The sequence below is a fragment of the Peptostreptococcus sp. MV1 genome, from assembly GCF_000758885.1.
In the GTDB taxonomy this organism is placed as follows: domain Bacteria; phylum Bacillota; class Clostridia; order Peptostreptococcales; family Peptostreptococcaceae; genus Peptostreptococcus.
The window spans coordinates 1-42824 of the sequence record NZ_JRNB01000010.1 but is presented as its reverse complement, the minus strand read 5'-3'; the positions used below and the strand labels follow the sequence as shown (position 1 = coordinate 42824).

The window sequence follows — 42824 nt, the reverse complement described above, 5'->3', positions numbered from 1 at the left end:
CGAACGGCACGCTCCGTGGTGTGAGAGGGAGGAGAAAGTCCTCCCTACTCGATTTTTTTAAAATGTGCATAAAATAAAGGAAATTGAATAGATTTGTCGAAAACAATTATTGTAACGTATTGACAAAATTTGTAATCCGTGTAACAATAAAATATTGATGTTTATAATAGGGGTTAGCAGATGAATGATATTAAAGATGTGATAGAGGAAATTAAATATAGAAGTGATATAGCTGACATAATTTCCGACTATGTCAAATTGAAGCCAGCAGGGACTAATTATAAGGGTCTGTGTCCTTTTCATAATGAAAAGACGCCTTCCTTTCATGTAAACACATCCAAGCAGATTTTTAGATGTTTTGGTTGTGGAGAAGGTGGTGATGTAATATCGTTTGTCATGAAAATTGAAAATTTAGACTTTATGGATGCGGTTAGGCTTCTGGCAGATAGGTGTGGTATTGAGATAAAGAGTAATATTGATCAAGATACTAGATTGAGGTTAGAGAAGATTAATAAGTTTCAGACCATTCATGTAGATGCAGCTAGATTTTATTATTCAAACTTGATGAATGTAGAAAATCCAGGTTTTAACTATTTGAAAAAAAGGGGCCTAGATTTGAAGACTATAAAAAAATTTGGTTTGGGTTTTGCTCCGGATTCATGGGATATGCTCAAAACATTTATGACTTCAAAAGGATACACAGAAGAAGAACTTTTTGAGTCAGGTTTATTGAGCAAGAGCTCTAAGTCAGACCGTATGTTTGATAAGTTTAGGAATAGGGTTATGTTTCCCATATTTGACTACAAGGGTCATGTGATAGGTTTTGGCGGAAGGGTCATGGATGATAGCCAGCCAAAGTATTTGAATTCACCGGACTCGGAGATATTCAACAAGAGATACAACTTGTATGGATTGAATTTTGCAAGAAAGCATATAGGCAACCAAAAGACATTGATATTAGTAGAAGGCTATATGGATCTTATTTCTCTATATCAATTTGGTATTAGGAATACAGTCGCCACCTTAGGAACGGCCCTTACAGACGAACAGGCGAGCTTGATAAAGAGGTATGCAGACACTCTTGTATTGTCATACGATTCAGATCAGGCTGGTATAAATGCCAGTATGAGGGCTATAGATATATTGGAGAAACATTCTATAGCTGTCAAAATATTGGATCTTGGAGATAGTAAGGACCCAGATGAATTTGTTAGAGAACACGGTATGGCTAGAATGTATGATAGCATTGAAAATGCCGTGGAAGCTACTAGATTTAAACTAAAGATTTTGGCAAAGGACTACGATTTGACTGACAGGAAAGACTCAATGAAATATTTGAGGGAGGCTGTAAATATATTAAGGAATATTAAGAGTCCCATAGAACAAGATTATTACATAAAGATATTGTCTCAGATGACAATGACAAATGCTGAAATAATAAGAAATGAAATGAATGGCAAAAAGGTTACATGGCAGAAGGGCTTTGCTAATAGATCTAACAGAACCAATAAGAGACAGATAGAGTTTAAAAAGCCAAAGGAAGTCGAGGAACCAAATTTATTTGTAGAAATGAATATAATTGCTGCAATTATGTGTAATATAAAGGCAAGGGATATTGTCAGATATAAACTAGATGAGGATGATTTTACTGATAATAATAGTAAAATAATATACTCAAAGGTTTTAAAGCTTGATGAAAAGGGAATAATTAAAAATGAAGATATCTATGACGACAGGATTAATTTAGATTATTTAAATAGGTTGAGTAAGTTGGATTTAAGTGGTGTTGATTTAAATGATGTTGTGGAGGTCGATAAATTAGTCGATAATTTACTAGATAAAAACAGACAGGTTAAAATAGACTGCTTATTGAAGAAACAAAAGAAATTGGAAAATAGAAGGAAGACTATTGAAGATAATAGCAAGGAAGCAGAAGAGGTTGATTTGGAAATTATGAAGATTGCACTAGAAATAGTAGCTCAAAATAAGAAAAAATCACTGTAGGCAGGAGGATTAGTTATGGCAGAGAAAAAGAATAAGTTGGTGATTAATAAGGTCGCTCAGAAAAAACTTTTTGAAAAGGGTAAAAAAGATGGTACTGTGACACTAATCGATATTATGGAAGCCTTTCAGGATAATCAGATGGACAAGGATGTCGCGGAAAATTTGTATGAGACACTGGGTAATTTAGGTATTGAGGTAGTGGATGACAAGGAAGTAAAGGCTGATATTGATTTAAAGGAGCCAGATGACTTGGACATACAGTCTATCGATGAAGAAAAGGAAGAAAAAGAAGAAACTAGCAAGGAGTCAAGTGAACCTGTGGAAATAGCAGTGCCAAAGGGAATCAGCATTGACGATCCTGTTAGGATGTACCTAAAGGAAATTGGTAAAATACCCCTATTAAAGCCACATGAAGAGGTGGACTATGCCAAGATGATGGCTGAGGGTGATGAATTTGCCAAGCAGAAGCTAGTTGAGGCTAACCTTAGATTGGTTGTAAGTATAGCCAAGAGATATGTAGGTAGGGGAATGTTATTCCTTGACCTTATCCAGGAGGGTAACCTAGGTCTGATAAAGGCAGTTGAGAAGTTTGACTACAAGAAGGGCTATAAATTTTCTACATACGCAACATGGTGGATTAGGCAGGCCATAACTAGGGCCATAGCTGACCAGGCGAGGACAATTAGAATACCAGTTCACATGGTTGAAACTATAAACAAGCTGATTAGGGTATCTAGACAGCTATTACAGCAGTTGGGTAGGGACCCTAAGCCTGAAGAAATAGCCAAGGAAATGAATATGACTGAGGAAAAGGTCAGAGAAATCATGAAGATAGCCCAGGATCCGGTTTCTTTGGAGACTCCTATAGGTGAAGAAGAAGACAGCCACTTGGGAGATTTCATACCTGATGAAGATGCTCCAGCTCCAGCAGAGGCAGCTGCATATTCCTTGCTAAAAGAGCAGATAGAAGATGTTTTAAATACCTTAAATGATAGGGAACAAAAGGTTCTAAAGTTGAGGTTTGGCTTAGAAGATGGCAGGGCTAGAACCCTAGAAGAAGTCGGTAAAGAGTTTGACGTTACTAGAGAGAGGATTAGGCAGATAGAAGCCAAGGCCTTGAGGAAGTTGAGGCATCCTAGTAGGTCTAAAAAGTTAAGAGACTTCTTAGACTAGGTGTCTTGGTGCCTAGTCTAGATAGGTATTAAAATTTACAGGGATACAGGTGAGTCTTAATTAGTTAAGTTTTCTGTATCCCTATTTTTATATTTTAGTGTAGTGGGGTAGATAGATATGAAATTGAGTGCTAGATTAGAAAAAATAGTAGGTTTGGTAGACAAGGGTGTCAGATTAGCTGATATAGGTACTGACCATGCTTATATACCGATTGAGCTATTGAAATCAGGTAAGATAGACTTTGCCATATTGAGTGATATAAATAAGGGACCTCTTGAAAATGCCCGAAAAGAAATCAGGAGACAGGGACTGGCTGACAAGACTGATTTGAGGTTGGGAAGTGGTCTGGAGGTCTTGGAAAATGGTGAGGTTGACCAGGTGATAATTGCGGGTATGGGAGGTATCCTTATAGCTGACCTAATAGAAAAAAAACTAGGTCTGTGCAAGAGCCTAGATAAGATGATACTCCAGCCTATGCAGGCTCAAGAAGACCTTAGATCATACTTGAATAAGAGAGGTTTTTCTATTATAGATGAATATTTAGTTGGGGAAGATTTTAGGATTTATGAGATTATGGAAGTAAGGTATGGTGGTGGAACACAAGATATTGATGATATCTACTATGAAATACCGACTAAACTTATAGAAAAAAAGGATCCTCTTTTGCCAGACCTACTTGACAAAAAGATAAGAGAGAACAAGTCTATCTTAGAAAAGCTAGAAAGGTCTAGTCAGGGACAAGAGACTAATAAGGCTATTGTTGATAGAAAAAACATTGTTGAAACTAAACTGATGAAGTTAGAAGAGATAAAAACAAATATTTAGATGATACGGAGGTAAAAATGGAACTAAGGAAGTTACTTGACAGGATAAGGGAAAAGTACCCGGAAGAGCTACAGTATAGTTGGGATAATTCAAGTTTGAATATTGGAGACCTAGACCAAGATATCAAGAAGGTCATGCTATCACTTGAAATAAATGATAGAACTATAGATGAGGCAATAGAGAAGGGCGTCGATTTGATTATATCCCACCACCCATTTTTGTTTTCAAAGGTCAACCAGATAGCAACGGATACTGTTAAGGGTAGGTTGATATACAAGATGATTAGGCATAATATTAGTGCCTATTGTATGCACACATCATATGATGTGGCAGAGGGTGGATTAAATGACTATTTTTTGGACTTGATGGGGATTGAGGATAGGCAGATTTTGGAGGTCGAATCCAGCCTAGACTACTATAATGGTGGTAAGGAATATGGGTTGGGTCGTATATCACGCCTAGAAAAACCAATGGCTATAGGTGATTTTATAGGTCTTTTGAAGGGTAAGTTGAATATAGATTCTGCTAGGTATACTGGTCCAAAAGACTTGATGGTTGAGAAAATTGCCCTTGTGACGGGTTCCGGTGCTGAATATTTTGAGATGGCCAAGTCCAAGGGGTGCGACCTATTGGTTACAGGAGATGTGAAATACCACCAGGCTATGGATGCTATCGATATAGGTATGGCAATACTTGATTTTGGCCATTATGGGACAGAACATATATTCTCAGAGTCTATTTATGAATTTATAAACTCTATATCAGACCAAATAGAGGTACTTATAAGTGAGGAAAATATAGACCCATTTACTTTTGTATAGATTCTTAAATAAGGGTTCTAAACCATAAATAGTGTATTGCTATATTCAAGTATTTTTAGTACAGTTTAATATATTAAAATAAACAGCCAGATATTCATTTTTTGACATTCAGAATACCTGGCTGTTTTGTGCTAAGAATAATACCATACTTATAATTAACTATATATCAAATTGGCCGGCTAGAATTATTGCTATATCAAGACCTAGCTAGCTTGGCTTGACTAGCCGATTTGGTAGCTAGACCTCTTTAAGGCTAGCTTAATTATATTAAAGAGTACCACTGAAGCAACTAGATTTAAGGCAATAGATGGTAGCACAACTGCGATTATAAGGTTCATAAGGCTAGCTGGGAGTCCTACCATAGCAGCTGCTATTACTAAAAATACTAGTCCACTTACAAAAGTACCTACAAGAGTCATAACAATGATAATTGCCTGGTCTTTCTTTTCTTTCAACCTATTCATTATAGGTAGTGCATACATTGTCTTCATAAGAATGAACATGACATTTACAGTTACAAGTTTATCAACTAGGTTAGGAACCTGGCCTGAAGGAAACTTTGTAGCTAGGGCAGAGAATATACCAGATATTATACCGGCTACCAAGCATGACTTGTAGTCGTTCCTATTAATTATCATAATACAGAATAGCATTACAAGTGTAAGGTCAGGAGTAATACCTCCTGCTATTGCTGGGAAAATTTGGTGGGCTATAAAGCCTATACCAAGTAAAATTGCGTTTAAAATCATAGTTTTTGTTTTTGAGTTTCTCATTTTTATACCTCCGTAAAATACATAAATTTTTTGATATAAAAAATCCAATAAAAAAACTCCGCCCTATATATAGGGCGAAGTATAATCCGCGTTGCCACCTAATTTATACGAAAAAAATCGTATATCTCTATTCAGGAACACATGATTCCCTATCCGCTATATCGTGCAGCCCACGGTGAAGTCTACTCTCGAAAGATTTCGATTCACTCCTCAGAGACCCATTCACTCAGTTACTAATATCGACATTCCACCATCGCCGACTCTCTATAAGTAGTTACCTGACCTACTATTTCTCCTCATAGGATTTTCTATTTGTAAACATAATATACCTTTTGGATGTTATTGTCAAGTATTTTTGTGATTTTTATTTATATAAAAGTCAATTTGTAAAAAATTCATAAAATTTGATTTTTTTTTGCAACTTTTTCACTAAAATCATTGCATTTACAGAGAAAGTATGTTAGACTAATGTCAAACAAATAAATAAATAAACAAGAATTTAATTTCTGAGAAGGGATAGGTGACTTATATGAAGGGATTAAACTTAAGCATAAGAGACAAGAAGGATTTAAAGGATTTTGTGATGGCTGTACTTAGGCGTGAGGCATTTGATAATCCTAAAGTTTATAAGAGAGCAGTTTTATCAACAGTTAAAGAGTTGGGATTTGATGAAGAATGGGTTAATACTGATTTGGCCAATGAATTTGATCACATAATGAAGATCAATGAAATGGATGAAAAAACAAAGAGTATTAATACAGGCAACAACAAATTCTACGATGTTGATAAGATTAAAGATATTATCAAACTACTGCTAAAGAATGATATGTATATATCAGATATTTATCATACTTGGGACAATATCCCTTTCACTTGTCAAATCTTAGACAAGGACAAACTGGAATGTTTGAGGCACACTTGCCCTGATTATCGTTTGATAGTTGAAGCATATGATGAGTACTTGAAGGAAATTGGCCTTGAAAGAATAGATATAACTATGAGAACAATGTCAATAATAGATAAAAAGCTAAAGGTTCTTTCTCCAGATGTTATGATGAATATGTCACTATTAAAGACTGGTAATGAATCATTTGATACCGTATTTAGAAGAGAACTTGACAAGTTGCCTGAAGACCAGAGACTTAGATATGTTAATGAGTGTCATATATATGCAGTTGAAAGGTACTATAAGTAAGAATTTCTATTTTTAATATACCAGTTACAAGAAACTATGAGTCATAGTCTAGTTTCTTAATCAATTAAAAAGAATAAGGTTTTAGCCATAATTAAAAAGGGACTAGCATTTTAGCTTAGTCCTTTTTTTAATGAAATGGAGAATTTGTATCTACGGGGATAGATGATATTTTACCACATGAATATGGACATAAGATATACTGGGATAAGGCTAAAGAGCTATACAATGGCAATAAAAAGTTATATAATAGTATTATAGAAGCAAGCATGGCATATGAAGAACCTTTAAGGAAATACATAAAAATAAAATTGCTTAATGATAAATTATATGTAATGAAAAATATAAGCAAATATGCCCACAGAAGTTTATTGGATAGGAATTTCCGAGAAGTGTATTCTGAATTGTATGTTTTGATTAAAAATAAAAAGATACAGAATAAAGAGTTAATTAAAATTATGGAGGAGTTATTATGATGGTGATATTTAGTGAAAAACTAAAAAAACTTATGGAATTAATAGAACCGTATGAAGAGTATGACTTTGAAAACGGTGGCTCTAAATTAGTTAATGACGCTCCAGAAGAAGTTAAAAAACTATTCCCAGAATATGTAGCTTTAAGACACAAGGAGTTATCGGGATTAAACTAAGCATCTTAACAGTAGTTAGGGTGCTTTTTTAATGTAACTAAATCTGCTTTAATATTATGCATTTGGCTTAAAAATGTAATTTAATAGAATGATTTGTGTAAAAACATCAAATAAGACACTTAAATAGCATTAAAACAGGGCCCTTAGCTGGGCCCTTATCTTTTTAGTTTTCTTCTGCTATTCTGTCGATTATCTCGCTCATAGCTGAGTAGTAGTATAAAGTTTCTTCTATCAAGTCTTCTAAAGTTTCATCTTCTTCTAATTCCTTGGCAGCTTCTTCAATCTCTGATACTACATTTTCTTGTCCACTTTTTTGTATTTTTTGAGGTTTTACTTTCCTCTTTCATTTATTAACCCCCTTGTGATATAATGAAATTGAAAACTGGCGGGGCATACACCAGTATTCAATTTTGTGACTACCTTACTACTGCGATAGTGAGGTAGTTTTAATCTTCAATTGTTTTTTGTAAATCTGAGATTATTTTTTCTAACTTCTGTTTTTTTTTGCGTCGCTGTCATTTTCTGACTTAGTATCTTCTAGTCTGTCAATTAACATTCTTAGAAAACCGCTAAATTGCTTATCTGTTTATCATATCCAACATCTAAATTGGTGAAACTTGCTATTGCAAGTGGAAAGGCTAATTAGCATGGCTGTAGCAAAATGGAGAACCTTGAAAGAGATAGAGGGTGAATATGAAGTAAAGGCGGTAACTCTTAGAAGCCACATATTCAGAGGATTGATATATAAGTATCACCTTAAAAAAGTTGGCAAAACGTGGCTGATAAATGAAAACTATATAAAGCAGAAGTACAAAAAGCGTGATTCTGTGGTAAAATAGAATAATAAAAAATAAAAGGCCCTCAATACAAGGGCCTTTATAGTAAGGAGAAACGAAGTGTCAGAAAGAAAGCAAGTTGAAATATCTAGAGATAAAATTGATGAACAGGAAAAGTATATCGAAGCTGTTCATAGAATGAATGAAGACAGGTTTAATAGGACTGGCAAGAAAAAATCGTGGCTATGCCACACATTCGGATGTCAAATGAATGAGCATGACTCAGAAATGCTAATCTCTATGCTAGAAGCAATGGGATATGTCCAGGCCTTGTCAGAGGACCAGGCAGACCTAGTCATATACAATACCTGTGCAGTAAGAGAAAATGCAGAACTAAAGGTTTATGGAAATTTGGGTCACCTAAAGAGCATAAAAAAGAAAAGGCCTGACATGAAAATTGTAGTCTGTGGTTGTATGATGCAGCAAGCTCATGTAGTAGAAGAAATAAAGGAAAAGTATAAGCACGTTGATTTGATATTTGGTACTCATAACCTATACAAGTTCCCAGAACTTTTAGAGTCTACTTTCAATAGAGATAAAATATTAGTTGATGTCTGGGATGTAGATGGTGAAGTTGTTGAAGGTCTAAAGAGCAATAGAAAGTTTGATATAAAGGCCTTTGTAAATATTATGTACGGATGCAATAACTTCTGTACATATTGTATAGTTCCATATACAAGGGGCAGGGAGAGAAGTAGGAAACCAAGCGATATAATAAATGAAATAAAATCATTAGTTGAAAATGGCGTAAAAGAGGTAACCCTATTGGGACAGAATGTAAACTCCTATGGCAAGACACTTGATGAAGACCAAAGGATTACATTTGCCCAGCTTTTGAGGCAGGTCAATGAGATAGATGGACTAGAGAGAATCAGATTTATGACATCCCACCCAAAGGATATATCTGATGATGTAATATTCGCAATGAGGGATTGTGATAAGGTTTGTGAATTCTTGCACCTACCATTCCAGGCAGGTAGTACAAGCCTTCTAAAGAAGATGAATAGACATTACACAAAGGAAGACTACCTAGCCATAATAGAAAAGGCCAAGAGAGAAATACCAGACTTAGCATTTTCTACAGATATAATGATAGGTTTCCCAGGCGAAACAGACCAGGATGTGGATGATACTATAGATATATGTGAAGAGGTAAGGTATGATTCTGCCTTCACCTTCATATATTCAAAGAGGAGGGGGACTCCTGCAGCAAAGATGGAAGATCAGATACCAGAAGATATAAAACACCAGAGGTTTGAAAGAGTACTTGAGGTAGTAAATAGAATTTCAGCAGAGAAAAATGCTGAATATATGGGCAAAACATTAGAAGTACTAGTAGAGGGTGCCAGCAAGAAAAATGATGCTGTAATGACTGGAAGGTCTAGACAGAATAAAACAGTCAACTTTATTGGAGGAGATGTATCCCTAATTGGAAAGCTAGTGCAAGTTAAAATAAGAGAACCAAAGTCATTTTCTCTAAACGGAGAGCTGGTAAAATAGGTATTGTTAATATAAAAATATATTTTAATTGAGAAGAGGGGGAATAAGATGAAAGGCAAGGTTGTGGTTTTGACCCTACTGCTATGTGGATTATTGTCAGGTTGTAAATCTGAAGTAACCACTGACAATAGAATGAAGGACTCTTCTATGAGAGAAAATTCTCTAGAATATGATGCCTACAGGAAAAATATAGTTGATTCCAAATACACATGGTATAGTAAGTATATCAATCAATACTTATTGGATATAAAGGACAGGGAATATAAGGTCAATCTAGAGGACTTGGACTCTATAATTGCAGATCTAGATGCCAAGATTAAAGAAGTGAAAAAGCTTGATCCTGAAAAAATTAGAGCAGCCATAGATAAGGAGTCCGAGGATGTTTCAAAAAATGACAAGGATGATAAAAAATATAAGGCAAATATAGAAAATGTAAAAGCTGATATAGAACCCAATAAGAATTCAATGTTGAAACTCTTAAATAGGCTTAGGAAGGGTCTTGAACTTGGTAAAGATGGTCAATTTGACCAAAATGATATAAAAAAACTTTCAGAGATAGAATCTAGTCTATTGAAAGTATATGATGAAAAATTAAAGCCATATTAGACTTATTGACATAAGTGACTTTATTTTTTCTCTAATATACTATAGAATATAATTATAAATATTTTGAAAATATAAGCGGGAGGTACAGTATGTCGTTTGAAAGAGAAAATTCAAACTTTATCAGAAATATAGTGATAGATGATTTAGAAAGTGGTAAGCATGATAGTATCATCACAAGGTTTCCACCAGAACCAAATGGCTACCTGCATATAGGACATGCCAAGAGCATATGCCTAAATTTTGGATTAGCCAATGAGTTTAAGGGTAGGGTGAATCTTAGGTTTGATGATACAAATCCAGTAAAGGAAGACGTAGAATATGTCGATTCTATAAAAGAAGATGTCAAGTGGTTGGGCTTTGACTGGAATGAATTACATTTTGCGTCTGACTATTTTGAAGAGATGCACAAGAGGGCAGTCCTATTAATAAATAAGGGCTTAGCCTATGTTGATGACCTATCAGCTGACCAGATTAGAGAGTACAGGGGGACACTGACTGAACCTGGTAAGGAGAGTCCATATAGGAATAGGTCTGTAGAGGAGAATCTTGACCTATTTAAGAGGATGACTGCTGGAGAATTTGCAGATGGAGAGAAGGTATTAAGGGCAAAGATAGACATGGCTTCACCTAATATAAATTTTAGGGACCCAGTCATATACAGGATTTCTCACAATACCCACCATAACACTGGTGACAAGTGGTGTGTATATCCAATGTATGCCTTTGCACATCCACTAGAGGATGCTATAGAGCATATTACACATTCAATCTGTACCCTAGAGTTTGAGGACCAGAGACCTTTCTATGATTGGGTTGTAAGGGAATGTGAAATGGAAGCAGTTCCTAGGCAGATAGAGTTTGCTAGGTTGAACCTTACTAACACAGTTATGTCAAAACGTAAATTAAAGCAGTTAGTTGATACTGGAGTAGCAGATGGATGGGATGACCCAAGAATACCTACAATATCAGGCCTAAGGAGAAGGGGCTATACACCTGAGTCAATCAAGAATTTCTGTAGGGAAATTGGTATATCAAAGGCAGATTCTACTGTTGATAGTAGGATGCTTGATTATTTCCTAAGAGAGGACCTACAGCCTAAGGCACCTTTGGCTATGGCCGTTCTTAATCCATTAAAGGTGGTTATAACTAACTATTCTGAAGGTGAATCTGAACTAATTGAAATAGAAAATAATGCCAAGAATGAAGAAATGGGTAAGAGGCTGGTTAGCTTCTCAAGAGAGCTATATGTTGAAAGAGATGACTTTATGGAGGTTCCTGTAAAGAAGTATTTCAGACTATTCCCAGGCAATGAAGTTAGACTAAAGGGTGGCTACTTTGTCAAGTGTAATGATGTGATAAAGGATGCTGATGGTAATGTGACAGAAATCCACTGTACATATGACCCAGATACAAAGAGCGGTTCAGGATTTGTAGGCAGGAAGGTGAAGGCTACAATTCATTGGGTAGATGCCAACAATTCATACCCAGCTGAATTTAGGCTGTTTGAACCATTGATTTTAGATGATGAACCGGCAAATGAAGGCAAGCACTTCCTAGACCAGATAAATCCAGCATCACTAGAAGTAAAGCAGGGATTTGTTGAGAAAACAGCTGTTGAAGGTGCTCAGAAAAATGATAAATTCCAGTTTATTAGAAACGGCTTCTACTGTGTAGACTCAAAATATTCAAGTGAAGACAAGTTGGTATTCAATAGGATAGTACCTCTAAAGAGTTCTTTTAAATTATAGGTAGACCTAATTGGGATTCAGCTATAATTTGAAGTGACCTCGAGTAGGGACTACTATCGATTGAGATAATTATAAAAACAAGACAAATATAATAAGATATAAAAAGGGAGACTGCAAGCATATCAACTAGCCAGTCTCCCTTTAAATTAAATTTTAAAATTTGGCCGGTGTATTTAAACGATAACGAGAAGTCAACATCAAGCTAATAGGGCCTTATTTTGGTTTGACCATATAGTCTATTTCATACAAATCGTAGCTTTTAATAATTGATATAAGCTTGTCTGCATATATTTTTTTACCCTTGGAATTAGTTGTAGTAGCATATCCTGCATCTTCTAGTGCCTGAGCTTGTGCCCTATATGTATTGGATTCAAAGAGACCTGCCTTTAGATAACGCCGATTTTTCATCAAAAAGTCAGTTCTATCGGATACGCTGTCGGCCCAGGAAGGGTATTTTCTAAAATAGGCATTAACGTGACTGTTGTAGTATTCCTTGGTATTGAATAGGACCTTGTCCCCATGCCAAGAGGAATCAGCCTTGATACCATAGAGGTTGTTTGCATCCCTTGTCAATTTTGACCTTCCCCAGTTTGATTCTAAAATTGCCTGTGAAATGGTCACAGATGGGAGGAGACCAGATTTTCTATATTCTACAATAGATATATCCTTAAGACTGTCTATAAATTCTTGCTTGCTTTTATTACTCTCAACCAAAATTTGTTTTTCTAGGTTATCAAAATACCTGAATAGGTTGGTGGACGTATATAAAAATGTGATAAGTAAGAATAGGATGCATAGACGAAAAACCTTTCTAGGTCTTTTATTTTTCTTTGTTCTTTTAGTCTTGGAATTTTTTTTATTTTTGCCACTTGCCTTTGTTCTAGTTTTTCCAGAATCGACATTTTTTTTCTTGACCCTACTATCTAGACTAGCTATATAAATCACCTCCAATTAAGTGAAGACATATTATCTTGATTCGAACACCTAAGTAAGTATATATAAAAATATATTTTAGAATTTTACCTATTATAAGACAAAAAACTTAATTTAAGGTATATAGGATTGGATTTTAAAAATTTAAGACAACAAAAAAACTGTGGAAAACCACAGTCTCTTTGTCAAGTATAGCTATAAGCGGAGTTCTGTATTAGATGATCATCTTTCTAGGCCTATTGTCACCAATAGGCTCAAGCGGCCTACCTACCGGGAGATGCGAGCAACATCTCTTCTTCCTAACTTGGCCTTGCACCAGGTGGGGTTTACATAGCCATATAGTCACCTATATGCTGGTGAGCTCTTACCTCGCCTTTCCATCCTTACCCTATAAAAGGGCGGTTTATTTCTGTTGCACTATCCTTAAGATCGCTCTCACTAGGCGTTACCTAGCACCCTGCTCTATGGAGCTCCGACTTTCCTCACGTATTACTACCTGCGATCATCTGCTATACTCAACGATAATTATATCAAAAACACGGACTATATGCAAATATTATTAACTAATTTTAAATAGTTTGAATCTAGTAATAGAAAATATGTTATAATAGAATGAGTAAACTGTAATTTAGTAGCAATTAACTAATAAGGAGTGAATACGTTGAATAATAGCCGAGAATTGATTAGGTTGGCTGTTCTTGAAGTCGATGAAAAGTATATTGATAATAAATATACCATGAACAGTAACTTGAATGAAACGCTTAAAAATAAATTTGAAAAAGTAGATGAAAACGAAGAAAAATATATAGAACTTTTGAGGTATAATATAATATACTACAAGTCTATAATCAAGAAGTTGGAATATATACTAGAGATGTGGATACAAAATGACTTGATACAAGGTCACCAGTCTGTTGAAAAGAGTATAGAAAATATCAAGGCTTCTTCCAGACAGTATGTAAATAAAGCCATGAAAAATGGCAATAAACACCTTAACGACAAGGACAGAAAAATTTTCATGTCCTATGACAAGAATTCAGGTGTTAAAAAGATAGAAAAGATAGAAAATGACTATAAAATACTGAATATTTATAAAGATATACTGGGTATGGTGATAACTGTAATATCTGGAAATGTTGATAAATACAAGTATATACTGGATATGAGCACTGAAGAGGTCAAAATTGATCTTATGAATGAGATATTTAGTATGATAAATGACATACTTTTTAGCCAGGAAACAGTTATAGAGGAGTTTACTGATGAGGCCCTAGTTGAAGATGATGATATATCAGATGAATATGAACTGGCAGATGAAGATAAGTGTATCAGTTTTACCAAGTACGTATCAATGATTAGTACACCGGAAATTTCTGTAAAGATAAATGATATTTTCAGAGATGCAGTAGAGGCGGAAGATATTGAAGAAGATGATGCCTATGGCTTTTCTGACACTTCTAGAGACTATGTTTCCTGCGTAGCCCTTTTGATGGATTATATATCCGATGACAACAAGCAGTACTTTACTAATGCCTTTAGGATGGTGGTTATAGGTCTAGTTGATGAATCTGAGTTCAAAGAAATAATTGAGAGACTAGTGAGAAATAAGACATTTTTAAACAAGTCTAGGTGGATTGGCTGTCAGAAGCTTGTAAAATCAGACTTTAACCTAGAAAATAATAATTTCTTTGGTAGAAACTTAGTAGAAACTAGTTTTGATAAGGTTGATTTTTCACAAAAAATGGACCTGCTAGATACTGATAGAGCCACTCCAATTGGAGAAAGAGTTGAAAATATACTTGACGGTATTGATTCATATGAAGATGATAAGCAAGGTGGTCTTATATCTTCCTTGAAGGATAATTTATTCAAGAAAAAAAATAAGCTAGAAGATGAAATGGCATCTGATGAATACTATGATGACGAATTTGAAGAGTATAATTATGACGAAATAAATGATGAAGAGGATTACTATGAAAAAGATAGTATATCTGATAGGTTTAAAAATTTCTTTTCTAAAAAGTATAGGGGAGAAGAGTTTGAAAAGTACTCAGACATGGATGAAGACGAGTATAATGATATAGACCCCAACCTCTTTAATGGAGACAGGTCTATACAAGATGAAAATGCCTTAGCAATTCTTATGATGAGAGAGAAGAACAAGCGTAAGGAAGATAATGATATTAAAAAGGAATATGATGACTTGAAGGATGAGAGGCACATAGCAGAGAAAATATCAAAAACAGGTATTAAATCATTTGCTAGCAAGTCAGATATTGTATTTGAAGAAGAGGATTGTGTATATCCTAAGAAAGAATACATAGCTGGAAGGGCACCAAAATCTGAACCTCTAGATAGTAGGCCAGACTCCGTTGAGAAAGTCGCTAATGTTTCTAAGGATATTGAAGATAAGGCAGATGTAGAAATAAAAGATGACAAAGAAAATGAATTTGAAGAACTAGAAATGTTGAAGTCAATGAGTGAAGAATCAGTTGATGGGGATAGAAGTTCTTTGCATGTCGAAAAAGAAGAAGATCTTACTGAGGATTATGAATATGATCAAGAGTACGACGAATATGATGATGAGGATATAGATGATGGCCCAGGTTTTGTGGAAAAATTTAGGGAATCAAAGTTGGCTGCCAAGTTTGCCTCATTTAGAGAGGCTAGAGCAGAGAAAAAAATGTCACAAGAAGTCGATGTAGCTGATGATGAAGGCTTTATGGCTGGTATGTCAAAGACCAAGGTAGCTAGAGATGGTCTTATAATAATTGTCATATTAGCACTTTTATTCTGTACATACATTTTCTTTATAAAGCAGTTTACTATGCCATCAGTTGAGGAAACTAATAATACAACAAAGAATATAAAGGTTGAAAAGAAAGTTGATACTAAATCTACAACAGTTAAAGATGCACCAAAGTCAACAGATGAAATAACACAGAAGACTGAGGCTGAAAAAGCTAAGGATGAAAATGAAGCCAAGGCTAGTGGATTAGATAGACAGGCTGAACAATATAAAAATGGTAAGGGAACTTATTACACTGTTTTTGTTGGTGCCACTAAGGATAAGGATGGCGCTGAGTCAGTTGCCAATAATTTTGCTAGGAGGGGTGTTCAAGCCCAGCTTGTTAGAAATTCAGGTTATTATATGCTAAGAGTAGGTGAGTACTTTGACTATAACCAGGCATATGCCAAGTCAAAGTCAATAGGAGCAAAGGGTATACAAAACTACATAGCCAGCCAGAATAAGTACTTCGACTTGAAAATTAGCGCCTACCAGGCGAGAATACCTAACCTGTCTAAGGAGCAGTTGAAGACAGACTATAATGACTTGAGAAATCAGATATCTTCAACTGGCAAGAATACATCTTATGTAACTAACTTGGATGAAATATATGAACAGGCATTAAAGGAAAAATAAGAGGGGGTCACAGATTTTGCTAAAAGATAGTGAAAAAGTAGTATTTAAAATAAAATCTGGATATAGCTTAAATGGACTAATTGACTTTAACCTTGAAGATAAGTACCTGCAATTTACTAACCTTGGAAACATTTATGTTTCCAAGGTTGATTCTTTACAAGGGGAAAAAGAAGATTATATATTCTATGATTTTTCAAAGGAAGGTCAAAAGTTATATACGGAATTAGATGGTGATAGCGTAAATATTATTGCAGATTCTATACCATTTGTCAGGGTCAAGGATGGAGAATCTTATAGGGTATATCCATCCCTGATAATGGTCTTGGACTTGTTTGAATTGGTCAAAATAGGACAAAACTCAAAAAAATTTATATTTGATATAGAGGGCAAGAACCTAATTATGAATGCAGACGGAGACCTATACACTGGTATTTTAGAGCATGATGATAGCAGGTTGGTATTTGTAAGTAGGGGTAAGAGGTTTGAATTTAACCTGCATGATCTTGAATCCTACAACAATATTGATAATATGATAAATATTAGAGGATATTTTTATGTTGATTTTCAATCTAAAGTATACAGAAATATAAGCTTTATGGGGAGTATACAAAAGACTACTCTTCCAAGGAATATAGACGAAATTGTCAAAAATAATTCTAAGATAGGTGTATTACCTCCTCAGGATCCAATAGTATTTTGCAAGGTATCTGGTAGACTGAGGGCTAAGGAGTACCTAAATAAAAATATGTTTTTGATTAGGCATGAAGACCTATATGTCTTATATGAAAAAAAGGATAAGAAAGAGTTAGTATGTAAGGAAAGATCATCTTTTACTAGTTATTATATCGGGGATTGTAATTACATAGTTTATGACGGACAGGATGTATTTAACCTTTATATCGATGGTCAATCTGCTGAGAGGGTTGGATTTGATTCCTTAAAGGCTATAGAAAATAAGTCGATCGGTTTTTCTAGGGAGTTCAGACCATTTTTTATAGAAATAGATGATGAGTACGTATCTATAATGAAGTCAGAAGACAAGTGTATACTGGATATAGAAAAAAGAACTATATCAAATATTTCGGTAAATGAAGATGAGTTTGAAAATGAAGGCTTTGTAGGCGTAGAAATAAAGTACAAGGACAAGTTTGTAGTTATGAACCTAAAGAGGGAGATAATTACAGACCTATCAGCAAATATATTTTCTGAATATCAAAAGTCCTTGCTAGAGACTACAGACCTTGATGAGGTATATGACAATTGGATAAAGTCTGTATCTGATATGGTTATATTTAATTTCTTTGGCCATATCTATCATATGAACAGTAAGTATTCTTATATGATGAATAGCAATATTGACTTGGCTACTAAGGTCGATTTTCTAAACTACCTTTATAGTGACCTTCAGGATCAACTTAGTAATATAGATTTAATAACAGTCCATATGTCTGATATTTTGGAGAGGAGTGAAGAAAGGTACTTCAAGTCTATGAATAGGACTTGTGACCTTAGTCAAATCTCAAGACTTCAGAGGCACTTCTTTGATTTGAGAAATGATATAAAGATGGATATAAATGGAATTATAGCCATCATAGACAAGGTTTCATACATGCTATTACCAGAGGAAATGAGAAGGTCTAGTATTAGGATGCTAAAAGAAGCCCAGATATATCAGATTGACCTACATATAGACATGGCCTACAAGAAGCTTGGGCACTTGATTTATAATTTGTTGCCACACTATGTAGCCAAGACTGTAAAAATAGTATTTGAAACATATTATAGTTTTTATCCAAATTACAGGCAGCTTGATGAGGCAGAGCTAAAAATTGAGCTGATGGAGAGGATAAAATCTACTCATATCTTCAGACAGTTTAACATGAATAAGGAATCGAGGATCTTAAGGAAGGATATAATTGAGGATTTATATTCTCTTATGAAGTTTGCTAGTATGAAGATAGACAGTGATTATTACTTCACTGGTGGCTATAGGTAGGAGGGCTTATGTTAATAGATGAGATAATGGCCAAGGAGTACAGGTTGTGTAATTTTGTGGCTAGGGAAAAAAGTGTTAAATACAGGGAAATTGATTTAGATGAATTGTTGGTAGAAGGTACGAATATTGATAGGGACAATATTATAGAAATAGTTGATCCGGATGTTACTAGCAAGTTGGTATAGGAGGTAAGCAGATGAAAAATATTTTATTGGCTGGTGGAGCAGGTTATATTGGTAGTCATACTGCAGTTGAACTATTGAAGTCTGGTTATGGTGTTGTTATAGTAGACAACCTATCTAATAGTTATCATACTGTTATTGATAGGATAGAAAAAATATCATCAAAGACAGTAAAGTTTTATGAAATGGATACTAGATCGGCTGACTTGGAAAATATATTTAAAGAGAATGATATAGATGCTGTTGTAGACTTTGCTGCATACAAGGCAGTCGGTGATTCTGTGGCCAATCCACTTAAATACTATGACAACAATTTACTTTCATTAATTAATATGTTGTCTATTATGGCTAAGTACGGTGTACATAACTTTGTATTTAGTTCATCTGCTACTGTGTACGGTGACTTGGATATTGAGGATTTGCCAGCTAAGGAAGATCATAGATTATCTACTACAAACCCATATGGTACTACAAAGTTGATGGGTGAGAAGATAATAAAGGATGCTTGGTTTGCTAATAGAGACTTGAACGCTATAGTATTGAGATACTTCAACCCAATTGGAGCCCATGAGTCAGGCATGATAGGAGAAGATTGCACAGGAATACCTGCTAATATTATGCCATATTTGACCAAGGTTGCCGTAGGAGAATTGCCACATATAAATGTATTTGGTAATGACTACAGGACAAAGGATGGTACAGGTGTGAGAGACTATATACATGTGGTTGATCTGGCTAAGGGTCATATAAAGGCTATAGAAAAATTATTTAAAGACCAGGTCGGCGTAGATTATTACAATCTGGGCACAGGACGTGGTTATAGTGTAATGGAGTTGATCGAGTCATTTTCTAAGGCTTGTGGTAGGGAAATACCATACAAGATTGGTCCAAGAAGAGATGGCGATATAGACATGACATATGCGGATTCTTCAAAGGCTGAGAGAGAACTAGGATGGTCTGCTGAATACGATATAGACAGGATGTGTCAGGACTCTTGGAGATGGCAAAAAAACAATCCTAGAGGTTATGAAGAATAGCACAATATTTGATTTAGTATTTTGAGTCAAATATATATAATTTAGAAATATATGTAAAACTAAAGAGGTGCAGAATGTTAAAAAAATTGATGATGCCTTGCTTGGCTCTTGTGATGGTGGTCAGTTTGACAGCTTGCAAAAAGGGTGAAAATGCAAAAAAAGACAATTTGGATATGACTAGTAACAAGGCAGGTATAACTGTATATATGGATAAGGGGGCTAAAATTGACCCCAAGTACCTTGCTAGTGGTAAGTTGGCGATTAACTATTTACCTAATATTAAAGGTGATTTTGAAAAGAAACATATTGATAAGATAGTCAACAGTATTGATAAAAATGTTAAGGTTCTTCTGATATCCACAAATAAAAAGGGACTAGAGCCTGTATTTAAAGGGGTTAAAAATAAATTACCAGGTGTAATTACAATAGCTGATGGTATTGGTGAATTATCTTCAGAGGACAAGCATATGGTAATTAAGGATAAGAATATAGATATTGGTCTTTTGGAATATATGTATTCTGGTAGAGAGTCTGTTATCACAGCCAAGGAGATGTCGGCAGATAACTTTATTTATATTATTTCAAAAGAAAAGGCATCTACAAGAGGATTTATAGAGGATATAAATAAGGCGAGGCTAGCTGCTGAAAAATACAATATGAAGTTTTCCGTAGAAGAGGTTGGTGAAGATTATGGCGACTTACAAAAAAAGTTAGATGCTATGGATGAACAAACTAAGTCTACCACTGCTATTTATCCGTCTGAAGAAAAGTATTCTGAGTTTTGCTTAGATAATGTTATCAAGAGTAGGTTTATATTGCCAAATATAAATTCAGAAAATGATGGCGAATTGTTGGCAAAGAAGTTGGCTAGTGATTCTATGGAGAAATTTAAAAATAGAGAAGACTTCGATAAGGAAATTTCCAAAAAACTTGCCAGTAAAGGGCTAAAAAATAAGGTGGCTGGTATATCTGAATCGAGAAAGGCAGTAGTTACAGAATTAGTTGCAGAGGTAGCTAATTATATGTACGAAAAGAATTTTACATTGGAGGAGTGTTATTCAAATTCAACTATATTAAACAGGGCCAACACAGATCTAAATCTAGGTTTGAATTTTGATAGCATGGGGATTTCATACGGATATTTCAGGAAACTGACTTTTTTAACTAGAATTTATTAAGGAGGACACTTATGAATAGTATATTTAAAAAAATATGTTTGTTTACCGGTCTTGCAAGCCTTCTAGTGTCCTTGACTGCCTGTTCTGGTGACAACAAGGTGAAAAAGGAAATTTTGGACTCTGATTCAGACAATGAGGCAAGTGTAGCTATCCTTACAGATAGTAAGAAGGATGATTTTGAAGCTTATGATGCATCTATGGCTATAAAAGAACAATATGGTGTCAAAAAAAAGAACAAGTTGACCAAGGCTCAAATAGTCGACTATCATTTGCCTAATAAGGATATGACAAACTATGAAAAGGATAAAAAACGTGTCCTAGACAAGATAAAGGAAAATAGGGAAATTAAGGGTCTAGTAGTATCTACTTCAGATCCTAATATTATATCTGCTTTGAAGGAACTTAAAAAATCCAGAAAAGACATGCTTCTAGTATCTGCTGATCAGGCTACAAGTATCGATAAAAATACCACTGACAATAAGACTAAGGATGTGGCCGCTGGCACAAGGGACTTGATGGATACTTTTGATATGAACTTTAAGACTGCTCAACCAGACCGTACTAAGAGAATAGCTGAATTGGCGAGAACTTTGGGAGCAGAGAGGACGATAGCTATAGTCGATGACAACTTGTCAGCATCTGTAAAATTAAACTTGGATGGTCTAGATAGTGAAACAAAATCATACGGCATGGCATATGAAGAGGTAAGTCTACCTAAATTAGAAGCCAATGAAAAAGTTGCATATGTGTCTAATCTTATAGATGAAATGACCAAGAAATATGGTGACAAGGTAAACTACTACCCTACTAGTAAACTTATAGATGATATTTTGATTAGTAGAATTACAGAGAATAATTTCTATGTAGCTGAACTATCCCAACCTAATAAACTTGCCGATATATTGGACAAGTATAGCATTAAATATATACACAGGCAAAGGTATGAGTATGCATACTTAAATTCTCAGGTGTCTACTTTCTTGTCTAGAATCAACGATTCAGGCAATAGAATGGGCTCATCTAGCGCAGACCCTAAAAATCATACCCTAAGGATGGCATTAGAACTTGCTGTAAATATCACCGGAAAGGGTACTGACATAGAAAAATGCTATAATCCATACTTTCTAGAAAAAATATCTACATTTAGGATTAAGCTTAATGCAGCTTTTTCTAATGTTAGCAAGGGTACAAAGAACTACAAGCAGGTAGATCCAGACCCATATATTTATTAGTTTAGATATCTTTGAGATTGACAAATAGCATACTAAAAAGTATAATGAAAATATTATTTATATATTGATTTGATGGAGGTAGAAATATGGTAATGATTATACCAGATGACTATAAATGTGATTTAGACGTTTTAGAAACGCAAAAGGCAATAAAGAAACTAAAGGACTTTTTTCAAGAAGAATTGAGTAAGGAGTTGAACCTACTAAGAGTATCTTCACCTCTTTTTGTCCTACCAGAAACAGGTACTAACGATAACTTGAATGGAGTAGAAACTCCTGTAAGCTTTATAGTTCCATTTATAAACAAGAAGGCAGAAATAGTTCAGTCTTTAGCAAAATGGAAGAGGATGGCAATAAAGAAATATAATATACCTATGTACGAAGGTATATATGCTGATATGAATGCAATTAGAAAAGATGAGGAATTAGACAACCTACATTCATTGTATGTTGACCAGTGGGACTGGGAATACCAAATCAAAAAAGAGGATAGGACACCTGAAAAGCTAGTTTGGATAGTTGAAAAAATATATGATGTATTTAAGAGGGCTGATGAATATATACTAAGTATGTATCCACAGTTCACACCACTACTACCTGAAAGGATAACTTTTGTAACTAGCCAGGAATTAGAAAATGAATGGCCAAACCTTACTCCAAAGGAAAAGGAGAGGGCTATAGTGAGAAGACACAAGGCAGTATTTTTGAAGGGGATAGGCAGTGTCTTGGAGTCAGGCGAAAAGCATGACGGTAGATCTCCAGACTACGACGATTGGGACTTGAACGGTGACTTGCTATTCTACAATCCAGTCCTTGATGATGTAATAGAATTATCATCAATGGGTATTAGGGTAGATGAGGAGTCTCTAACTAGGCAGCTAGAGATAGCAGGTGCAGAGGATAGAAAGTCATGTGACTACCATAGAGAGCTACTAAATGGAAACTTACCATATACAATAGGTGGTGGCATAGGTCAATCAAGAATATGCATGTTCTTCCTTAGGAAGGCTCATATAGGTGAAGTTCAGGTAGGTATATGGCCAAATGGCATGATCAAGGATTGTGCTAAGGCAGGCATCCACCTACTATAATTATTTGTATAGAATTTTGGAGGCAGTATGTATAAGTTAACTGGTGTTATGTTTAGCCAAGAAGAAATAGCTAGCAAGGTTGAAGAATTGGCTAGACAGATTGAAGAGGACTACAAGGGACAGGACCTTTTATTGGTAGGTATATTAAAAGGAGCGAGTGTATTTGTAGCAGATTTGATGAGAAAGATAAATCTAAATGTAAATATAGACTTTATGAGTGTGTCTAGCTATGGAAGTGGGACAGAATCATCTGGTACAGTAAAGATTTTAAAAGACCTTGACGTTGACATAAAGGACAAGAATGTCTTGATTGTTGAAGACATTATAGACTCTGGTATAACTCTTAGAAATCTTTATGATACTCTTATGACTAGGGAACCAAAGAGTCTAAAGCTATGTACCCTATTAAACAAGCCTGCTAGAAAAAAGGTGGATATAGATGTAGACTATGTAGGATATATAATTGAAGATAAATTTATAGTTGGATACGGTATTGACTATGATGAAAAGTATAGGAACCTTCCTTATATAGCAATAGTTGAAGATGTAGAAGATTAATTGAATAAATATTTTTTGATAATATATAAGGACTGTACCTGATATGATATAATTAGGTTACAGTCTTTTTATATATGGGAAGGTGAAGTTAATGGGAAATATTAGAGAAAGTAATAAGGACTCGAGGAAGAAATACTTCTTTTTCGATATAGATGGAACTATTGCTATTGGCATGCCTAGATATATACCTGAGTCAACTGAGTATGCCTTGAACAAGCTAAAAGAAAATGGCCACTTTATAAGTGTAGCTACTGGCAGAATGTATACTATGGCCAAGGATTTTTGTGACCAGTTCGGTATAAGTAATATGGTTACAGATGGAGGGTATGGGACTGTTTTAGATGGCAAGATAGATATAAAGCCTCTTGATAAACAGATGATGATAGATATAGTTGATGTGTTTGAAGAAAATAATATACCTTGGGCTATCTGCCTAGCAGATGAAAGGGTATGGCATACTAAAGACAAGAGATTTTATGATATCATGAAGCGGGAAACCAAAAACTATATGGATACAATTATAGATCGGGATTTAGATATTAGAAAGGTAAAAGACGTGTTTAAGGGCTTTGCATGTATAGATGTGGAGCTAGAGAGCAAACTGGATGCTTTGAAAAATGTAACTTATACCAGATATAGTCCAAGCTATATAATCATAGAGCCAGATGACAAGTCTTTAGGTATCAGAAAGGTCATGGACCTGATGGGTATAGAGGACCAGGATGTGGTTGTTTTTGGAGACAATACCAATGATATCAAGATGTTTAGGCCAGAGTGGACATCAATCGCTATGGGCAATGCAGTCAAAGAGTTAAAGGAAATTGCTGATTTTGTAACCAAGGATGCAGATGACGGCGGCATAGAATATGCTTGTAGGCATTTTGGTTGGATAGACTAAATTATTATGGTTTAGACGAGAAAATAGGGATAATATTCTGTGTTTGCTGGTAGATAAATATATAAAAAATTATGGATTTTGCCAGACGATGGCGAATAAGAGGAGATTATAAGTGGATAAAAAAGTTGTAGTAATAGGTGGAGGAGCTGCCGGTATGATGGCTGGATATTTTGCAGCAAAAGAAGGGGCTAGTGTCACTATTTTAGAAAAAAATAAGATGCTCGGAAGAAAGATAAGGATAAGCGGTAAGGGTAGGTGCAATTTGACTAACGCTTCTGATTTAGAGACTATAATCAATAATATATATAGAAATGGTAATTTCATGTATAGTTCTCTGTATTCCTTTACCAATGACAATCTGATAGACTTGTTTGAATCTTTTGGTTTGAAGTTAAAGACTGAAAGAGGTAATAGGGTGTTTCCAGTTAGTGACAAGTCAATTGACGTTGTTAAGACTATGGAGAAAATGTTGGACAGTAAAAATGTTAGGGTCAAGACATCCTCTACAGTAAAAAATATAATTCTAGAGGATGAAAAAGTCAAAGGTGTAGTTTTGTCTAATGGAACAAAAATGATGGCTGATAGAGTAATAGTAACTACGGGGGGCAAGTCCTATCCTTTGACGGGTTCAACTGGAGATGGCTATATAATGGCTAAGAAGTGTGGCCATAGTATTACTGACCTTTATCCTGCTTTGGTAGGTTTAGAGACTAGAGAGCCTATTTCCGAGGAATTAGTGGGCCTTAATCTTAGAAATATTTCTATAAACCTCTACAAGAATGGTAAGAAGATATATGAAGATTTTGGTGAGTTGGAATATAGGGACTATGGTATAGATGGCCCTATTATTAAATCTGCGTCATGTTATATGGATAACTTTCAAAAAAATAACTATAAAATAGTTTTGGATTTAAAGCCTGCTCTAACATATGAAAAATTAGATGCTAGAATTTTGAGAGACTTTGAAAAATATTCAAACAAACCATTTGAAAAATCTTTAAAGGACCTACTTCCTAAGAAGATGATTGACTATATAGTATACAAAACAGGAATAGATAGAAAAAAACCGGTTCACCAGGTATCAAAAGAAGAAAGGCATATACTACTAGGGCTTATAAAGGGTGTAGAATACGATATAAAAAGGTTAAGACCCATTGAAGAAGCAATTGTAACTGAAGGTGGAATATCAGTCAAAGAGGTTAACCCAAGTACAATGGAATCCAAACTAGTAGAGGGTTTATATTTTGCTGGAGAAATTTTGGACATAAATGGATTTACTGGTGGCTACAACCTTCAAATAGCATTTTCTACAGGCTATTTGGCAGGAATAAATAGTGCCCAGTAAAAATTAGTAAGAGGCCATCCTTGTCTTCCAGATTGATTTGACCCCAGTGAGTCAGGCTAGACCTGTACTGGAGGCATATCAAAGTGGAAGACATGAATGACCTCTTATTAGCCTTTGTTATATTTCCGAAAAAACAACAAGATAAGGCTAATGTTATAATGTGGTTTTACAATAAAATTATAGCTATTAATATAATTATATATCTCTACCTATATAGTTATAGATTTTTTCGTTTCCAATATCTATATTACCCGTTTCTAAAAATTTTTTAATACAATCCACGTCCCATTCTGTCAAATACTGGGCAGGTATGGAAAGATTATATCCACTGTCAGCCAATATGGAATTTAATTTAAAAATGCTGGTATAATCAGCCTTTCTTGAATAATAGGAAGTCACTTTTTGCCTGTGGTATGTCAAACAATCATTTTGTATTGTGATAAGTGTCTGGACATATTCCTTATAGGCATCTCTGAAGTCTGATACAACTATTCCTATTTCATTCAAATAAGTCGTCATAGATTCATCTTTTAACATGTTGTCAGCAAACTTATCGGCTGTTAATTTACCTGATATGATTCCTTTCTGGTACTTCCTCAGAACCTTTTTAGTACGGGTATAGATGTCGTAACGGTTTTTCAAACTAAGATCTAAAAACTTCATCAGCATCACCTCTACTTTAATTTTACAATAAAAAAATAAAAAAAGCTAGTTAATACTAATAAATAGTTTACAAAAATCACTATTTTTTCTAAAAATATAGTATAATAAACATAATATCTACTAGGGAGGAGTCTTATGAGTAATATTGAGAGAATGAAAAATCTTGTTGAGATAACCAAGATTGTAACAAGTGCCGATAGCTTTTACGAGGTTAAAGACTTAATAATTAGCAAGATGCTTAATGTTGTACATCCAACAAAGGCCTGTGTAAATCTTTTTTATGGAAATGACTATAATTATGCACACCTAGTTTGTTCAGCAACGCTTGAGTATATACCTCAATTATTTAATCCAGATAAAAAATATGGTGCTAAGATAGATTTTGATACATATCCAGAATATATTCATGAAGCAGTTGACAATCAAAAGGTAATTGTTGTTGATAATATACTTGAGGACCCTAGGGCAGGCAAGGAAGTTGAACTTGCCAGCAAAGAAAATTATGTTGGAAGGGCAGTTTTTCCATTTGTTATAAACCACAAGACTGTTGGTTTTATGACTTGTTACCTGCGGGAAAGTGACTTTTTGACTGATGACGATATAGACTTTATTACACAGGTTGCATCACTTATGACTCTGTCAATTTCCATTACTCAGAAAAATAGTGGCATTAGTAAGTTGATAAATAAACTTAGAAATTCAGTTAGTAGCTTGAATAATGCATCAAAACAGTTATACTCCACAAAAGATATGTATGATTATCTTAGAAGGATGGCAGTTATACTTCAAGATACTACCAATAGTACTTATTGCCTATTGAATATATATAATCTTGGCAGTAGGGGTGATGTTGTGGGGCAGAAGATAAGCATAGTTGAGCCTATTGAAGAGTCTAATTATATGAATAAGATGATGCCATATATAATCAGGGCCAACAAGATATCTGCCTTTGGAGAGAGTGAAGAATTGGCTAAATCCAATGGCAAAAATGCTAGGTACTACCTTTACTACAAACTGATAATAGATTCAAAGACACAGCTTATTTTATGGTGCATCAGTGGAAAAAAATATACCAAGGATGATCAAAATACCTTGTCAGCCCTATCTAGGCAAATAGGTATGAGTATGCAGTCTTATGAGTATACTCTGAATGATGAAAAGCATAGGAATATAGACAATGAACTAAATGTATTAAAACGCCAGCAAGAACTCATTATGAAACAAAATAATGTAAAAACTGTCAATGGCAAGGAAATTTTTTACTATCACAAGTCAGCTAAGGTGGTTGGTGGAGACTTTCACTATGCTATAGAAACCAACGATCATATAGTATTTATAATTGCAGATGTGATGGGGCATGGGATAATATCAAATTACATAGTAGCTACGATGAAAGGGGCCTTTAATGCCTTAGTTAGTTATGTAGATACTCCTGCCGAGTTATTAACCAAAATTAACAAGTACCTGTACGATGAGTTTGACAAGATGAGTGTTTACTCAACAGCCTTGGTTGGGACAATCAATAAGAATACAAAAATGCTAACTATATCGAATGCAGGTCACTACTTGCCAATAATGGTTGATCAGGATTATAGACTAATGCATTTCGAAGATGACAAGAGGGGGATACCTGTTGGTATACTAGATGATACAAAGTATGAAAATATGTCTCTTGATATAAAGGATACAAAGGGTATGCTTTTATTTACTGATGGTATAGTTGAATTAAAAAATGCAGATGGGCAAGAGTTTGGTGTGTCAAAATTGGAAAAGTTTTTCATAGACCATATCGATGATGATAAGGAGGAATTTTTGAATATACTAGACACTACAATAAAGGAAAATACCTATGATGAAGAGAAGAGGGACGATATTCTTTTGGTAGTTATTAAATAGAATTTTATTTTATGCCTTATTTGCATATTATTTATATATGCCTGACAAGAATATCAAATGATAACAAAAATATCAATTGAAACTTCATTTCGTAGGGCTTAACCAAAAACAAGTTAATTGTTTAACATCAATTAGCTTGTTTTTTTATGTAAAAAATATAAAAGTTTAAAAAAGTTGGCTATTTTGGGATATATATTTAATATTATTACACAATGATTATCCAGAATAAAAAAAATAAAAGATGTCAAGTTACTGTAAACAGAATGTGTAAAATATATATAAATTAGACATTTTAAATGACTATATTTAGACAAATGAATTTTTATTATTAAGTTGATTTTTTGGTTTTTTTTTAGTATAATGAGTCTAAACGGTTAGAAATAAAGAAATACTTTAAAAAGTTTTCTCAGAAAATCTAATTGTGAATTTTATTAATTAATATAGGACATACTAATAGACTGTTTTTGCATTATCAAATGCGACTAGTATAGGATATATTCTTGGAGGATGTATAATTAAATTATATATTCATCATAAATGGACTACTACTTATAGGTGTATTTGTGTGTTCCATATTGTATACAAGAAACAATATACTTATTCTTATTTTCTTAAGGAGGAAAAAAATGGCTAAATTTATGAAAACAGTTGACGGTAATACAGCTGCTGCTCATGTATCTTATAGCTTTACAGATGTAGCTGCTATTTACCCAATCACTCCATCATCTACAATGGCAGAAGTTGTTGACGAATGGGCATCACAGGGAAGAAAGAATATTTTCGGTCAGGTTGTAGAAGTAGTAGAAATGCAGTCTGAAGGTGGAGCAGCAGGTGCTTTCCACGGTTCATTGGCAGCAGGTGCACTTACTTCAACATATACTGCATCTCAGGGTCTTCTATTAATGTTACCTAATATGTACAAGTGTGCAGGTGAATTACTACCAGGTGTATTCCACGTATCTGCAAGAGCATTAGCAGCTCAGGCACTATCAATATTCGGTGACCACCAGGACGTTATGTCAGCTAGAATGACAGGATGTTGTCTATTGGCATCTGGTTCTGTTCAGGAAGTTGCAGATATAGCTCCAGTAGCCCACTATGCAGCAATTGAAGGTAGACTACCTTTCATACATTTCTTCGATGGATTTAGAACATCTCACGAAATACAGAAGGTTGAATTATTTGAAAATGAAGACTATGCTAAGTTATTGAACTTTGATGCTGTTAAGGAATTCAGAGATAGATCACTTTCTCCAAATTCACCAGTAACTAGAGGTACTGCTCAGAACCCTGACATCTACTTCCAGGCTAGAGAAGCATCAAACAAGTACTATGACAACATGATTGGTATAGTTGAAAAATACATGGACAAGATGTCAGAAATGACAGGAAGAAAGCACGGTCTATTTGATTACTATGGTGCAGAAGATGCCAAGTATGTAATGGTAGCTATGGGTTCAGTTACAGAAGCAGCTGAAGAATTAATAGACCTGTTAAACGCTGATGGTGGTAAGTACGGTATAGTTAAGGTTCACCTTTACAGACCATTCTCTCAGGACCACTTCCTAGCAGCTATGCCAAAGACTGTTGAAAGAATAGTTGTATTGGATAGAACTAAGGAACCAGGTGCAAATGGAGAACCTCTATACCTAGATGTAAGAGATATTTACTATGGTAGAGAAAATGCCCCAATTATTATAGGTGGTAGATATGGTCTAGGATCAAAGGATACTATACCAACTGACCTATTGGCAGCATTTGAAAACTTGACTTCAGACCAGCCAAAGGATAGATTTACTCTAAGCATAGTTGATGATGTGACTCATCACTCAATCAAGGCTAGCAAGGAAGTTACAATAGCTCATCCAGGTACAGTAAGATGTAAGTTCTGGGGTCTAGGTTCTGATGGTACTGTAGGTGCCAACAAGCAGGCTATAAAGATCATCGGTGACAACACTGACAAGTATGTACAGGCTTACTTTGACTATGACTCTAAGAAGTCTGGTGGTATTACAATGTCTCACTTAAGATTTGGTGATACTCCAATCAGATCAACTTACCTACTTGATGCAGCAGATTACATTGCCTGTCACAAGCAGAGCTATGTACACCAGTATGATGTAATCAAGGGCTTGAGAAAGGGTGGTACATTCGTACTTAATACTATCTGGTCTCCAGAAGAATTAGATGCCAACCTACCAGCTACTCTTAAGAGATATATAGCTAGAAACGAAATAGAATTCTATACTCTAGATGCTGTAAACATAGCTAAGGAAATAGGATTAGGAAATAGAATAAACATGATTTGTCAGTCAGCATTCTTTAAATTGGCAGATATAATACCAGTAGAAGATGCAGTAGCTTACTTGAAGGATTCTATAAAGAAGACTTACGGTAAGAAGGGTGACAAGATCGTAAACATGAACAACGAAGCAGTTGAAAAGGGTATAAATGCCCTAGTTAAGATAGATGTACCTGCTGCTTGGGCTGATGCAGTTGACGAAGCAGAAATGGCTACAATCGGTGAACCAGAGTTCATCAAGAATATCCTTAGACCAATGACAGCTGTAGAAGGTAACTCTCTACCAGTATCAGCATTCAACGGTCGTGAAGATGGTCACTTCCCTCAGGGTACAGCAGCATATGAAAAGAGATGTATAGCTGTTGACGTTCCTGAATGGCAGATAGACAACTGTATCCAGTGTAACCAGTGTTCACTAGTATGTCCTCATGCTGCAATTAGACCATTCCTACTAACAGAAGAAGAAGTAGCTAATGCTCCAGAAGGATTTGAAACTAAGAAGGCTGCTGGTAAGGGACTAGAAGGTCTACAGTACAGAATCCAGGTATCAGCTATGGACTGTACAGGTTGTGGTAACTGTGCTGACATCTGTCCAGCCAAGACTAAGGCTCTAGTAATGAAGCCTATGGAAGAACAGAAGGAAGCTCAGGAAGCTAACTGGTACTTTGCAACTGACTTTGAAAAGGTATCAGCTAAGCCAGACGTAATGGCTCCAACTACAGTTAAGGGATCACAGTTCAGACAGCCACTTCTTGAGTTCTCAGGCGCATGTGCAGGTTGTGGTGAAACAGCTTATATGAAGCTTGTAACTCAGTTATTTGGACCAAGAATGATGGTTGCAAATGCTACAGGTTGTTCATCAATCTGGGGTGCTTCAGCTCCATCAACTCCTTACACAGTTAACCACGAAGGTAAGGGTCCATCTTGGGCAAACTCATTGTTCGAAGATAATGCTGAATACGGATATGGTATGTACCTAGGTGTTAAGCAGTTAAGAAATAGAGTTAAGTCACTAGCAGAAGAGCTAGTAAATCTTGCCCCAGAAGCTGACAAGGCTATAGTAAACGACTACCTTGCTAATATGTTCAACGGTGACACAACTATTGCTACAAGTAATGCATTTGAAGCTCTTGTAGACAAGTATCTTGCTGAAGGCCAGTTTGTAGAGCTTGCAGGTCAGTTGGCAGAATTAAAGGATTACTTTGTTAAGAGATCTAACTGGATTCTTGGTGGAGACGGTTGGGCATACGACATCGGTTACGGTGGTCTAGACCATGTATTGGCTTCAGGTGAAGATATCAACGTATTGGTATTCGATACAGAAGTTTACTCTAACACAGGTGGACAGTCTTCTAAGGCTACTCCAGTAGCTGCAATGGCTAAGTTTGCTGCAGCTGGTAAGAGATCTAAGAAGAAAGACCTTGGTATGATGGCTGCTACTTACGGTAACGTATACGTTGCACAGGTTGCTATCGGTGCTGACAAGAACCACGTACTAAAGGCTATCCTAGAAGCTGAAAAGCACAAGGGACCATCTCTAATAATAGCTTATGCTCCATGTATCAACCATGGTATTAAGAAGGGTATGGGTAAATCAGTAGAAAACGAGGCTGATGCAGTTAAGTGCGGATACTGGCACCTATACAGGTTTAACCCAGAGCTAAAGGCTGAAGGTAAGAATCCATTTATCCTAGATTCTAAGGAACCAACTGAGTCATTCAGAGAGTTCATCATGGGTCAGAATAGATATGCTTCAATAGCTAAGATGTTCCCAGAAGAAAGTGAAGAATTATTCGCTCTTGCAGAACAAAATGCTAGAGAAAGATACGAAGGCTATAAAGCAATGGCAGATAGATAAGAATAAGTAGTGTGAAGGCTGTGTCGACTATGTTGGCATGGCCTTTACTATTTTTTGGTATTTGGATGTGGACACCTTGCGTCATAGTTGTAGAAAAATTTGGGATTTATCAAAAAAATCAAAAAAATATGCAAAAAGTCATTCTTTATGGTAAGATATTATGGATAGGGGTATTATACATTAACGTGGAGGTATAGAATATGTTAATAAAGCAAGTACTAAACAACAATGTGGTGCTGGTATATGATGAATTAAAAAATAGAGAATATATTCTAACAGGCAAGGGTCTAGGCTTCCAAAAGAAAAAAGGCATGGATGTTGATGTAGATAAGGTGGAAAAGAAATTTATATCTGATGATACCAGTGTCAAAAAGAGGCTGATAGCTTTAGCTGAGGAGATAGATCCAGATATATTTGAGGCTACTAACGAAATAATAGGTAAAATTGAAAAGTTCCTGGGAGAAGACCTTTATAAGTATATATACTTGTCTCTTACAGACCATATAGCTTTCGCTATCAAGAGGTTTAATGAGGGTATAATTGTTAGGAATACTTTTCTGTATGAAATAAAGAGGGTATATAAGAGGGAGTTTGAAGCCGGTAAGTTGGCAGTAGATTACTTAAATAGTAAATTTTCTATAGATATGCCTGAGGATGAGGCCGGTTTTATAGCCATCCATATAATAAATTCATACTACCAGGGAAATTCCGAGAAGTATCAGGAAGATATAAAAGTTTTAAAAATTTTGAAAGATGTCTTGAATATTATTAGATATTATTATAAAATAGAATATAAGGAAGATGATCTGGATTATGATCGTTTGGTTACCCATGTAAGGTTTTTTGCAAAGAGGGTACTCTTGAACAAGAGGTTGGACGACAATAACGATGATTTATTGGAATTAGTTAAAAATAAATATGATGAGGCCTATAGGTGTGTAGAAAAGATAAATGAGTATATCTTGAATAATTATTTTTATGAAATTGGTAATGATGAGAAATTATATTTAACCCTACATATTGATAGAGTCACAAAAAAAATCTTATAAGCTAAGGTTGTTACTGAAGAAGGCAAGACTTAGGTGTATAGGTATATTATGAAGTGTATTTGAACCACTTTTATTTGGTATTCGAATAATCATATATTCCTATATGCTTAAGTCTTTTTATTTGATTCTCTTTAGGACAGCTAGTTTGAAAGAAGTTGATGTCATATATATTTAAATATTATTTTTTAGGAGGTTATTATGAACAAGGGTAAAATTTTCGAAGTTTTACAGAGAATTGGTAGATCTTTCATGCTTCCGATAGCAATTCTACCAGTTGCAGGGCTTTTCCTTGGTATAGGTGGCTCATTCACCAATACTACGATGTTGGAAGCCTATAATTTGACGGGAGTATTAGGGCCTGGTACTTTTGCCAACTCAATACTTACAGTTATGAACGATGCAGGTAGCATAGTATTTGGTAACTTGCCAATCCTATTCGCCATGGGTGTTGCTATAGGTATGGCCAAGGCAGAAAAGGCCGTTGCTGCACTTGCTGGTGCACTTGCCTTCTTTATCATGCATGCTGCTATAGGTGCCATGATTACAGTTCATGGTGGGGCAGACAAGATGTTGGCAGGTTCTGTAGCTACTACAGTTGGTATTGAGTCATTACAGATGGGTGTGTTCGGTGGTATTATAGTAGGTCTAGGTGTTGCCTACCTACACAACAAGTTCTACAAGATAGAATTACCACAATCACTATCTTTCTTTGCTGGTACAAAGTTTGTGCCAATCATATCAGCTGTTGTCTACCTAGTTGTAGGTATCATCATGTTCTATGTATGGCCAAAAGTTCAGATGGGTATCAACGGTGTTGGTGAAATAGTTAGAGTATCTGGTTACTTTGGTACTTGGGTATATGGTTTCATGGAAAGAATACTTATACCATTTGGTCTACACCACGTATTCTACCTACCATTCTGGCAGACATCAGTTGGTGGTACAATGGAAGTTGGTGGCAAGATGATAGAGGGTGCACAGAACATATTCTTTGCCCAGCTAGCTGACCCTAATACATCAATATTCAGTGTAGAAGCTACTAGATTTATGTCTGGTAAGTTCCCACTAATGATATTTGCTTTACCAGGTGCAGCTCTTGCTATGTACAGAACAGCTAAGCCAGAAAAGAGAAAGATCGTTGGAGGTCTATTATTCTCAGCTGCTCTTACATCAGTATTAACAGGTATCACTGAGCCAATAGAATTTACATTCTTATTCGTTGCTCCATTCCTATACTTAATCCACTGTATATTTGCAGGTGCAGCATATATGTTGATGCATATATTCAAGGTTGGTGTTGGTATGACATTCTCTGGTGGTCTGATAGATATGACTCTATTCGGTATACTACCAGGTAATGCTAGAACAAATTGGTTTATGATTGTCCTAGTTGGTATAGGTTACTTTGTAGTTTACTACTTCCTATTTAGCTTCCTAATCAAGAAGTTCAACCTAAAGACTCCAGGTAGGGAAGAAGATGACAATGCAGAAGTTAAGCTTTATACTAAGGCCGATGTAAATGCAAAAAAGGACGAAAAGGCTAAGGAAGACAAATCTACAAATGCAGATGATGATCTATCAATGGCTATAGTCCATGGTCTTGGTGGAAAGTCTAATATAGAATCAGTTGATTGCTGTATCACTAGATTAAGGTGTACTGTAAAGGATTCGGGACTTGTTAAGGATGATGTCTTGAAGGCAACTGGTGCTGCTGGTGTAGTAAAGGCAGGAGCAGGTGTACAGGTAATATATGGTCCTAGGGTAACAATCATAAAGTCTAACCTTGAAGAATACTTGGAAAGATCTAATATTGAAGATGCTTATGGGGATATGTTGGCTGCCGGTAAGTTAAGCGAAGGTGTGATGCTTGAAGAAGAAAAGAAGGTTGACCTTGGTCAGTCTAGTATGGAAATAGTAGCACCAGCAAATGGAGAACTACTAGACCTATCTCAGGTTCCAGATGATGTATTTTCACAGAAGTTGATGGGTGAAGGATTCGCCGTAGAATCTGCTGATGGTGATATATATGCTCCAGTAAGTGGTGAAGTAGGAATGATATTCCCAACTAAGCACGCCATAATAATAGCTACAGAAGATGGTCTTGAAGTATTAATCCACATGGGTATAGATACTGTTAAGATGGAAGGCCAAGGATTTGAAGTATTCTGTCAGATGGGACAGAAGGTTCAGGCTGGTGACAAGCTAGCTCATATGGACAAGGCCCTATTCCAGTCAAAAGGATACGCTACAGTTACTCCAGTAATCTTCACTAACCTAGATGCTAGCAAGAAGATAGAACTTCAGCCAGGACAGGTTCAGGCTGGACAGAAGGACAGAGTAGTTTGTAAGTAAAGACTATATACCTACTTGTAGGTCGGATAATATTAATAAATAAGTCTCTATAGACTATAAACATGCTTATTCAAGCAAAGGGAGGAAGACATTCTAAGAACAGAAAAATGAATGTCTTGCCTCCCTTTTGATTTACATTTAAATATACTTTTCAGAATTTATGTGGAAAAAGCTATTTGATTTATTGTATAATTTACAGTATCTTAAGTTTTCTATATAGCTGGGCAATAGGAAGGCCCATTATAGTGTAATAATCACCATCTATAGATTCTACCAATAAGGCTCCCATGTCCTGTATACCATAGGCACCTGCCTTGTCCATTGGAGAGCCAGTAGCTATATAGTCTCTTACAATGTTTTCCATATTTGAATCCCAGTCATAGAATCTTACCTGGGCGAAGTTAGTAAAATTATACTCCTGGTCTGGTCCTATTATGCTGACTCCTGTGTAGACCCTGTGTACCTGGCCTGATAGGTCCTTGAGCATATTGTAGGCATCATCCTGGTCTTTTGGTTTACCTAGTATAGAATTGTAGGTAACGACTAGGGTATCAGACCCTATGACTATGGCATGAGGGTAGTGGTCGTGTATGGCCTTGGCCTTTTCATAGGCTAGTTTTTTAGTCAACCTGTCTGCTATATGGAAGGTATCTTGGCCACTTGATTCTGAAAGGACTTGGTCCTTTATAGCATCTTCATCTATATCTGCAACCATAGACCTAAATTCTACTTGGCACATTTTTAGGAGTTCTATTCTCCTAGGCGATTTACTAGCTAGTATTATCTTATTCATTTTTATTCCTTTCTCTAAATCTATATAAATTTGGTGTCAATATTTATATTCACATTATAACCTATGTACTTATCTTTGACAAGCTCTTGAACTTCATTTCTTACCAAATCCTCGTCAGTAGAATAGTCGAGTAGGAGGTCAAAGTATATTGATTTGGCTTCTTCATCTATAAATAAACCATGATATCCTAGGCAGTGTGAGTTTTTGGAAATATATTCATTTATTATATCCATAAGTGCCTTAGCAGTTCCATGGTTTTTGTTCACAGAATAGAAACCGAATGTAAGATATATATTAAATCTATTATAGATTTCTGTCTGTAGCCTATGAAGGGTTGGGTAGATGTCTCCAACCTGAGTCTCATGGTCAAGCTCGACATTTATAGATCCCATATTGTAGACTGGACCATAGTTATGTATTATCAGGTCATGGGCTCCAAGTATACCATCCTGAGATTTTACTAAATTTCTTATTTCATCTGTAGTGCTAGGGTCTATCTTTATTCCAAGTATCTTGTTGACAGAATCTAAAAGTATATCTATACCAGTTTTTATAATAAAAATTGATATGATGGCACCAGCATAGGCATCCAACTGAACTTTAAAGAATATGTTGGCTAGGGCAGATATTACAGTCAAGCTAGTTATAATAGCATCATTTTTTGCATCCTTACCAGATCCTACAAGGGCTCCCGAATTAACCTTATTACCAAGGTTTTCAGTGTAGCAGCCAAGTATAATTTTAGTTATAACTGTAATAACCATTATAAGCAAACTTATTAGGGTGTAGCTTGTTTGTGAGGGATTAAAAAATCCTTTGACAGAGCTGATAAGTACCTGTATACCTGTAACTATGACTATTATTGCTATAACCATGCTAGTGAGGTATTCAATCCTACCGTGACCAAAGGGGTGCTTTTCATCTTCCTTTTTTAGTGAAAGCTTGGTTCCAACTATGGTGATTATTGACGATGACGAGTCTGTAAAGTTGTTCATGGCATCTGATGTAATTGCTATTGAGTTTGTAAATATACCAAGTATAATTTTTGTTACAGCAAGGGCTATATTTACTATGATACCGATTATAGATGCCCTCATGATCCTAGTTTCCCTATTATCTATTTTAGTTGAATTATTTTGATTAGGTATTTTAATTTGTTCTGTATTCAATTTCATAACCTCCTTATCATTAGATTATCGATTGATAATAACCTTAGTATATATAATACCACTTTTTTTGCATATATAACAATATTTTTAATAATGTTAGTTTAAATTAGGTATTTGAGATATAATATACTTTATAGGTTTAGATAGATATTTGAGATATAATATACCTTATAGATTTAGATAGATATAGGAGGAGAAAATGCATTTATTACTTGAAAACAATCATATTCTTACATGGATTCTATACTTTTTCATATACGCCTTTATTGGTTGGATAGTTGAAGTAGTCTATCATGTTGTAAAGCAGGGAAAGTTTGTAAATAGAGGCATGCTGGCAGGCACTATTTGCCCTATATACGGTTTTGGTTCGGTATTGTTGACCTATTTACTTTTTCCGTATAGAGATAAAACATTAATTTTATTTTTGAGTTCGGCCTTAATATGTACCTTTTTAGAATATTTGGCGGGTCTTATACTAGATAAACTATTTCATAAGAGGTGGTGGGATTACTCGGACAACAAATTTAATCTAGGCGGATATGTATGTCTGGAATTCCTACTATACTGGGGTGTAGGAGGCATAATACTTGTAAGAGACATACATACCAGTATGGTCAATATGGTATCCTTGATACCGATTCAGTTATTGATGGTAGTAGATATACTATTTTTAATTATTTTTATAATTGATCTAATATCTACTGTTCAATCTATACTAAAGTTTAACAGGAAGTTGAAGCTATTGAGTGAAATGAGAGAGGACATTTATAAGGTCAGTGACAAAATAGGAGAGGAAGTAGCTGATAGGACATTAAATGTCATGGATAAGTCTCTTTTGATATCCAAGTTTACAGCTAGGGAAAAAAGAATTTTTTCTGCCTTCCCGAATATTAAAGAGAACAGGTATAGGGATGTTTTTCTTGAGTTGAGAGATAAATTTGACGAGTGGCAGTCAAAATAGCCTAGCTAGAAAAGAGGTATGGCTTTATTTATGTAGATAGGAATGATGACGGTTCAGGAAGCCTAGCGAGGTCTAGGAAAAAGTCCTTCTACTGGTATGAGACTGTTATTGAGTCTAATGGCCAGCTTATTTAAGAGTCAAATGAGTATAGAAACCTTGCAAATATTAACTTTTTAAGTTATTATATTTATTGTATATATGAGCTATTGACTAAATTTAATTAGATTAATTATAAACGAGGTGTAGATAATGGAGAATATAAAAATACAGCCAATTTTGTGTGGTGGAGACCTGAACTGCTACAGTGTTGCAAGGGCCTTTCATGAGGAATACGGACTAAGGTCGATTGCCTTTGGTAGATACTACTTAGGTGCGACTAAGGACAGCAAGATTATAGATTTTAGGGTGACTCCTGATATTACAGACCCTGACAAGTTTGTCGATATACTTTTGGATGAGGCCAAGAAGCATCCAGCTGACGTCAAGCTAATCCTAATGGGATGTACGGATGAATACGCAGAACTAATAATAGACAAAAAGGACCAGTTAAAGGATGCCTTTGTACTTCCCTATATAGATGCAGACCTAAAAAATAGGCTGGTTGAGAAGGAATCCTTCTATGCTGTATGCGAGGAATACGGCTTGGATTATCCAAAGACCTATATATACAACAAGGGGGACCAGACTAGGGACTTTGGCTTTATGTACCCAATTATAGTCAAGGCCTCTGATAGTATATCCTTCTTCCAACATCCATTTGAAGGTATGAACAAGGCCTATGTAGCCCATAGTGAAGAAGAGTTCAACCAGATAATATCTGATGTATATTCACATGGCTATGAAAAGAGTATGATTATCCAGGACTTTATACCTGGTGAAGATGACCATATGAGGGTTTTGACTTGTTATTCAGACCAGAATGCCAAGGTCAAGATGATGTGTCTAGGCCATGTCCTATTAGAGGAACATACTCCTAAGGGAATAGGCAACCATGCTGCCATCATCACAGAATACGAAGAAGAGCTGATGGACAAGTATAAAAAGTTCCTAGAGGAAATAGGCTATGTAGGTTTTTCTAACTTCGACATCAAGTATGATGACAGGGACGGAAAATTCAAGGTATTTGAAATCAACCTAAGACAGGGTAGGAGTAACTTCTACGTTACATCTAGCGGCAACAATATAGCTAGGTATGTAGTAGAGGACAAGATATACAATAAGGAAATGGACCTAAAGATACAGAAGGATCCATTCTACTGGCACGTAATACCAAATTCAGTAGTATATGACTTTGTCAAGGACAAGTCACTGGTTAAAAGGTGCAAGGACCTTGTAGCCCAAGGCAAGTCAGCCAGCTCATTTGGATACGATTATGACCTAAAGGGCAACTTCAAGAGGAGGTTTTACCTATTCTTGTATGGTCTAAACCAGAAGAAGAAATTCAACAAGTATTGTAAAAAATACTAGGCAATAATTTACAAACGGAGAAAAATATGAAAAAAGATATAACTGTAGGTGTCTTGGGGGGCTTGGGCCCAATGGCAACTGTCTATTTTTATGATATGGTAGTTGAGATGACAGATGCCAGGATAGACCAGGACCACCTAGATATGATAATAATGAACAGGGCGACTACACCTGACAGGACAGCCTATATAGTGGGGTCCTCAGATGCCAGTCCACTGGAATATATATGTAGGGATGCCAAGAGATTGGAGGCGGCAGGGGCTGACTTTTTGGTCTTGACCTGCAATACTGCCCACTACTTCTATCAGGATATAGCAGATTCTATAGGTGTACCCTTGATAAATATGATAGAAGAAACAGTTGCCCATGCCAAGAAACAAGGCCACAAGAAAATAGGTATACTGGCTACAACAGGCAACATCAAGACAGGCCTATACCAAGATATGTGCATCAAGCAGTCAATGGACTACTATGTGCCAAATGATTCAGTCCAGGAAAGTGTAATGGACATAATCTACAAGCAGGTAAAGGCAGGGAAAAAGGCTGATATGGGCCAGTTCCAGGAGATTGTAGACGCCTTGCTAGCTCAAGGATGCGACTGTGCTATTCTAGGCTGTACAGAATTATCTATTATTAAAAAGGATGAAAAACTTCCGAATGACTTTTTTGTGGACTCTTCAGAGGTTCTAGCCATGACAACAATAATGAAGGCAGGTAGAAAACTAAAAGAGGACTATCAAATATAGGTCAATAGAAACAGGGGTGGACTAAATGAAACTTAGTGAATTACTCGCAGGTCTGGACTATATATCAAACAGGAGTCAGGACCAGTTAAAAGAGTGTGAGATAGACAATATATGCTACGATTCCAGAAAGGCAAGCCAAAATGGGATCTTTGTAGCAATAAAGGGCGAAACAGTAGATGGGCATGACTATATAGACTCAGCCTACCAAAAGGGGTGTAGGGTATTTGTAGTCAATGACAATATGGAACTTGCAGAGGATGCTACTATGATAATTGTAGATGATAGCAGGAACTGCCTATCCCATATTTCAGCAAATTTCTTTGGCAACCCATCAAGAGACTTGAAGGTAATCGGTGTGACAGGTACCAAGGGCAAGACTACAATTACAAACTACCTGAGGACGGTCTTGACAAAGTCGGGCCTAAACACAGGCGTAATAGGGACAAATGGGGTCTTCTACAATGACTATGCAGGCAAGACCATAAATACAACACCAGAGTCATATGAGCTACACAAGACTATAAGAGAAATGGTAGATGCAGGCGTAAAATGTCTTGCTATGGAAGTATCTTCAGGAGGCCTGATGATGGAGAGGGTAAACCACATAGATTTTGATATAGGTATATATACCAACCTATCTCCTGACCACATTGGTCCCAAAGAACATCCAACATTTGAAGACTATAGGGACTGCAAGTCCAGGTTATTCTCCCTATGTAGACATGGTATCATCAACCTAGATGACGACCATGCTGCCTATATGATTGATAAGGCAAACTGTGACATAGAGACCTTCTCTATCAAGGCAGACAGTGACTACAGGGCCCAGGATATTAGTCTGACAAGGACAGAAACTAGCCTGGGTGTAGATTTTGACTATGTGACTAGGGATGGTCAGACTACTAGGACTCATATAGCATCACCGGGTGAATTCAGTGTATACAATGCCCTAGCAGTAATAGCTGCTGCAAATTATTTAACCATTGATAAGGACAAGATGCTGCTAGCACTCTCTACAGCCCAGGTAGATGGAAGGGTTCAAGTCCTACCATCTATACTAAACATTACCGTAGTCCTAGACTATGCCCATAACGGTGTCAGCCTAGAAAATGTCCTAGAAACCCTACTCAAGTACCAACCAAAGAGGTTGATTTGCATATTTGGCTCAATAGGGGGAAGGGCAGCCCTACGTAGGAAGGAATTGGGAGATGTTGCAGCCAGACTATGTGACGTATCAATCCTAACAACAGACAATCCAGATGATGAAGACCCAATGGATATAATCAACGATATAGGGGAGTCATTTGTAGATTCTAAGTGTCAGGTATACAAGATTGTAGACAGGCCACAAGCCATACTAAAGGGGATAGAAATAGCCAAGCCAGGTGACATGGTAGTAGTGGCAGGCAAGGGTCATGAAAAGTACCAGATAATAAAGGGTCAGAGAGTATTCTATGACGAAAAGGCAGAAGTCCTAAAGGCAATTGAAATAGTTAAGAATAGATAAAATAAGGGTTGTATAATATTTAGCGTTGGTGAGAGAAAAAATTCTCTCCCAACGCTAAAT

General features: G+C 35.7%; 34 protein-coding genes, 1 other RNA gene, 1 pseudogene and 1 other annotated feature. Of the genes and pseudogenes, 30 read left to right on the top strand and 6 right to left on the bottom strand.

The window, feature by feature from the left end; all coding sequences use genetic code 11:
• Nucleotides 1-180 precede the first annotated feature (180 nt).
• The 4 genes from dnaG (at nucleotide 181) to HMPREF1639_RS01440 (ending at nucleotide 4823) form a co-directional block, all read left to right on the top strand.
• The gene (gene dnaG, locus HMPREF1639_RS01455; RefSeq protein ID WP_036762483.1) at nucleotides 181-2004 is read left to right on the top strand and encodes a DNA primase; all 1824 of its coding nucleotides are present in this window, start codon (nucleotides 181-183) and stop codon (nucleotides 2002-2004) included.
• Nucleotides 2005-2019: 15 nt separating this feature from the next.
• Nucleotides 2020-3177: an RNA polymerase sigma factor RpoD gene (gene rpoD, locus HMPREF1639_RS01450; RefSeq protein WP_036762482.1), complete on the top strand. Its 1158-nt coding sequence runs from the start codon at nucleotides 2020-2022 to the stop codon at nucleotides 3175-3177.
• 117 nt (nucleotides 3178-3294) lie between these two features.
• Nucleotides 3295-4002 carry a tRNA (adenine(22)-N(1))-methyltransferase gene (locus HMPREF1639_RS01445; protein ID WP_036762481.1) on the top strand — a complete coding sequence of 236 codons (708 nt, stop codon included), beginning with the start codon at nucleotides 3295-3297 and terminating at the stop codon, nucleotides 4000-4002.
• A 17-nt stretch (nucleotides 4003-4019) separates the two neighbouring features.
• A complete protein-coding gene (locus tag HMPREF1639_RS01440) occupies nucleotides 4020-4823 on the top strand; it encodes a Nif3-like dinuclear metal center hexameric protein (RefSeq protein ID WP_036762480.1) in 804 nt (267 codons plus the stop codon).
• Between the two features lie 221 nt (nucleotides 4824-5044).
• On the opposite strand, the gene HMPREF1639_RS01435 is transcribed toward HMPREF1639_RS01440, so the two are convergent.
• A complete protein-coding gene (locus tag HMPREF1639_RS01435; protein WP_156955926.1) occupies nucleotides 5045-5596 on the bottom strand; it encodes a tryptophan transporter in 552 nt (183 codons plus the stop codon).
• A 67-nt stretch (nucleotides 5597-5663) separates the two neighbouring features.
• Nucleotides 5664-5905 (bottom strand) — a binding site (T-box leader).
• Nucleotides 5906-6125: 220 nt separating this feature from the next.
• Here HMPREF1639_RS01435 and HMPREF1639_RS01430 point away from each other — a divergent pair.
• The 7 genes from HMPREF1639_RS01430 to HMPREF1639_RS01405 all read left to right on the top strand — a co-directional run bounded on the left by HMPREF1639_RS01430 (nucleotide 6126) and on the right by HMPREF1639_RS01405 (nucleotide 12127).
• A complete protein-coding gene (locus HMPREF1639_RS01430) occupies nucleotides 6126-6791 on the top strand; it encodes a hypothetical protein (protein WP_036762478.1) in 666 nt (221 codons plus the stop codon).
• A gap of 266 nt (nucleotides 6792-7057) precedes the next feature.
• Entirely contained in the window at nucleotides 7058-7264 is a 207-nt protein-coding gene (locus HMPREF1639_RS01425; protein WP_036762477.1) for a hypothetical protein, read from the top strand.
• Nucleotides 7261-7437 carry a hypothetical protein gene (locus HMPREF1639_RS09195; RefSeq protein WP_156955925.1) on the top strand — a complete coding sequence of 59 codons (177 nt, stop codon included), beginning with the start codon at nucleotides 7261-7263 and terminating at the stop codon, nucleotides 7435-7437. The genes HMPREF1639_RS01425 and HMPREF1639_RS09195 overlap by 4 nt, the downstream gene beginning before the upstream one ends.
• A gap of 647 nt (nucleotides 7438-8084) precedes the next feature.
• On the top strand, nucleotides 8085-8276 hold the full coding sequence (locus HMPREF1639_RS01420; protein ID WP_156955924.1) for a hypothetical protein: 192 nt from the start codon (nucleotides 8085-8087) through the stop codon (nucleotides 8274-8276).
• A 57-nt stretch (nucleotides 8277-8333) separates the two neighbouring features.
• Nucleotides 8334-9773, top strand: coding sequence for a tRNA (N6-isopentenyl adenosine(37)-C2)-methylthiotransferase MiaB (gene miaB, locus HMPREF1639_RS01415; protein ID WP_036762473.1), 1440 nt, complete (start codon nucleotides 8334-8336; stop codon nucleotides 9771-9773).
• 48 nt (nucleotides 9774-9821) lie between these two features.
• Nucleotides 9822-10379 carry a hypothetical protein gene (locus tag HMPREF1639_RS01410; protein WP_036762471.1) on the top strand — a complete coding sequence of 186 codons (558 nt, stop codon included), beginning with the start codon at nucleotides 9822-9824 and terminating at the stop codon, nucleotides 10377-10379.
• 89 nt (nucleotides 10380-10468) lie between these two features.
• Nucleotides 10469-12127, top strand: a complete 1659-nt coding sequence (locus tag HMPREF1639_RS01405) for a glutamine--tRNA ligase/YqeY domain fusion protein (protein WP_036762470.1) — start codon at nucleotides 10469-10471, stop codon at nucleotides 12125-12127.
• A gap of 213 nt (nucleotides 12128-12340) precedes the next feature.
• Here HMPREF1639_RS01405 and HMPREF1639_RS01400 read toward each other — a convergent pair whose 3' ends face one another.
• Both HMPREF1639_RS01400 and rnpB read right to left on the bottom strand, forming a co-directional pair.
• Nucleotides 12341-13072: a glycoside hydrolase family 73 protein gene (locus tag HMPREF1639_RS01400; protein ID WP_242847256.1), complete on the bottom strand. Its 732-nt coding sequence runs from the start codon at nucleotides 13070-13072 to the stop codon at nucleotides 12341-12343.
• A 170-nt stretch (nucleotides 13073-13242) separates the two neighbouring features.
• Nucleotides 13243-13578, bottom strand: an RNA gene (gene rnpB / locus HMPREF1639_RS08885) — RNase P RNA component class A.
• A 143-nt stretch (nucleotides 13579-13721) separates the two neighbouring features.
• On the opposite strand from rnpB, the gene HMPREF1639_RS01395 reads away from it, so the two are divergent.
• From HMPREF1639_RS01395 to HMPREF1639_RS01355, 10 genes are all read left to right on the top strand, one after another.
• Nucleotides 13722-16484 carry a hypothetical protein gene (locus HMPREF1639_RS01395; RefSeq protein WP_036762468.1) on the top strand — a complete coding sequence of 921 codons (2763 nt, stop codon included), beginning with the start codon at nucleotides 13722-13724 and terminating at the stop codon, nucleotides 16482-16484.
• Nucleotides 16485-16500: 16 nt separating this feature from the next.
• The gene (locus HMPREF1639_RS01390; RefSeq protein ID WP_036762467.1) at nucleotides 16501-18480 is read left to right on the top strand and encodes a hypothetical protein; all 1980 of its coding nucleotides are present in this window, start codon (nucleotides 16501-16503) and stop codon (nucleotides 18478-18480) included.
• An 8-nt stretch (nucleotides 18481-18488) separates the two neighbouring features.
• Nucleotides 18489-18665, top strand: coding sequence for a hypothetical protein (locus HMPREF1639_RS09345; protein WP_198021039.1), 177 nt, complete (start codon nucleotides 18489-18491; stop codon nucleotides 18663-18665).
• Between the two features lie 11 nt (nucleotides 18666-18676).
• The gene (gene galE / locus HMPREF1639_RS01385) at nucleotides 18677-19699 is read left to right on the top strand and encodes a UDP-glucose 4-epimerase GalE (protein WP_036762466.1); all 1023 of its coding nucleotides are present in this window, start codon (nucleotides 18677-18679) and stop codon (nucleotides 19697-19699) included.
• Nucleotides 19700-19773: 74 nt separating this feature from the next.
• Entirely contained in the window at nucleotides 19774-20877 is a 1104-nt protein-coding gene (locus tag HMPREF1639_RS01380) for a DUF3798 domain-containing protein (protein WP_052045368.1), read from the top strand.
• Between the two features lie 11 nt (nucleotides 20878-20888).
• Nucleotides 20889-22109: a DUF3798 domain-containing protein gene (locus HMPREF1639_RS01375; RefSeq protein ID WP_036762464.1), complete on the top strand. Its 1221-nt coding sequence runs from the start codon at nucleotides 20889-20891 to the stop codon at nucleotides 22107-22109.
• Between the two features lie 86 nt (nucleotides 22110-22195).
• On the top strand, nucleotides 22196-23200 hold the full coding sequence (gene asnA, locus HMPREF1639_RS01370) for an aspartate--ammonia ligase (RefSeq protein WP_036762463.1): 1005 nt from the start codon (nucleotides 22196-22198) through the stop codon (nucleotides 23198-23200).
• A 27-nt stretch (nucleotides 23201-23227) separates the two neighbouring features.
• Nucleotides 23228-23758, top strand: a complete 531-nt coding sequence (gene hpt, locus HMPREF1639_RS01365; protein WP_036762462.1) for a hypoxanthine phosphoribosyltransferase — start codon at nucleotides 23228-23230, stop codon at nucleotides 23756-23758.
• A 91-nt stretch (nucleotides 23759-23849) separates the two neighbouring features.
• A complete protein-coding gene (locus HMPREF1639_RS01360) occupies nucleotides 23850-24656 on the top strand; it encodes an HAD-IIB family hydrolase (protein WP_036762460.1) in 807 nt (268 codons plus the stop codon).
• Nucleotides 24657-24810: 154 nt separating this feature from the next.
• The gene (locus HMPREF1639_RS01355; protein WP_052045369.1) at nucleotides 24811-26001 is read left to right on the top strand and encodes an NAD(P)/FAD-dependent oxidoreductase; all 1191 of its coding nucleotides are present in this window, start codon (nucleotides 24811-24813) and stop codon (nucleotides 25999-26001) included.
• Nucleotides 26002-26196: 195 nt separating this feature from the next.
• On the opposite strand, the gene HMPREF1639_RS01350 is transcribed toward HMPREF1639_RS01355, so the two are convergent.
• Nucleotides 26197-26664, bottom strand: coding sequence for a hypothetical protein (locus tag HMPREF1639_RS01350; RefSeq protein ID WP_036762453.1), 468 nt, complete (start codon nucleotides 26662-26664; stop codon nucleotides 26197-26199).
• Nucleotides 26665-26799: 135 nt separating this feature from the next.
• On the opposite strand from HMPREF1639_RS01350, the gene HMPREF1639_RS01345 reads away from it, so the two are divergent.
• The 4 genes from HMPREF1639_RS01345 (at nucleotide 26800) to HMPREF1639_RS01330 (ending at nucleotide 36121) form a co-directional block, all read left to right on the top strand.
• Complete coding sequence (locus HMPREF1639_RS01345; protein WP_036762451.1) at nucleotides 26800-28560, top strand: GAF domain-containing SpoIIE family protein phosphatase; 1761 nt, start codon at nucleotides 26800-26802, stop codon at nucleotides 28558-28560.
• Between the two features lie 626 nt (nucleotides 28561-29186).
• Nucleotides 29187-32720 carry a pyruvate:ferredoxin (flavodoxin) oxidoreductase gene (gene nifJ, locus HMPREF1639_RS01340; protein WP_036762450.1) on the top strand — a complete coding sequence of 1178 codons (3534 nt, stop codon included), beginning with the start codon at nucleotides 29187-29189 and terminating at the stop codon, nucleotides 32718-32720.
• Nucleotides 32721-32920: 200 nt separating this feature from the next.
• Entirely contained in the window at nucleotides 32921-33769 is an 849-nt protein-coding gene (gene licT, locus HMPREF1639_RS01335; RefSeq protein WP_036762448.1) for a BglG family transcription antiterminator LicT, read from the top strand.
• Nucleotides 33770-33967: 198 nt separating this feature from the next.
• Nucleotides 33968-36121 (top strand): PTS transporter subunit IIABC, encoded by a 2154-nt coding sequence (locus HMPREF1639_RS01330; protein ID WP_036762446.1) that lies wholly within the window; start codon nucleotides 33968-33970, stop codon nucleotides 36119-36121.
• A 193-nt stretch (nucleotides 36122-36314) separates the two neighbouring features.
• Here HMPREF1639_RS01330 and HMPREF1639_RS01325 read toward each other — a convergent pair whose 3' ends face one another.
• Both HMPREF1639_RS01325 and HMPREF1639_RS01320 read right to left on the bottom strand, forming a co-directional pair.
• Nucleotides 36315-36914: a Maf family protein gene (locus HMPREF1639_RS01325; RefSeq protein WP_036762444.1), complete on the bottom strand. Its 600-nt coding sequence runs from the start codon at nucleotides 36912-36914 to the stop codon at nucleotides 36315-36317.
• Between the two features lie 20 nt (nucleotides 36915-36934).
• Nucleotides 36935-38083 (bottom strand): cation diffusion facilitator family transporter, encoded by a 1149-nt coding sequence (locus tag HMPREF1639_RS01320; protein ID WP_242847254.1) that lies wholly within the window; start codon nucleotides 38081-38083, stop codon nucleotides 36935-36937.
• 199 nt (nucleotides 38084-38282) lie between these two features.
• Between HMPREF1639_RS01320 and HMPREF1639_RS01315 the strand changes: the two genes are divergently transcribed.
• From HMPREF1639_RS01315 to HMPREF1639_RS01300, 5 genes and pseudogenes are all read left to right on the top strand, one after another.
• Nucleotides 38283-39044: a putative ABC transporter permease gene (locus HMPREF1639_RS01315; RefSeq protein WP_036762442.1), complete on the top strand. Its 762-nt coding sequence runs from the start codon at nucleotides 38283-38285 to the stop codon at nucleotides 39042-39044.
• A 5-nt stretch (nucleotides 39045-39049) separates the two neighbouring features.
• A pseudogene (locus HMPREF1639_RS09190) lies at nucleotides 39050-39178 on the top strand (family 1 glycosylhydrolase); the annotation flags it as partial.
• 115 nt (nucleotides 39179-39293) lie between these two features.
• Entirely contained in the window at nucleotides 39294-40511 is a 1218-nt protein-coding gene (locus HMPREF1639_RS01310; RefSeq protein WP_036762440.1) for a carboxylate--amine ligase, read from the top strand.
• Between the two features lie 26 nt (nucleotides 40512-40537).
• Nucleotides 40538-41257, top strand: coding sequence for an aspartate/glutamate racemase family protein (locus HMPREF1639_RS01305; protein ID WP_036762437.1), 720 nt, complete (start codon nucleotides 40538-40540; stop codon nucleotides 41255-41257).
• Between the two features lie 25 nt (nucleotides 41258-41282).
• Nucleotides 41283-42764, top strand: a complete 1482-nt coding sequence (locus HMPREF1639_RS01300) for a UDP-N-acetylmuramoyl-L-alanyl-D-glutamate--2,6-diaminopimelate ligase (protein ID WP_036762435.1) — start codon at nucleotides 41283-41285, stop codon at nucleotides 42762-42764.
• The last annotated feature ends 60 nt before the right edge of the window (nucleotides 42765-42824 follow it).

Coding starts and splice junctions, on each gene's coding strand:
- HMPREF1639_RS01405 (WP_036762470.1), top strand. CDS start 10,469: ATGTCGTTTGAAAGAGAAAATTCAAACTTTATCAGAAATATAGTGATA.
- HMPREF1639_RS01330 (WP_036762446.1), top strand. CDS start 33,968: ATGAACAAGGGTAAAATTTTCGAAGTTTTACAGAGAATTGGTAGATCT.
- HMPREF1639_RS01360 (WP_036762460.1), top strand. CDS start 23,850: ATGGGAAATATTAGAGAAAGTAATAAGGACTCGAGGAAGAAATACTTC.
- HMPREF1639_RS01435 (WP_156955926.1), bottom strand. CDS start 5,596: ATGAGAAACTCAAAAACAAAAACTATGATTTTAAACGCAATTTTACTT.
- HMPREF1639_RS01305 (WP_036762437.1), top strand. CDS start 40,538: ATGAAAAAAGATATAACTGTAGGTGTCTTGGGGGGCTTGGGCCCAATG.
- HMPREF1639_RS01420 (WP_156955924.1), top strand. CDS start 8,085: ATGGCTGTAGCAAAATGGAGAACCTTGAAAGAGATAGAGGGTGAATAT.
- HMPREF1639_RS01300 (WP_036762435.1), top strand. CDS start 41,283: ATGAAACTTAGTGAATTACTCGCAGGTCTGGACTATATATCAAACAGG.
- HMPREF1639_RS01325 (WP_036762444.1), bottom strand. CDS start 36,914: ATGAATAAGATAATACTAGCTAGTAAATCGCCTAGGAGAATAGAACTC.
- HMPREF1639_RS01410 (WP_036762471.1), top strand. CDS start 9,822: ATGAAAGGCAAGGTTGTGGTTTTGACCCTACTGCTATGTGGATTATTG.
- HMPREF1639_RS01445 (WP_036762481.1), top strand. CDS start 3,295: ATGAAATTGAGTGCTAGATTAGAAAAAATAGTAGGTTTGGTAGACAAG.
- asnA (WP_036762463.1), top strand. CDS start 22,196: ATGGTAATGATTATACCAGATGACTATAAATGTGATTTAGACGTTTTA.
- HMPREF1639_RS01310 (WP_036762440.1), top strand. CDS start 39,294: ATGGAGAATATAAAAATACAGCCAATTTTGTGTGGTGGAGACCTGAAC.
- licT (WP_036762448.1), top strand. CDS start 32,921: ATGTTAATAAAGCAAGTACTAAACAACAATGTGGTGCTGGTATATGAT.
- galE (WP_036762466.1), top strand. CDS start 18,677: ATGAAAAATATTTTATTGGCTGGTGGAGCAGGTTATATTGGTAGTCAT.
- HMPREF1639_RS09195 (WP_156955925.1), top strand. CDS start 7,261: ATGATGGTGATATTTAGTGAAAAACTAAAAAAACTTATGGAATTAATA.
- dnaG (WP_036762483.1), top strand. CDS start 181: ATGAATGATATTAAAGATGTGATAGAGGAAATTAAATATAGAAGTGAT.
- hpt (WP_036762462.1), top strand. CDS start 23,228: ATGTATAAGTTAACTGGTGTTATGTTTAGCCAAGAAGAAATAGCTAGC.
- rpoD (WP_036762482.1), top strand. CDS start 2,020: ATGGCAGAGAAAAAGAATAAGTTGGTGATTAATAAGGTCGCTCAGAAA.
- HMPREF1639_RS01425 (WP_036762477.1), top strand. CDS start 7,058: ATGGCATATGAAGAACCTTTAAGGAAATACATAAAAATAAAATTGCTT.
- HMPREF1639_RS01345 (WP_036762451.1), top strand. CDS start 26,800: ATGAGTAATATTGAGAGAATGAAAAATCTTGTTGAGATAACCAAGATT.
- HMPREF1639_RS01430 (WP_036762478.1), top strand. CDS start 6,126: ATGAAGGGATTAAACTTAAGCATAAGAGACAAGAAGGATTTAAAGGAT.
- HMPREF1639_RS09345 (WP_198021039.1), top strand. CDS start 18,489: ATGTTAATAGATGAGATAATGGCCAAGGAGTACAGGTTGTGTAATTTT.
- nifJ (WP_036762450.1), top strand. CDS start 29,187: ATGGCTAAATTTATGAAAACAGTTGACGGTAATACAGCTGCTGCTCAT.
- HMPREF1639_RS01350 (WP_036762453.1), bottom strand. CDS start 26,664: ATGAAGTTTTTAGATCTTAGTTTGAAAAACCGTTACGACATCTATACC.
- HMPREF1639_RS01440 (WP_036762480.1), top strand. CDS start 4,020: ATGGAACTAAGGAAGTTACTTGACAGGATAAGGGAAAAGTACCCGGAA.
- HMPREF1639_RS01355 (WP_052045369.1), top strand. CDS start 24,811: ATGATGGCTGGATATTTTGCAGCAAAAGAAGGGGCTAGTGTCACTATT.
- HMPREF1639_RS01375 (WP_036762464.1), top strand. CDS start 20,889: ATGAATAGTATATTTAAAAAAATATGTTTGTTTACCGGTCTTGCAAGC.
- HMPREF1639_RS01380 (WP_052045368.1), top strand. CDS start 19,774: ATGTTAAAAAAATTGATGATGCCTTGCTTGGCTCTTGTGATGGTGGTC.
- HMPREF1639_RS01315 (WP_036762442.1), top strand. CDS start 38,283: ATGCATTTATTACTTGAAAACAATCATATTCTTACATGGATTCTATAC.